At 69.3% G+C, this 56208-nt stretch carries 56 protein-coding genes, 1 tRNA gene and 1 pseudogene (1 of these 58 only partly in view); 33 read left to right on the top strand and 25 right to left on the bottom strand.

Features of this window, described 5'->3' with window-relative positions; translation table 11 throughout:
• The 4 genes in view from folE to folK are tightly spaced (each overlapping or abutting the next) and all read left to right on the top strand, a layout consistent with a single transcriptional unit that may run on beyond the window.
• Positions 1 to 62, top strand: the final stretch of a protein-coding gene (gene folE / locus VET29_RS08385) for a GTP cyclohydrolase I FolE (RefSeq protein ID WP_324917024.1). 565 nt of this gene lie to the left of the window's left edge; the window shows 62 of its 627 coding nt (coding positions 566-627); the start codon falls outside the window, past its left edge; it ends in the stop codon at positions 60 to 62.
• On the top strand, positions 62 to 889 hold the full coding sequence (folP, locus tag VET29_RS08380; RefSeq protein ID WP_324917042.1) for a dihydropteroate synthase: 828 nt from the start codon (positions 62 to 64) through the stop codon (positions 887 to 889). Before folE ends, folP begins: the two co-directional genes overlap by 1 nt.
• Positions 882 to 1247 (top strand): dihydroneopterin aldolase, encoded by a 366-nt coding sequence (gene folB, locus VET29_RS08375; protein ID WP_324917021.1) that lies wholly within the window; start codon positions 882 to 884, stop codon positions 1245 to 1247. The genes folP and folB overlap by 8 nt, the downstream gene beginning before the upstream one ends.
• Complete coding sequence (gene folK, locus VET29_RS08370) at positions 1244 to 1741, top strand: 2-amino-4-hydroxy-6-hydroxymethyldihydropteridine diphosphokinase (RefSeq protein ID WP_324917018.1); 498 nt, start codon at positions 1244 to 1246, stop codon at positions 1739 to 1741. Before folB ends, folK begins: the two co-directional genes overlap by 4 nt.
• Positions 1742 to 1744: 3 nt before the next feature.
• Here the strand turns inward: folK and VET29_RS08365 are convergent, their stop codons facing one another.
• On the bottom strand, positions 1745 to 2653 hold the full coding sequence (locus VET29_RS08365) for a MerR family transcriptional regulator (RefSeq protein WP_324917015.1): 909 nt from the start codon (positions 2651 to 2653) through the stop codon (positions 1745 to 1747).
• 69 nt (positions 2654 to 2722) lie between these two features.
• Here VET29_RS08365 and VET29_RS08360 point away from each other — a divergent pair, with 69 nt between their 5' ends.
• The 7 genes from VET29_RS08360 to VET29_RS08330 all read left to right on the top strand — a co-directional run bounded on the left by VET29_RS08360 (position 2723) and on the right by VET29_RS08330 (position 10139).
• Complete coding sequence (locus VET29_RS08360; protein WP_324917012.1) at positions 2723 to 3196, top strand: DUF3180 domain-containing protein; 474 nt, start codon at positions 2723 to 2725, stop codon at positions 3194 to 3196.
• Between the two features lie 57 nt (positions 3197 to 3253).
• Positions 3254 to 5614 (top strand): DUF6779 domain-containing protein, encoded by a 2361-nt coding sequence (locus tag VET29_RS08355; protein WP_324917008.1) that lies wholly within the window; start codon positions 3254 to 3256, stop codon positions 5612 to 5614.
• 332 nt (positions 5615 to 5946) lie between these two features.
• Complete coding sequence (locus VET29_RS08350; protein WP_324917039.1) at positions 5947 to 7044, top strand: PrsW family intramembrane metalloprotease; 1098 nt, start codon at positions 5947 to 5949, stop codon at positions 7042 to 7044.
• Positions 7045 to 7124: 80 nt separating this feature from the next.
• Positions 7125 to 8021 (top strand): Rossmann-like and DUF2520 domain-containing protein, encoded by an 897-nt coding sequence (locus VET29_RS08345; protein WP_324917005.1) that lies wholly within the window; start codon positions 7125 to 7127, stop codon positions 8019 to 8021.
• On the top strand, positions 8018 to 8896 hold the full coding sequence (gene panC, locus VET29_RS08340; RefSeq protein WP_414636462.1) for a pantoate--beta-alanine ligase: 879 nt from the start codon (positions 8018 to 8020) through the stop codon (positions 8894 to 8896). Before VET29_RS08345 ends, panC begins: the two co-directional genes overlap by 4 nt.
• A 1-nt stretch (position 8897) precedes the next feature.
• Positions 8898 to 9359, top strand: coding sequence for an aspartate 1-decarboxylase (gene panD, locus VET29_RS08335; protein WP_324917002.1), 462 nt, complete (start codon positions 8898 to 8900; stop codon positions 9357 to 9359).
• Positions 9360 to 10139: a type III pantothenate kinase gene (locus tag VET29_RS08330; protein WP_324916998.1), complete on the top strand. Its 780-nt coding sequence runs from the start codon at positions 9360 to 9362 to the stop codon at positions 10137 to 10139.
• Here the strand turns inward: VET29_RS08330 and VET29_RS08325 are convergent.
• Positions 10136 to 10873 carry a class I SAM-dependent methyltransferase gene (locus VET29_RS08325; RefSeq protein ID WP_324916995.1) on the bottom strand — a complete coding sequence of 246 codons (738 nt, stop codon included), beginning with the start codon at positions 10871 to 10873 and terminating at the stop codon, positions 10136 to 10138. The genes VET29_RS08330 and VET29_RS08325 overlap by 4 nt on opposite strands.
• 56 nt (positions 10874 to 10929) lie before the next feature.
• On the opposite strand from VET29_RS08325, the gene lysS reads away from it, so the two are divergent.
• Entirely contained in the window at positions 10930 to 12432 is a 1503-nt protein-coding gene (lysS, locus tag VET29_RS08320; protein ID WP_324916992.1) for a lysine--tRNA ligase, read from the top strand.
• Positions 12433 to 12558: 126 nt separating this feature from the next.
• Positions 12559 to 12909, top strand: a complete 351-nt coding sequence (locus VET29_RS08315; RefSeq protein ID WP_324916989.1) for an Lsr2 family protein — start codon at positions 12559 to 12561, stop codon at positions 12907 to 12909.
• A gap of 27 nt (positions 12910 to 12936) precedes the next feature.
• On the opposite strand, the gene VET29_RS08310 is transcribed toward VET29_RS08315, so the two are convergent.
• Complete coding sequence (locus tag VET29_RS08310; RefSeq protein ID WP_324916986.1) at positions 12937 to 14145, bottom strand: MFS transporter; 1209 nt, start codon at positions 14143 to 14145, stop codon at positions 12937 to 12939.
• A gap of 66 nt (positions 14146 to 14211) precedes the next feature.
• Here VET29_RS08310 and VET29_RS08305 point away from each other — a divergent pair, with 66 nt between their 5' ends.
• Positions 14212 to 15189: a winged helix-turn-helix domain-containing protein gene (locus tag VET29_RS08305; RefSeq protein ID WP_324916983.1), complete on the top strand. Its 978-nt coding sequence runs from the start codon at positions 14212 to 14214 to the stop codon at positions 15187 to 15189.
• Positions 15190 to 15192: 3 nt separating this feature from the next.
• Here VET29_RS08305 and VET29_RS08300 read toward each other — a convergent pair whose 3' ends face one another.
• Positions 15193 to 15921 carry a (2Fe-2S)-binding protein gene (locus tag VET29_RS08300; RefSeq protein ID WP_324916980.1) on the bottom strand — a complete coding sequence of 243 codons (729 nt, stop codon included), beginning with the start codon at positions 15919 to 15921 and terminating at the stop codon, positions 15193 to 15195.
• Between the two features lie 383 nt (positions 15922 to 16304).
• Between VET29_RS08300 and VET29_RS08295 the strand changes: the two genes are divergently transcribed.
• The 3 genes from VET29_RS08295 (at position 16305) to VET29_RS08285 (ending at position 20715) form a co-directional block, all read left to right on the top strand.
• Positions 16305 to 18848 carry an ATP-dependent Clp protease ATP-binding subunit gene (locus VET29_RS08295; protein ID WP_324916978.1) on the top strand — a complete coding sequence of 848 codons (2544 nt, stop codon included), beginning with the start codon at positions 16305 to 16307 and terminating at the stop codon, positions 18846 to 18848.
• Between the two features lie 633 nt (positions 18849 to 19481).
• On the top strand, positions 19482 to 19691 hold the full coding sequence (locus tag VET29_RS08290; RefSeq protein ID WP_324916975.1) for a hypothetical protein: 210 nt from the start codon (positions 19482 to 19484) through the stop codon (positions 19689 to 19691).
• Positions 19684 to 20715 carry an endonuclease/exonuclease/phosphatase family protein gene (locus VET29_RS08285; RefSeq protein ID WP_324916972.1) on the top strand — a complete coding sequence of 344 codons (1032 nt, stop codon included), beginning with the start codon at positions 19684 to 19686 and terminating at the stop codon, positions 20713 to 20715. Before VET29_RS08290 ends, VET29_RS08285 begins: the two co-directional genes overlap by 8 nt.
• 49 nt (positions 20716 to 20764) lie before the next feature.
• Here the strand turns inward: VET29_RS08285 and VET29_RS08280 are convergent, their stop codons facing one another.
• On the bottom strand, positions 20765 to 22216 hold the full coding sequence (locus VET29_RS08280) for a M1 family metallopeptidase (protein ID WP_324916968.1): 1452 nt from the start codon (positions 22214 to 22216) through the stop codon (positions 20765 to 20767).
• 76 nt (positions 22217 to 22292) lie between these two features.
• Between VET29_RS08280 and VET29_RS08275 the strand changes: the two genes are divergently transcribed.
• Positions 22293 to 23039 carry an alpha/beta fold hydrolase gene (locus VET29_RS08275; protein WP_414636461.1) on the top strand — a complete coding sequence of 249 codons (747 nt, stop codon included), beginning with the start codon at positions 22293 to 22295 and terminating at the stop codon, positions 23037 to 23039.
• Here the strand turns inward: VET29_RS08275 and VET29_RS08270 are convergent.
• The 5 genes from VET29_RS08270 to VET29_RS08250 all read right to left on the bottom strand — a co-directional run bounded on the left by VET29_RS08270 (position 23036) and on the right by VET29_RS08250 (position 26470).
• A complete protein-coding gene (locus VET29_RS08270; RefSeq protein ID WP_324916962.1) occupies positions 23036 to 23377 on the bottom strand; it encodes a hypothetical protein in 342 nt (113 codons plus the stop codon). The genes VET29_RS08275 and VET29_RS08270 overlap by 4 nt on opposite strands.
• On the bottom strand, positions 23374 to 23889 hold the full coding sequence (locus VET29_RS08265; RefSeq protein WP_324916959.1) for a 2'-5' RNA ligase family protein: 516 nt from the start codon (positions 23887 to 23889) through the stop codon (positions 23374 to 23376). Before VET29_RS08265 ends, VET29_RS08270 begins: the two co-directional genes overlap by 4 nt.
• Before the next feature lie 13 nt (positions 23890 to 23902).
• Entirely contained in the window at positions 23903 to 24889 is a 987-nt protein-coding gene (locus VET29_RS08260; protein WP_324916956.1) for an N-acetylmuramoyl-L-alanine amidase, read from the bottom strand.
• 162 nt (positions 24890 to 25051) lie between these two features.
• A complete protein-coding gene (locus tag VET29_RS08255; protein WP_324916953.1) occupies positions 25052 to 25927 on the bottom strand; it encodes an A/G-specific adenine glycosylase in 876 nt (291 codons plus the stop codon).
• Positions 25928 to 25978: 51 nt separating this feature from the next.
• Complete coding sequence (locus VET29_RS08250; protein ID WP_324917033.1) at positions 25979 to 26470, bottom strand: carbonic anhydrase; 492 nt, start codon at positions 26468 to 26470, stop codon at positions 25979 to 25981.
• A gap of 198 nt (positions 26471 to 26668) precedes the next feature.
• Here VET29_RS08250 and VET29_RS08245 point away from each other — a divergent pair, with 198 nt between their 5' ends.
• Entirely contained in the window at positions 26669 to 27370 is a 702-nt protein-coding gene (locus VET29_RS08245) for a hypothetical protein (RefSeq protein ID WP_324916949.1), read from the top strand.
• Between the two features lie 366 nt (positions 27371 to 27736).
• Positions 27737 to 27943: a hypothetical protein gene (locus VET29_RS08240; protein ID WP_324916946.1), complete on the top strand. Its 207-nt coding sequence runs from the start codon at positions 27737 to 27739 to the stop codon at positions 27941 to 27943.
• A 14-nt stretch (positions 27944 to 27957) separates the two neighbouring features.
• Here the strand turns inward: VET29_RS08240 and VET29_RS08235 are convergent, their stop codons facing one another.
• Positions 27958 to 29058, bottom strand: a complete 1101-nt coding sequence (locus tag VET29_RS08235) for a LacI family DNA-binding transcriptional regulator (RefSeq protein ID WP_324916943.1) — start codon at positions 29056 to 29058, stop codon at positions 27958 to 27960.
• A gap of 192 nt (positions 29059 to 29250) precedes the next feature.
• Between VET29_RS08235 and VET29_RS08230 the strand changes: the two genes are divergently transcribed.
• Genes VET29_RS08230 through VET29_RS08220 form a run of 3 tightly spaced genes read left to right on the top strand, consistent with a single transcriptional unit; the run spans position 29251 to position 31808 of the window.
• Positions 29251 to 30120, top strand: coding sequence for a metal ABC transporter solute-binding protein, Zn/Mn family (locus VET29_RS08230; RefSeq protein ID WP_324916940.1), 870 nt, complete (start codon positions 29251 to 29253; stop codon positions 30118 to 30120).
• On the top strand, positions 30075 to 30929 hold the full coding sequence (locus tag VET29_RS08225; protein ID WP_324916935.1) for a metal ABC transporter ATP-binding protein: 855 nt from the start codon (positions 30075 to 30077) through the stop codon (positions 30927 to 30929). The genes VET29_RS08230 and VET29_RS08225 overlap by 46 nt, the downstream gene beginning before the upstream one ends.
• Entirely contained in the window at positions 30930 to 31808 is an 879-nt protein-coding gene (locus VET29_RS08220) for a metal ABC transporter permease (protein WP_324916932.1), read from the top strand.
• A 16-nt stretch (positions 31809 to 31824) separates the two neighbouring features.
• Here VET29_RS08220 and VET29_RS08215 read toward each other — a convergent pair whose 3' ends face one another.
• On the bottom strand, positions 31825 to 32628 hold the full coding sequence (locus VET29_RS08215; RefSeq protein WP_324916930.1) for an oxidoreductase: 804 nt from the start codon (positions 32626 to 32628) through the stop codon (positions 31825 to 31827).
• A 74-nt stretch (positions 32629 to 32702) separates the two neighbouring features.
• Here VET29_RS08215 and VET29_RS08210 point away from each other — a divergent pair, with 74 nt between their 5' ends.
• The 3 genes from VET29_RS08210 (at position 32703) to VET29_RS08200 (ending at position 36658) form a co-directional block, all read left to right on the top strand.
• A complete protein-coding gene (locus tag VET29_RS08210) occupies positions 32703 to 33902 on the top strand; it encodes a DUF445 domain-containing protein (protein WP_324916927.1) in 1200 nt (399 codons plus the stop codon).
• A gap of 1064 nt (positions 33903 to 34966) precedes the next feature.
• Positions 34967 to 35509, top strand: a complete 543-nt coding sequence (locus tag VET29_RS08205) for an IS66 family transposase (RefSeq protein ID WP_324917030.1) — start codon at positions 34967 to 34969, stop codon at positions 35507 to 35509.
• 273 nt (positions 35510 to 35782) lie between these two features.
• Positions 35783 to 36658 (top strand): hypothetical protein, encoded by an 876-nt coding sequence (locus VET29_RS08200; protein ID WP_324916924.1) that lies wholly within the window; start codon positions 35783 to 35785, stop codon positions 36656 to 36658.
• A 16-nt stretch (positions 36659 to 36674) separates the two neighbouring features.
• Here VET29_RS08200 and VET29_RS08195 read toward each other — a convergent pair.
• The 7 genes and pseudogenes from VET29_RS08195 to VET29_RS08165 all read right to left on the bottom strand — a co-directional run.
• Positions 36675 to 37018 (bottom strand): annotated as a pseudogene (locus VET29_RS08195) (IS66 family transposase); the annotation flags it as partial.
• A gap of 124 nt (positions 37019 to 37142) precedes the next feature.
• Positions 37143 to 38576, bottom strand: coding sequence for an MBOAT family protein (locus VET29_RS08190; protein WP_324916921.1), 1434 nt, complete (start codon positions 38574 to 38576; stop codon positions 37143 to 37145).
• 39 nt (positions 38577 to 38615) lie between these two features.
• Positions 38616 to 39575, bottom strand: coding sequence for a 23S rRNA (guanosine(2251)-2'-O)-methyltransferase RlmB (gene rlmB / locus VET29_RS08185; RefSeq protein WP_324916918.1), 960 nt, complete (start codon positions 39573 to 39575; stop codon positions 38616 to 38618).
• 4 nt (positions 39576 to 39579) lie between these two features.
• Entirely contained in the window at positions 39580 to 40962 is a 1383-nt protein-coding gene (cysS, locus tag VET29_RS08180) for a cysteine--tRNA ligase (RefSeq protein ID WP_324916914.1), read from the bottom strand.
• 40 nt (positions 40963 to 41002) lie between these two features.
• Positions 41003 to 41482, bottom strand: a complete 480-nt coding sequence (gene ispF / locus VET29_RS08175; protein WP_324916911.1) for a 2-C-methyl-D-erythritol 2,4-cyclodiphosphate synthase — start codon at positions 41480 to 41482, stop codon at positions 41003 to 41005.
• Positions 41479 to 42138 carry an IspD/TarI family cytidylyltransferase gene (locus VET29_RS08170; protein WP_324916907.1) on the bottom strand — a complete coding sequence of 220 codons (660 nt, stop codon included), beginning with the start codon at positions 42136 to 42138 and terminating at the stop codon, positions 41479 to 41481. The genes ispF and VET29_RS08170 overlap by 4 nt, the downstream gene beginning before the upstream one ends.
• A 40-nt stretch (positions 42139 to 42178) precedes the next feature.
• Positions 42179 to 42670, bottom strand: coding sequence for a CarD family transcriptional regulator (locus VET29_RS08165; protein ID WP_075129788.1), 492 nt, complete (start codon positions 42668 to 42670; stop codon positions 42179 to 42181).
• A gap of 282 nt (positions 42671 to 42952) precedes the next feature.
• Here VET29_RS08165 and VET29_RS08160 point away from each other — a divergent pair, with 282 nt between their 5' ends.
• Positions 42953 to 43684, top strand: a complete 732-nt coding sequence (locus tag VET29_RS08160) for a hypothetical protein (protein ID WP_324916899.1) — start codon at positions 42953 to 42955, stop codon at positions 43682 to 43684.
• A 31-nt stretch (positions 43685 to 43715) separates the two neighbouring features.
• A complete protein-coding gene (gene radA / locus VET29_RS08155) occupies positions 43716 to 45092 on the top strand; it encodes a DNA repair protein RadA (protein WP_324916896.1) in 1377 nt (458 codons plus the stop codon).
• Between the two features lie 541 nt (positions 45093 to 45633).
• Here the strand turns inward: radA and VET29_RS08150 are convergent.
• The 6 genes from VET29_RS08150 to VET29_RS08125 all read right to left on the bottom strand — a co-directional run bounded on the left by VET29_RS08150 (position 45634) and on the right by VET29_RS08125 (position 52391).
• On the bottom strand, positions 45634 to 46704 hold the full coding sequence (locus tag VET29_RS08150) for a CU044_5270 family protein (RefSeq protein ID WP_324916893.1): 1071 nt from the start codon (positions 46702 to 46704) through the stop codon (positions 45634 to 45636).
• The gene (locus tag VET29_RS08145; protein ID WP_324916890.1) at positions 46697 to 47293 is read right to left on the bottom strand and encodes an RNA polymerase sigma factor; all 597 of its coding nucleotides are present in this window, start codon (positions 47291 to 47293) and stop codon (positions 46697 to 46699) included. The genes VET29_RS08150 and VET29_RS08145 overlap by 8 nt, the downstream gene beginning before the upstream one ends.
• A 37-nt stretch (positions 47294 to 47330) precedes the next feature.
• On the bottom strand, positions 47331 to 49859 hold the full coding sequence (gene otsB, locus VET29_RS08140; RefSeq protein ID WP_324916886.1) for a trehalose-phosphatase: 2529 nt from the start codon (positions 49857 to 49859) through the stop codon (positions 47331 to 47333).
• A gap of 114 nt (positions 49860 to 49973) precedes the next feature.
• A complete protein-coding gene (locus VET29_RS08135) occupies positions 49974 to 51425 on the bottom strand; it encodes a trehalose-6-phosphate synthase (RefSeq protein ID WP_324916883.1) in 1452 nt (483 codons plus the stop codon).
• A 96-nt stretch (positions 51426 to 51521) separates the two neighbouring features.
• Entirely contained in the window at positions 51522 to 51890 is a 369-nt protein-coding gene (locus tag VET29_RS08130) for a hypothetical protein (RefSeq protein WP_324916880.1), read from the bottom strand.
• Between the two features lie 87 nt (positions 51891 to 51977).
• Positions 51978 to 52391, bottom strand: coding sequence for an OsmC family protein (locus VET29_RS08125; RefSeq protein WP_324916877.1), 414 nt, complete (start codon positions 52389 to 52391; stop codon positions 51978 to 51980).
• A gap of 131 nt (positions 52392 to 52522) precedes the next feature.
• Here VET29_RS08125 and VET29_RS08120 point away from each other — a divergent pair.
• The 5 genes from VET29_RS08120 to VET29_RS08100 all read left to right on the top strand — a co-directional run.
• A tRNA-Thr gene (locus VET29_RS08120) sits at positions 52523 to 52595 on the top strand.
• A 416-nt stretch (positions 52596 to 53011) separates the two neighbouring features.
• Positions 53012 to 53647 carry a peptidoglycan-binding protein gene (locus VET29_RS08115; RefSeq protein WP_324916874.1) on the top strand — a complete coding sequence of 212 codons (636 nt, stop codon included), beginning with the start codon at positions 53012 to 53014 and terminating at the stop codon, positions 53645 to 53647.
• A gap of 111 nt (positions 53648 to 53758) precedes the next feature.
• Positions 53759 to 54124, top strand: a complete 366-nt coding sequence (locus VET29_RS08110) for a YciI family protein (protein ID WP_324916871.1) — start codon at positions 53759 to 53761, stop codon at positions 54122 to 54124.
• Positions 54121 to 55305, top strand: a complete 1185-nt coding sequence (locus tag VET29_RS08105; protein WP_324916868.1) for an RNA polymerase sigma factor — start codon at positions 54121 to 54123, stop codon at positions 55303 to 55305. Before VET29_RS08110 ends, VET29_RS08105 begins: the two co-directional genes overlap by 4 nt.
• A 236-nt stretch (positions 55306 to 55541) precedes the next feature.
• Positions 55542 to 56208, top strand: a 667-nt coding sequence (locus VET29_RS08100) for a cytochrome P450 (RefSeq protein ID WP_324916865.1), incomplete at its 3' end; no start/stop codon positions are given.

The following is a 56208-nucleotide window of genomic DNA, read 5'->3' as shown; positions in this document are numbered from 1 at the left end:
TCCGCAGCTCGGCGACGTCCCGCTCCGAGGCCCTCGCCCTCATCAACGGGCGCACCCGGTGATCCACGCGCTGCCCCGGCCCGGCCGCTGCGCCGTGATGGGCGTGTTGAACGTCACGCCCGACTCCTTCTCGGACGGCGGCCGCTACCTGAACCTGGACGACGCGCTCACACACGGCGTCGAGATCTGGAACGACGGCGCCGACCTGGTCGACGTCGGCGGCGAGTCCACCCGTCCGGGCGCCGACCGCGTGGCCCCGGACGTCGAGATCGCCCGCGTCCTGCCCGTGATCCGTGGCCTGTCGTCGGCGGGGGTGGTGGTGTCGGTGGACACCACGCGTGCGCGGGTGGCGGAGGCGGCGCTGGCGGCCGGCGCGGTGGTGGTGAACGACGTGTCGGGCGGCCTGGCCGACCCGGACATGGCCCGCGTGGTGGCGGACGCGGGCGTGCCGTGGATCCTGATGCACTGGCGCGGCTACTCGAAGGACATGGACTCCCTGGCCACGTACGACGACGTGGTCGCGGACGTGCGCACCGAGCTGTCCCAGCGGGTCGACGCGGCCCTGGCGGCGGGCGTGTCCGCGGATGCCCTGGTGCTGGACCCGGGGCTGGGCTTCGCGAAGCAGGCCGACCACAACTGGGCGTTGTTGCGCCACCTGGACGTGTTGCGGGCCATGGGTTTTCCGGTGTTGGTGGGGGCCTCGCGCAAACGGTTCCTCGGCACGCTGCTGGCGGACAAGGAAGGCGTGCCGAGGCCGCCCGACGGCCGCGAGGAGGCGACCGCGGCGGTCTCGGCGCTGGCCGCGGCCGCGGGGGCGTGGGGCGTGCGGGTACACGACGTGCGGCGTTCGCTGGACGCGGTGAAGGTCGCGGAGGCGCTCAATGGCTGACCGCATCACGCTGACGGGCCTGCGCGTGCGTGCCAACCACGGCGTCTTCGACCACGAGAAGCGCGACGGCCAGGACTTCGTCGTGGACGTGACGGTGTGGGTGGACCTGCCGTCGACGGACGAACTGGCCGACACCGTCGACTACGGCGCACTGGCGTCGCGGGTGGCGGAGATCGTCGGCGGCCCGTCGCGCGACCTGATAGAGACCGTGGCCACGGAGGCGGCGGAGGACCTGATGCGCTGGGACTCCCGCCTACACGCGGCGGAAGTGACCATCCACAAGCCGAACGCCCCGATCCCGTTGACGTTCGAGGACGTGGCCGTGACGATCCGCCGCTCGCGAAAGCGCATGGGATGACCAGGGCGGTCCTGTCCCTTGGCTCGAACCTGGGCGACCGCCTTGGGTTCCTTCGACTGGCGGTGACCGGTCTGCGTGACGTGCTGGAAAAGGTGTCCCCGGTCTACGAGACAGCACCGTGGGGCGTCACCGACCAGCCGGACTTCCTGAACGCGGTCGTGATCGTCCGGTCCCCGTCGACCGACGAGTGGGGCTGGCTGGCCCGCGGCCAGGAACTGGAGAAGGCGGCGGGCCGGGTTCGCGAGCAACGCTGGGGCCCGCGAACACTGGACGTGGACGTGGTCACGGTGGACGGGGTGACGAGCGACCACCCCGACCTCCTCCTCCCACATCCCGGCACCCCGGACAGGGCGACGGTCCTGATCCCATGGCTGGCCATCGAGCCGGACGCCGCCCTACCGGGCCACGGCCCGGTGCGGTCACTGCTGGCGGCGCTTCCGGAGAACGACCGCGCGGACGTGCACGAGCGCGAGGACCTGACCCTGGGCGGTTGACCGTCAGCCCGCGGCGCGCAACGCCGCCTGGATCCACTCCGCGGCCGGCACCTGGGCCGGCCACTGCGGCCAGCCGTTGATCACGGCCATCAGCTGCCAGTACCGCTCCGCCCGCGCGTCGGTCCCGGTCGCGATCTCGTCCGCCACCTCGGCGGCGGACTTCCCGGACGTCGCGGCGATGTCACCCGCCAGTGCCTGCCCGGCGGCCGACGTCGGGGCCTCACCCGCCTCGATGGCCGCCGACGCCCGGGTCGTCCACCCCCGCCACTGGTCGCGCATGTCCTCGAACGGCGCGTCCATCGTCTGCCCGGTCGCGCGGGCCGCCGAGTGAGCCTCGCTCATCCCCCGGATACGGGCGCGGAAGTCCTTGTCCCGCACCAACTCCGCCAGCTCCAGCCACGCCTCCAACTGCTCCGGTGACGGGTCGTCGGGCAGCACCGGCTTGGCCGACCGCATCCCGGCCGCGAACTCCGGGTTGATGTCCAGCCCGCCCATCACCTCGTCCCAGAACTCGTCGAGCAGTGCCGCACGCTCGGCGTCCGTCATCGACGCCATGTCCTTCATCAGTCGCACTCCATCCAGTTCGGTCTCGGTTCTGGCGATCGCGCGGAGCACGGCGCGGCGCAGCTGCAACACCCGGATCTGCTCGTCCAGCAACGCCGCGTGCCGGCGGGCCAGTGTGGCCACCGGCTGCGCGCCGGCCAGTGCGGCCGACGCGTCCGGCAGGCCGAGGCCCAGCTCACGCAGCGTCCGCAGCAGCTCCAGCCGTGCCAGCGACGCCCCGTCGTACAGGCGGTAGCCCGCGTCCGTCCGGTGTGCGGGCGGCAGCAGCCCCTCGTCCGAGTAGAACCGGATCGTGCGGGTCGTCAGGCCCGTTCGCCTGGCCAGCTCGCCGATCGTCAGGAACCCCATGTGCGGCATGCTCAACCTTCCAGTTACTGGAGAGTCAAGCACTTGGTGGAGACCCAGTACCGTTGATGTATGCATTTCACCCGGGTCCGGGATCTGGTCCTCACCGGACTCGTCGCCACCGTGCTGGTCTACCTGCTGGTGCGCAACTTCTACGGCGACATGCCGCCGTTGCCGACCCTCGCCGGCGTCACGTTGCTCGTGCTCGCGATCGTCGAGGCCGGGTTCGGGTTCTCGCTGCGCTCCCGCATCCGCAACCCGCGCAGGGACGTCCAGGCACTCACCGCCGCCCGCGCCGTGGCGCTCGCCAAGGCGTCCTCGCTGCTCGGCGCGATCATGTTCGGCGCCTGGCTCGCGATCCTCGCCTACGTGCTGCCCCGCCGCGCGGAGATAACGGCCGCGGCCGACGACCTGCCCAGCACGGTGGTCGGTGTGACCTGTTCCGCGATCCTGATCGCGGCCGCCCTTTATCTCGAATGGTGCTGCCGTGCGCCGCGTGACCAGGACAATCAGCCACCCGAGCGGAGTTCCGACGCGAACGGATGATCTTAATTCCGAATCGTAATGGTCTCGACCTCATAACAGACCGGTACGGTGTGTCCCATGAACGCCCGCCGCGACTCTCCCGACGGGCCCGAGGCCGCCTCGATCGCCGGCCGCGCGTTACTCGTCGGCGCGGTCGTGTTCGCCGCGGCCGCGACCGCGTTGCTGGTGCTGACCGACCAGGAGAAGTGGTTGCGGCTGGGCATCGTGGCGGCCCTGTGGGCCGCGCTGGCCGGCAGCTTCCTCGCGGCGCGGTACCGCAGGCAGGTCGCCGAACAGCGGGAGGCGCTGGCCGAGCGGCAGCGGATCTACGAGCTGGAGCTGGAACGGGAGATCGCCGCCCGCCGCGAGCACGAGCTGACGGTCGAGGCCGAGGCCAAGCGCAGAGCCGAGGAGACCTCCCGCGACGACATCGCCGCGTTGCGCGGTGAGCTGCAGAACCTCCGGCAGACGCTGGAAGGCCTGATGGGCGGCGAGTTCCTGGTCGAGCGGTATGCCCTACAGGCCGAGGCGACCCGCATGCGCTCACTCGCCGAGGACCGCTCCCTGTCCGTGCGCCGCGACGTCAAGCACCTCCCCGCCGCACAGCTCAAGCAGGCGAACGTCGTGATCCCGCCGATCGTCCGTGAGGCCGAGACCGAGCTGATCGAACGCGTCCGCGAACAACACCAGAAACAACGCCCCGCCCGCCCCGAACCCCGCGTCGCCGACTCCCGCCCACCGTCACAGCCCCGCCGCCCCGACCGCTCAGCCCGCCCCGAACGATCGACACCCGAACAGGTGAACCCCACCCCGCAGCCGGCCCCCCGCCAGCCGCACCCGGCCGAGATGTCCGACCGCTGGTTCATGCCGGACGGCCTCGCCGAGCCGCAGCCATCCCGCCGTTCGGAACAGCCCCGCCGCCAGGACTCCCAGCGCCCACCAGACCCCGCGCCGCGCCGCGCCGCCACCCCGGCCTGGAGCGACAGCGCACAGGAGTGGGACCCGTCCTGGGAGGAGCAGTCACCGGCAGCACACAGCCACCCGCGGCTCCCGTCGACGAGCAGTTCGAACCCGTCGGCGAGCTACCCGGCGATGCCGCCGGTGAGTCGCCCCGGTTCGGCGGCAAGCCGTGCGAATCCTGCCGCGAGTCAGCCTGGGTTGCCGGCGGTGAGCAACTCGAACCCGGCGGGGAGTTATCCGGGGATGCCGGCCGTAGGCCGTTCGAACTCGGCGGCGAGTTCGCCAGGGTCGTCGCAGGCGAGTCGTGCCAATCCTGCGAGTCAACCCGGGCTGCCGTCGGGCCGTTCGAATTCGGCGGCGAGTTCCACAGGGTCGCACGCAAGTCGTGCCAACCCTGCGGCGAGTCAACCTGGGCCAGCGGTGGGCCGTTCCAACTCAGCGGAGAGCTACCCGGGAATGCCGCCAGTGAGTCATGCCAATCCTGCGGCAAGTCAGCCCGGGTTGCCGGCGGTGGGTCGTTCGAATTCGGCAGCGAGCCAACCAGGATGGCCAGCATCGAGCCGCCCCAACCCAGCGGCGACCGGCCACCCGGGATTGCCGTCCGTGGCCCGCTCGAATTCGGCGGCGAATCCCCCTGGGGTGCCCGCGGCGGCTCATGCCGACCCGTCGACAAGCCATCCAGGGTTGCCGCCGGTGGGGCGTGCCAACCACGCGGCGAGCCCCCTTGGCCCCCCGGCTCAAGGGCACGCCAACCTGGCCGCGAGCAATCCAGGACTGCCGGCGGTGAGCCGCCCCAACCCGGCCACCAACTACCCCGGTCACACGCACGCCCAGGCGAGCCACCCCGGTTTCCCTCCGGTGCAGGCGAGCCACCCCGGTTTCCCTCCGGTGCAGGCGAGTCATCCCGGTTTCCCTCCAGCCCGGCCGGCACAGGCCAGCAGCCCCGGCTTCCCAGCGGCCCCCACAAGCAGCCCCGGCTTCCCAGCGCTCCCCACGCCGGCCCAGGCGAGCAGCCTCGGTTTCCCAGCGGCCCCCACGCCGGCGCAGGACACCGGCACCCACCACGCCGCGGCCCCCAACGCCGGCGCGCCACTCGGCGGCCGGGCGGAGCAGACGAGCTGGCTCGCGCAGTACAACCAACAGGGCGTGGAGCCGACCTACGGCAGCCGCGCATACGTGCCGCAACAGGCACGCCAGCAGCAGGACCAGTCGAGCCTGCGCAACGTCTGGCAACAGGTCAACCCGCCGCCCGCACCCGCGCAGCCGGAGGAGGGCGGCCACCGCCACCGCGCCGAGGAGGAGGACGACTCGGGCGGCGGCCGCCGTCGCCGGGCCGAGGGCCAACCCTCCTGGCAGGAGACCGTCGGCAAGCGAGCCGAGGAGTCCGGCTCCCACGCCTCGGGCCGCTCGGTGAACGAACTGCTCGCCAACCACGGCCTCGACGCCAACCCCCGCCGCCGACGCCGCCGCGAGGACTGACCCACCCCCCGAACACCGCGAGTCCCGCGTTCAACCACACCGAGTCGCGGCTTCACGCACACCAAGTTGCGGTTTCAGGCACACCGAGTTGCGGTTCCGTGCACCCGCACCCGGGCCATCCGGGCGAGACCTGCACCAAACCGCAACTCGGTATGTGCGGATGCGGGACTCGCGGTGTGCGAACGCGGGACTCGCGGCGTTTGAACGCGGGACTCGTGGTGTGTGGACGTGGGGCTCATTGGCGCCGTTAGGGTGATCGCGTGCACCCTGCTCGGCCGCCGCGTCGGCATACTCCGCGACGGCGGACCGTTCTTCTTCCCGTTGCCGCGTTGATGGTGCTCGCGGCCTGTGGGCTGACGCTTCTCGCGATCTCCACCGCGCGGGTCGGGCTTGTCGCCGAGCTGGTCGGGATCGTGGCGGCGCTCGTGCCCGTCGCGTCGATCGTGGCCGCGCTTCTGTGGATCGACCGCTGGGAGCCGGAGCCGGCGCGCATGCTGTGGCTGGCGTTCGGCTGGGGCGCGAGCGTCGCGGCGATCACGGCTCTGCTGGTCAACAACACCGCCGCGGCCATCGGTGACAAGCTGCTCGGCCACGGGGGCGGCGACAAGATCAGCGCCATCGTGTCCGCGCCGCTGTTCGAGGAGGCGCTCAAGGGCGTCTTCGTCCTCGGCGTCATGTACTTCCTGCGCAACGAGTTCGACGGCGTGATCGACGGCGTCGTCTACGCGGGCTTCGTCGCGGCCGGGTTCGCGTTCACCGAGAACATCTACTACTTCGGCCGCGCGTTCGCCGAGCACGGCTTCGGCAACGCCGGCACCGGCGGCGTGGTCACCGCGTTCATCCTGCGCGGCGTGCTGTCGCCGTTCACGCACCCGCTGTTCACGGCCATGATCGGCATCGGCGCCGGCATCGCCGTGCGCACGCCCAGCCGGTACCTCCGCGTCCTGGCGCCGCTCGCCGGCTACCTCCTCGCCGTCCTGCTGCACGCCATGTGGAACGCGGCCGCGACGCTCGGCACCCCGACGACGTTCCTGAACGTGTACTTCCTGGTCATGGTGCCGATCTTCATCGCGGGCGTGATGCTGGTCAGCTGGCACCGGCGCCGCGAGCAGCGGATCGTGGCCCGCGCGCTGCCCGAGATGGTCGACCGCGGCTGGGTCGACCCCGCCTACGTGCGACGCCTGGTCACGCTCACGGCCCGGCGCCGCTGGCGGGTGCAGGCCGGGCGCAAGCGGGGCCGGAGCGCGGCCCGCGCCGTCGGCACCTACCAGGCCGCGGTCACCGAGCTGGCCTTCCTCTGGCACGCCGTCCGCATCGGTCTGGCCGGCGCCGACGCGCAGGACCGCGAGGCCCGCCTGATCACCGTCCTGCACGCCGCGAAGGCCGACCTCCCCGCCCGCACCCAGGAACGGCGGCCGGGCCCGCCCTGAAGTACCCCTTCGGGCCGGGCCGCCCCGCCGCGTACGCGTGCGCGAAGTTACGCTTCCGTCGGGAGAGCTAGGGAGGCGGAATGAACCGGCCCGCACGCCTTGCCGTCGGGGTGGTCTCCACCGGCCGCGTCGGCGCGGTGCTCGGGGCCGCCCTCATGCGCGCCGGTCACACGGTCGTCGCCGCCTCCGGCGTGTCCAAGGAGTCCGTCCAGCGTGCCGAGGAGCTGCTGCCCGACGTCCCGCTCCTCCCGCCCGACGAGGTGGTCCGCCGGGCCGACCTCGTGTTGCTCGCCCTCCCCGACGACGCACTGCGCGGCATGGTCCGCGGCCTCGCCGCCGCCGACGCGCTGCGTTCCGGCCAGATCGTCGTGCACACCTGTGGCGCACACGGCGTCGACGTCCTCGCGCCGGCGGCCGAGCGGGGCGCCCTGCCGCTCGCCCTCCACCCGGTGATGACCTTCACGGGCCGGGCCGAGGACCTCGAACGCCTCGCCACCTGCTGCTTCGGCGTCACGGCCGGCGACGGTGACGAGGCCGCCTGGAGCGTCGGCGAGGCGCTGGTGGTGGAGATGGGCGCCGAGCCCGTCCGCATCCCGGACGCCGCCCGCCCGCTCTACCACACCGCGCTGGCCCACGGCGCGAACCACCTGGTCACGCTGGTCGCCGAGGCGGCGGACCTGCTCAAGCAGGCCGGCGTCGGCGACCCCAACCGCATGCTCGGCCCGCTGCTGTCCGCCGCGCTGGACAACGCACTGCGCCACGGTGACCGCGCGCTCACCGGCCCGGTCGCCCGCGGCGACGTCGGCACCGTCAAGGCCCACCTGCGGGTGCTCGCCGAGAACGCGCCGGAGATGCTGTCCACCTACCGCGCGCTCGCCGCGCGCACCGCGGAACGGGCCGAGGAGAGCGGGCTCCTGCGACCGGACCTCGCTCCCGACGTCTTCGCGGCGCTCGAACCCGGAGAGGATCGCCGATGACGCCGAGGTTCACCCCCGGCCAGCTACACGTCCACAGTGGACTGGAAGACATGGTGGCCACCGCGCGCGCCCTGCGGGCGGTCGGCCGGAAGATCGCACTCGTGCCGACCATGGGCGCACTGCACGACGGCCACCGCCAGCTGATGCGCACCGCGCGCCGGCTGCCCGGCACCGTGCTGGCCGCGTCCATCTTCGTCAACCCGCTGCAGTTCGGGCCGGACGAGGACTACGACCGCTACCCGCGGCCGCTGGAGCAGGACCTCCAGGCATGCGGGGAGGAACGCGTCGAGCTCGTGTTCACGCCGTCGCGCGAGGACATGTACCCGGGTGGTCCGGAGGTGACCGTCGACCCGGGACCACTCGGCGGCGAGCTGGAAGGCGCGTCCCGCCCAGGACACTTCGCGGGCGTGCTGACCGTGGTGTCCAAGCTCCTCAACATCATCCGCCCGGACTACGCGGTGTTCGGCGAGAAGGACTACCAGCAGCTCACGCTGGTCAGGAAGCTGGTCCGGGACCTCAACCACGACGCGCGGATCATCGGTGTCCCGATTGTCCGGGACACCGACGGCCTGGCCCGTTCGTCCCGGAACGCCTACCTGGCCGGTGACCAGCGGACGGCGGCCGTCACACTGTCCGCGGCACTGACGGCCGGCGCGCGGGTCAGCGCCGGCGGTGCTGGAGTCGTGCTGGAGTCCGCGCGTGCCGTGCTCGACGAGGAGCCACTGGTCGAGGTCGACTATCTGGAGCTACGGGGCGCCGACCTGGGTCCGGCGCCCGAGCGTGGGGAGGCGCGGCTCCTCGTGGCCGCGCGGGTGGGCACGACGCGGTTGATCGACAACGCCCCGGTGAACCTGGGTGGCGAGGGGGAGAACTGACATGTTCCGCACGATGCTCAAATCCAAGATCCACCGGGCGACGGTGACCCAGGCCGACCTGCACTACGTCGGCTCGGTCACCGTGGACCCGGTACTGATGGAGGCGGCGGACCTGCTGGAGGGCGAGCAGGTCGCGATCGTCGACGTCACCAACGGCGCCCGGCTCGAGACGTACGTGATCACCGGCGAGCGGGGCAGCGGCGTCATCGGCATCAACGGCGCCGCCGCGCACCTGGTGCACCCGGGCGACACCGTGATTCTCATCTCGTACGGCCTGATGGACGCCGCGGAGGCGGCCGTTCACCGCCCGCGCGTGGTGTTCGTCGACGAGGCCAACAAGATCGTCGACCGCGGCTCGGTGCCCGCCTACGTGCCGGCGGGCCACAGCCTGGTGAGCGGCGCCATCTCCGCGGAGACCGCCGACGCGGCGATGCTCGACGCGTTGCTGCAGTCGGAGCGCTGAGTGCTCCTCACGATCGACGTCGGCAACACGAACATCGCCCTGGGGCTGTTCGCCGGCGCCGAGCTGGTCCACGACTGGCGGATGCGGACCGACCCGCAGATGACCGCCGACGAGCTGGCGCTGACGATGCGCGGCCTGCTCGGCGAGTACGCCGAGTCGGTCACGGGTGTGTCGGCCCTGTCGACGGTCCCCGCGGTGCTGCGTGAGCTGCGGGTGATGCTCAGCAGGTACTACCGGTCCGTGCCGAGGGTGATCGTCGAGCCCGGCGTGCGCACCGGTGTCCCGCTGCTGGTGGACAACCCGAAGGAGGTGGGCGCCGACCGGGTGATCAACACGCTGGCGGCCCACCACCTGCACGAGACGACCTGCGTGGTGGTCGACTTCGGCACGTCGACGAACATCGACGTGATCTCCGCGCGCGGCGAGTTCCTCGGCGGGGTGTTCGCGCCCGGCATCGAGATCTCGGTGGACGCGCTCGCGGCCCGCGCGGCGGCGCTGCGGAAGGTCGAGGTGGTCCGCCCGAAGTCGGTGATCGGCAAGAACACGGTCGAGTGCCTGCAGTCGGGCATCATCTACGGCTTCACGGCCCAGGTCGACGGCCTGGTCCGCCGCATCATCGACGAGCTGCACCGCACGTCCCACCCCGGCGAGGTGACGGTCATGGCGACGGGCGGCCTGGCCCCGCTGGTGGTCGACGAGTCCGAGACGATCACCGACCACCGCCCGGACCTGACCCTGCTGGGCCTGCGCCTCGTCTTCGAACGCAACGCCCCCCGCTAGTGCGGTCCCGACGCGCGTAGCACCCTCGTCGTCAGCGGCAGGTCGAACTCACCACCGGACGTCTCCGGCCGGGCCGCCAGGTAGGCGCGGATCCGGGACAACATGGCGGCGCGCTCGTCCGGGGGCAGCACCAGCAGCCATGAGCGCGTGCCGAACGTCTCCGCCATCGACTCGATCGTGCGCCGGTGGGTGTGCGGGAACGACGCCTCCTCGAACGGCGCGAACCCCGGATGCGCCGGCAGCACGAACCGCTCCGGCGTGATGTTGCGACGGGTGTCCGACACCTCGACGAGCCCGGCCACCCATTCGACGGTGTCGTCCTCGCCGTTCCACAGCGCGCCGAAGCCGCCACCCGGGCGCAGCACCCGCGCGATCTCGCCGAGGGCCGCCGGCTGGTCGAACCAGTGGAACGCCTGCCCGACGAGCACCGCGTCGACCGAGCCGGCGGCCAGCGGGATCTCCTCAGCCGCCCCGGCCAACGCGTTGACCTGTGGGAACCGGTCGGACAGCTCGGCGCGCATGCCGTCGTCCGGCTCCACCGCGGTCACCGTCAGCCCCAGCGGGAGCAGCCCCTCGGTCAGCTTCCCGGTGCCGGCCGCCAGGTCCAGCACGTCGCGGACCGGGCGGGCCGCCGCGCCGAGTGCCCACCGCACGCTGTCCGCCGGGTAGCCCGGCCGGTGCTCCGCGTAGTCGGCCGCCCGCGCGCCGAACGAACGGGCTCGGTTGGCATCCATGGGACCAAACTAACCCGATACCGCGAGGCCAGCGGCCGACCGTACCCTGTTCTACCGTGACCGACGAATCGCAGGAACCGCAGGCCGACGACCTTCCTGAGCAGCTTCGGGTCCGTCGTGAGAAGCGGGCGCGGCTCCTTGACGACGGGGTCGATCCTTATCCCGTGGAACTGCCGCGCACGCACTCTCTTCGGCAGATTCGCGAGGCGTTTTCGGATCTGACACCGGACACGGCCACCGGAGATGTGGTGGGCGTCACTGGCCGGATCATCTTTCTGCGCAATACGGGCAAGCTCTGTTTCGCGACCCTGCAAGAAGGAGACGGCGCCGAACTGCAGGCGATGCTCAGCCTGAACAAGGTGGGTGAGGCATCGCTTTCGGAGTGGAAGAGCCTCGTCGACATCGGTGATCACGTTTTCGTGCGTGGTGAGGTAATCACGTCACGGCGTGGCGAGCTGTCCGTTCTCGCCGACGAATGGCGGATGGCGGCCAAGGCACTCCGGCCGTTGCCGGTCGCGCACAAGGACCTGAACGAGGAAACCCGCATTCGGCAGCGCTATGTCGACCTGATCCTGCGCCCCCAGGCCCGGGAAACGGTACGCACTCGAGCGGGCGTGGTCCGTTCATTGCGCGACAGTTTCCACGGGCGCGGTTTCCTCGAGGTCGAGACCCCGATGCTGCAGACGTTGCACGGTGGTGCCACCGCGCGCCCATTCGTCACACACTCGAACGCGATGAGCATGGACCTCTACCTGCGTATCGCGCCGGAACTGTTCCTCAAGCGGTGTGTGGTCGGCGGTATCGAGAAGGTCTTCGAGATCAACCGCAACTTTCGTAACGAAGGCAGCGACTCATCGCATTCGCCGGAGTTCGCGATGCTCGAGTTCTACGAGGCCTACGGCACCTACGACACGATGGCCGTGCTGACCCGTGAGCTGGTCCAGGAGGCCGCGCAGGCCGTGTTCGGCACTCAGGTCGTGACGCTCGCCTCCGGCGAGGAGTACGACCTGTCCGGCGAATGGGCCAACCTGTCCATGTACCCGTCGCTGTCCGCGGCGCTCGGCACCGAGGTCACCCCGCAGACCCCGGCCGACCTGCTGCACAAGCACGCCGGGGACCTCGACCTGGAGGTCGACCCGAAGCTCACCCACGGCAAGCTCGTCGAGGAGCTGTGGGAGCACCTCGTCGGCGCCGGGCTGCACGAGCCCACGTTCGTGCGGGACTTCCCGGTCGAGACCTCGCCGCTGACCCGCGAGCACCGGAGCATCCCCGGCGTGGCCGAGAAATGGGATCTCTACGTCCGGGGATTCGAGCTGGCCACCGGCTATTCGGAGCTGGTCGACCCGGTTGTGGAACGGCAGCGGCTGGTCGAACAGGCCGCCATGCGTGCCGGTGGCGATGACGAGGCGATGCGTCTCGACGAGGACTTCTTGCGGGCGCTGGAGTACGGAATGCCGCCGAGCGGCGGTGTCGGAATGGGCATCGATCGGTTGCTCATGGCGCTCACCGGCCTTGGCATACGGGAGACCATCCTGTTTCCGCTCGTGCGCCCGGAATGAGCCCGGTTCGCACACGGAACACGCTAACCTAATCAAGGATTTGCGTTAGGCTGGTTAAAGGGAGTATTCGTATATCGTGCTGCGGCACGTTACCGGTCCCTGTGTGCAAACCTGAGGAGGGCGCAGATGGCGCAGAAGGTCACGGTTAGCCTGGTCGACGACCTCGACGGTTCCCAAGCGGAGGAGACCGTCGAGTTCGGTTTGGATGGCGCGTTCTACGAGATCGACCTCTCTGAGGACAATGCGGAGCGGTTGCGTGGCGCCCTCTCCGAATACGTCGAGCATGCGCGCCGGTCCGGTGGCCGTAAGCGGCCGCTCGGGCGCTTGGCCGGTGCCGGCCGTGCCCCCCGAACCGCTTCGGCGGATCGGGAACAGAACCAAGCAATGCGTGAGTGGGCACGCAAGCAGGGCATGAACATCTCCGATCGTGGTCGAATCCCGAAGGAAGTCGCCGAGGCGTACAACGCGCAGGCCTGAACACTTTCTGTGTGAAAGCGCCGGTGATTAACTGAGCACCGGCGTTTTCGCCCGCCCTCGCGACGCGACGGCGAGCCACCCCGCGACGCCGAGCGTCGCGACGCCCGCGAGCGCCATCGCGGACCCGACCGGCATCACCTCCGTCAGCACGCCGAACAGCAGCGGACCGACACCCTGCAGCGTCATCAGACCGGTGGAGAGCAGCCCGAACGCCTGACCACGGGCGTCGTCGGGCAGCGCGTCCCTGAACGGTCCCTGCAGGCCGAGCCCGAACGCGAAGCCGCAACCGAGCACCACCATCAGCACCCCGGCGACCACCGGGTCGAGGTCGAACGCGAAGCCGAGCAGCGGCAGCCCGAGCACCACGACCAGCGGCGCGACGGCCCGCTGCCTCGCCAGCGGCGAGAACGCCCGGGCGACCACCAGGTTGCCGGCGAACATGCCGACGGGGATGCACCCGAGGATCACGCCGGCCGCGCCGTCGGGGAAGTGCCGCAGCGTCGCGTAGGGGATCAGCAGGCTCTCCGCGCCGACCACGAACCCGGCCGGCAGCCAGTTCGCGATCATGAGCCGCCTGATCGTCCGGTCGGCGAGCAGCTCCCGCGCGCCGTGGAAGCTCTGCCGGACCAGTGACCGGTCACCGGTCCTGCCAGGCGCGGGCAGCAGCGGCAGTGCCACCCGCGCCCAGACCGCCGCGAGCGCGTGGCACACGGCGGTCACCACCAGGGCGGCGTGCGGCCCGATGGCCGCGACCGCCAACCCGCCCCCGGCCAGCCCGATGATCTGCGCCGCCGAGTTGGCCAGCTGGAACAACCCGCGGCCCACGACGAACGCGTCGCCGGTCAGCACGTCCGCGGTCAGCCGGCCCGCGGTGCCGTTGAACACCGGCGCGAGACACCCGATGCCCGCGACCAGCAGCAGGCTCGCCCACACCGGCAGGCCGACCGCGAGCAGCACGGCGGCGGCGGCCTCGAGCAGGTAGCCGGTGACGATCAGGAACCGGGGCCGGAGCAGGTCGGGCAGGGCGCCGAGCACCAGGCCGCCGACGACCTGGGGGAGGAACGAGATGCCGAACGTCAGTGCGCCGAGCAGTGCGGACCCGGTCGTGGTGAACACGAGCACCGACAGCGCGACGGTCCGCAGCGTGTCGGCGCCGACCGCGAGCGAGCGGGTGAGGAAAACCGTGCGGTAGACCGGCACGGCGAGGACCTCGCGGAAGGTGGCGCGTTCACTCACCAACGCAGTGTTCGTGCCGTGCCTGCTCGGCACCACTGTTTCGCCGCTGGGCGTAAGGTCACGAGGGTGCTGAGGTTCGTCGCCGGCCGGGACGACCTGCTGAACAGCCGTTTCGCGCTCTCCCCGATCGTCGAGCTGGAGAACCTGCTGCGAAAGCTGAACCGCAGGCACCCGCCGCTGCCGCCGGAGTGGGCGGCCCGGGTCACGCCGGCGTACGGGCGGCTGCGCAGGGAGACGGCACTGGACGCGGTTCTGGCGCTGCAGAGCGCCCGGTACGGCCCGGCGTTCGTGGTGCAGCCGCCGGCGAGCATGACCCAGACGATCGAACAGGACCTGGCCGCGATCCGGGCCACGCCACTGGCACAGGCCCGCCACGAGATCGAGGAGTGCCTGTCCCGCGAGTCGACCGCGGACGAACGGGTGCTGAAGGTGCTCCGCGACCCGTCGGTGGCGACCATCCTGGCCGACGCGATGGCGGTGGCGTGGCACGAGCTGGTCGCGCCCGACTGGCCGGTGCTGCGGGCGATCCTGGAACGCGACGTGATCCACCGCGGAGGCCTGCTGAGCACCGGCGGCTGGCACGCGGCACTGGACGGCCTGCACGAACGCCTGCGCTGGCACGACGGCGCCATCGAGATGTCCGGCCTCGACGGCACGTTCCACCTGGACGGCGCCGGTCTGCTGCTCGTGCCGTCGGTGTACGGCTGGCCCAAGGCCGGCGTCTACACGGAACCGCCGTGGCCGAGGACCCTGGTGTACCCGGCCCGCGGGACGGCCGCGCTGTGGGAGCCGTCGACGGCCACGCCCCCGGACGCGCTGGCGTCCCTGCTGGGCCGGACGAGAGCACGGCTGCTGGTGGCCCTGTCGGACCCGGCGAGCACGACCCAGCTGGCGAAGACCCTGTCGCTGGCCCCGGGCGCCGTGGGCGACCACCTGGCGGTCCTCCGCAACGCCGGCCTGGTGACCCGGGCCCGCGCCGGCCGCTCGGTCCTCTACCGCCGAACCCCGCTGGGCGACGCCCTGTCCGCCGGCGGGGGAGAGTGAGACTCAGTACTTCTTGCACACCCTGGGGCACGTCTCGCAGACGCCCTGGCCGGCCTTCATGAGGTAGTGGAAGCAGCAGCTCTCCCGCCGCCGCGTCCAGCGGGTGTGCCCCATCGCGTCGGACACCGGCCGCAGCGTCGACGCCGACGTCAGCGGTTCGAAGCGGTCCTCCAGCAGCAGTGCCGCGTCGAGCACCCCGGCCACCTCGTCGCCGCCGTACCGGCCCGCGAGCCACATCCAGTTGTCGAGCGCGTCCGTCGCGGCGCCCCACAGGGTGTGCCGGCCGAAGCGGACGGTCTTGCCGAACGACGCGACGAACTGCGCGGCGTGTGCGGTGAAGCGCCCGCGCAGCACGGCCGCGAGCGCTCGCTCGTCGGTCACCACGGTCGCGTTGGGCGTCCCGGCGGCCGGGTCGTCCGGGAGGCACACGAAGTCGTCGGCCAGCACCGCGATCGAGTCCGGGTGGGGTCTCGGTTGACTCTTGCGGAACGCAAGGTGCTCCGGACGCAGGGACGGCACGCGTCGTTCATGATGGAACAGGAGCGCGGCCAGGTAGGCGGGCACCGAGAGGTACCAGGACATGACGTAGCCGGCGGTGGTCCGTTCGGGTGCTTCGCCGTACCGGTCGTGCAGCCAACCTGCGAGTTCCTGCCGCCACATGGTGAACGACTCGGGCGCGGACAGTAGTTCCGCGCAGGTCACCCAGCCGGTCGAGTCGTCGGGGAGGCCCATTCGAATGTGGGTCTTTACCTGGTAGGACCCTGCCCTGGACACTGAGTCCTCGAGGTCGGCCACGTACGCGGCGGTCACAAGCCGTAGGCTTGGACTGGTCCGCATGGGTGGCCTCCGTCGTCAATTAAGGTGAGCCTAGCCTAATTCTAGCGGACAGTCATGATCGTCGCGAGCTGAGCATTTGGACTGTTCGCGGACAGCGGACATACGTGGCTGGCGGAATCCTCCCTCGTAGTTGCACGTTGTTCTTTGTGAAGCTCACGGATAGCCGTAAGTGGTACTGAGAGCGACATGAGTGACGACTAGAGTGGTCTTCACGGTGCTGAACCCCGTCGCGCGGAGGCGGGTACTAAGGGCCGCCGGCGCAGCAGTCAGGAGTGCAGATGTTTGAGAGGTTCACCGACCGCGCGAGGCGGGTGGTTGTCCTGGCCCAGGAAGAGGCCAGGATGCTCAACCACAACTACATCGGCACCGAGCACATCCTCCTGGGGTTGATCCACGAGGGTGAAGGTGTCGCCGCCAAGGCGCTCGAGTCACTGGGTATCGCCCTTGAGGGCGTGCGGCAGCAGGTCGAGGAGATCATCGGCCAGGGCCAGCACGCACCTAGCGGGCACATCCCCTTCACCCCACGGGCCAAGAAGGTCCTCGAGCTGTCGCTGCGGGAGGCGCTCCAGCTCGGTCACAACTACATCGGTACCGAGCACATCCTCCTGGGCCTGATCCGGGAGGGCGAGGGCGTCGCCGCACAGGTGCTCGTCAAGCTCGGGGCCGATCTCAACCGCGTACGCCAGCAGGTGCTGCAGCTGCTGTCCGGTTACCAGGGCAAGGAGCCCGCGGAGACCGGCGGCCGCGGCGAGGGCACCCCGTCCTCCTCGCTGGTGCTCGACCAGTTCGGTCGCAACCTCACCGCCTCGGCGCGGGAGGGCAAGCTCGACCCGGTCATCGGGCGGGCCAAGGAGATCGAGCGGGTCATGCAGGTGCTGTCCCGCCGCACCAAGAACAACCCCGTGCTCATCGGCGAGCCCGGCGTCGGCAAGACGGCCGTCGTCGAGGGCCTCGCGCAGATGGTCGTCAAGGGCGAGGTCCCGGAGACGCTGAAGGACAAGCAGCTCTACACGCTGGACCTCGGCTCGCTCGTCGCCGGCTCGCGCTACCGCGGTGACTTCGAGGAGCGGCTGAAGAAGGTCCTCAAGGAGATCCGCACGCGCGGCGACATCATCCTGTTCATCGACGAGATCCACACCCTCGTGGGTGCGGGTGCCGCCGAGGGCGCGATCGACGCCGCGTCGATCCTCAAGCCGATGCTCGCCCGAGGCGAGCTGCAGACGATCGGCGCGACGACGCTCGACGAGTACCGCAAGTACGTCGAGAAGGACCCCGCGCTGGAGCGCCGCTTCCAGCCGATCCAGGTCGGCGAGCCGACGCTCGAGCACACGATCGAGATCCTGAAGGGCCTGCGGGACCGTTACGAGGCACACCACCGCGTGACGATCACCGACCCCGCCCTGGTCGCCGCCGCGACGCTGGCCGACCGGTACATCAACGACCGGTTCCTGCCCGACAAGGCGATCGACCTGATCGACGAGGCCGGCGCCCGCATGCGCATCCGTCGCATGACCGCGCCGCCGGACCTGCGCGAGTTCGACGAGAAGATCGCCGAGGTGCGCCGCGAGAAGGAGAGCGCGATAGACGCGCAGGACTTCGAGCGGGCCGCCAAGCTCCGCGACAAGGAGAAGACGCTGCTCGGCCAGAAGGCGGAGCGCGAGAAGCAGTGGAAGGACGGTGACCTGGACGTCGTCGCCGAGGTGGACGACGAGCAGATCGCCGAGGTCCTGGCCAACTGGACCGGTATCCCCGTGTTCAAGCTCACCGAGGAGGAGACCACGCGTCTGCTCCGCATGGAGGACGAGCTGCACAAGCGGATCATCGGCCAGGAGGACGCCGTCAAGGCGGTCTCGCAGGCCATCCGCCGTACTCGTGCCGGCCTGAAGGACCCGCGCCGTCCGTCCGGCTCGTTCATCTTCGCCGGCCCGTCCGGTGTCGGTAAGACCGAGCTGTCGAAGGCGCTGGCGAACTTCCTGTTCGGCGACGACGACGCCCTGATCCAGATCGACATGGGCGAGTTCCACGACCGATACACCGCCTCGCGGCTCTTCGGTGCCCCTCCGGGGTACGTGGGCTACGAGGAGGGCGGCCAGCTGACGGAGAAGGTGCGTCGCAAGCCGTTCTCGGTGGTGCTGTTCGACGAGATCGAGAAGGCGCACCAGGAGATCTACAACACGCTCCTGCAGGTGCTGGAGGACGGTCGCCTGACGGATGGTCAGGGCCGCACGGTCGACTTCAAGAACACGGTCATCATCTTCACGTCGAACCTCGGCACGCAGGACATCTCGAAGGCCGTGAACCTGGGCTTCTCGAGCGGCGGCGAGGGCCAGACGTACGACCGCATGAAGCAGCGCGTCGACGACGAGCTGAAGAAGCACTTCCGCCCCGAGTTCCTCAACCGTATCGACGACATCATCGTGTTCCACCAGCTCACCGAAGAGCAGATCGTCAAGATGGTGGACCTGATGATCACCCGCGTCGAGACGCAGCTGAAGAACAAGGACATGGCCATCGAGCTGACGCCGATCGCCAAGAAGCTGCTCGCGACCCGAGGCTTCGACAAGGTGCTGGGTGCCCGTCCGCTCCGCCGGACGATCCAGCGCGAGATCGAGGACCAGCTGTCGGAGAAGATCCTGTTCGGCGAGATCCAGCCGGGCCAGATCATCATCGTCGACGTCGAAGGCTGGGACGGCGAGGAGGGCACCGCGACGGAGAACGCCAAGTTCACCTTCCGCGGCGAGCCCAAGCCCGCCAAGGTCCCGGACGTCCCACCGGTCAACCTGGCCACCTCCGCCGGCGACGACGCCAGCGAGTCAGCCTGACCTGACCAACGCACGCACGAAGGCCGCGCTCCTCATCGGGAGCGCGGCCTTCGCGCATGAAAGGTCTGTGGACAAGTCCCACCCGAGCCTCCTACCGAGAGTGACAAAACTCGACCAAAGTCTCCCCGATCCCTTGAATTTCCGCCCCAACCCCGCCCCACCGAGTGAAAGTTATCCACAGCCCGCGCTGACCAGCAAAGATGTCCCCCCAACCCGGTAGAATGGCAAGCGGGGTGCCCCCCGGGTTCGGGTGGGGGCTGCCCACTCAACCATCTGTGTTGGCGTTGATCAAGAAATTGTGGCTGCGCGAATGTGTGCCATGCGGCTCCGGTTTACGCCCTGGTGGCGGCGGAACTTCTGGCCCCCGCGATGTGCTCCGTGCGTAACGCGGACCGCGGCGAACCGAGGGCGGCCGAGGGGCCGGTCAACGCCACCGGCCGAGCCGAGCCGTGAGCCCCGCCGCGGCCGGCGCGTGAACCCGCCACAGCCCTCCCAGCCAGCCGAAATCTCCGGCAGTCCACAGGGTTGTCCACAGCCCGGAAGGTTGTCCACAGTCGTGTTGGGGATAACTCAGGTGCCCGACACCGGCCAAACCAGGGGCGCGGGGTGACCATCTTCGGGCAAGCTGTGGTCATGGGCCTTGAGGACGACCCCTTCGACTGGCAGGTGACCAAGAGCGGCCAGCTGCTCGTCTCCCGCGGCGGCCGTGTCGTCACGACCGTGCGCGGCCAGGCCGCCGCCAGGCTTCAGGCCCGTCTCGACCAGGCCACCGGCGACCAGGCCCAGCACCTCCTCGCGCGCGCCACCGGCAACTACAAACGCGGCAACGAGCGTCATGGTTAGGTGGACCGAGGCCCCGGCGGAACCAACCTACGACGTCGACGAGCCCGGCGACCTCGACGAGCCGCGGCGGCCGCGGCGCGGCTCGGTCACCGCCCTGCTCGCGCTCCTCACCCTCCTCTTCCTCGCGTACGGCGTCGCGCGGGTCATCGGCCTCGACGACCTCGTGGACCTCGCCTTCGTCGCCGGGGCCATGGCGCTCACGCCGTACGTCATCGCCGGGTGTCTGGTGCTCGCCGTCGTCACCTTCGTGCTCCGGCGACGCATGCTCGCGCTCGTCGTCCTCGTCGTCGCGCTGTCGCTCGGCGTACTGCTCGGCCCCCGCGTCCTGTCGGAGGAGCAACCTCAGGCCACCGGGACGCGCCTGCGGATCATGGCCGCCAACCTCTACGTCGGCAGGGCCGACGCCCGCACGATCGTCAACCTCGTGCGGCAGCAGCAGGTCGACATTCTCACCATGCCGGAGCTGACACCACTCGAAGTGTCCGCTCTGGACGATGCGGGCCTCGCGGAGTTGTTGCCGTACCGCGTCTTCGACGCCCGGCCCGGCGGCGACGGCACCGGGCTCGCCGCGAACGTGCCGCTGCGCCAGGTGATCGTCATGTCGGAAACCACGTTCTCGCAACCGACCGTCAAGGTCGAACTCCCCGGCCGCGACGACATCCAGCTGACCGCCGTGCATGTCCAACCGCCACTGTACGACGAGGACGTCCGCACCTGGCGCACCGAGCTGGCCGGCCTGCCCAAGGCGGCCCCGGAGGACCGCGTCAGCATCCTCGCCGGCGACTTCAACGCCACCTTCGACCACGCCGCCTTCCGCAACCTGATCGACCGCGGCTACGCCGACGCCGCCGAGCAGACCGGCAACGGTCTCGACGCCACCTGGTCGTCGCTGCCGACCGGCCCACCGCTGACGATCGACCACATCGTCGTCGACGACCGTTGTGCCATCAGCAGTTACGCCGTCTACGGCCTGCCGGGCAGCGACCACAACGCGATCATCGCCGAGGTCGTCCTCCCGCAGTGACCGTGCCCCAACGGATCGCCGCGGACCGTCTGTCCATCATGGACGATCCTCACTTGCGTAGCGGGCCCGGGTAGAGGTAGTCGTCCGGTGGCTGGGTGCCGTCGTGGAACCAGGCCTTGAAGAAGCCGGTCAGGTCCTTGCCCGCCGTCTCCTGGGCGAACTTCTCGAACTCCGGCCACGACGCGTTGCCGTCCTTGTGCTTGGCCGGCCATTCCTTCAGCACCCGGTTGAAGGCGTCCTCGCCGATCAGCCGGCGCAGCGCGTGCAGCGCGAGCGGGCCCTTCTCGTAGACGGCCGTGAACTCGTTGCCCGGCCCCATGTCGTAGAGCTTTCCCGACCACAGCCGGTCCGTGCCGCGGGCCACCTGCTGACGGTATTCGTCGTCGAGGTTCACGCCGTTCTTCGCCTCGTCCCACAGCCAGGACGCGTAGCTCGCGAAGCACTCGTTCAGGCAGATGTCCTTCCACTGGTCCACCGAGACCGAGTCGCCGTACCACTGGTGCGCGTTCTCGTGCACCACCACGGACTCCTCAGCCCACGAGGCGTAGATCGGCCGCGTCTGGGTCTCCAGTGAGAAGCCGATGTTCTCGTTGATGTAGATGCCGCCGGCCGCGGACTGCGGGTACGGGCCGAACTTCGACGCGAGGAACTCGATGATCTCCGGGAGCCGCGCCTCGACCGACCTCTTGTCCTCGGCACCCGGCGCGTAGGCACTCACGATCGGTGTCCCGCCGGGCAGTGTCGACCGGTCGAACGTCCACTTGTCGATGCCCACCGTCGTCAGGTAGGTCGCGATCCGGTTCGGCTCGGTCCAGTGGAACGTGGTCCAGCCGTCGCCGCCGGGCGTCGGCGCGGCCTCGACGCCGTTCGAGATCACGCTCCAGCCGTCCGGCACGCGGGCGTCCAGCTTGAACGTCGCCTTGTCCTTCGGGGTGTCGTTCACCGGGTACCAGGCGCTCGCCGAGTGGGGCTCACCGGCCGCGAACGCGCCGCCGGACGACGACAGCTGCCACCCGTTCTCGCCGAGGTTGCCCTCCTCCGCCGACTCCGGGACGCCCGAGTACCGCACCCGGGTCTCGAACGACGTGCCGGACGCCACCGGCGCCGCGGGCTTGATCACCAGCTCGTGTTCACCGGAGCGGCTGACCTTCGCCTCCTTGCCGCCGACGGTGACCGAGGAGACGTCGAGCCCCTGCAGGTCCAGGTTGAACTCGGCCAGCTCCGCCGTGGCCTTGGCCGTCACCTGGGTGTCGCCCGTCAGCTCCTTCGACGAGGGGTCGTAGCTGATCCGCACGTGGTAGGCCGTGACGTCGTATCCGCCGTTGCCGTCGGTCGGGTAGTACGGATCCCCGGCACCGTCCGCCGACGGCGCCGCCGACTCCGCGGGCTTCTCGCCCGTCGTACTGGCTCCGGAGCTCCGCGACCGCGACACACTGCACGCGGTGAGGCTGACCGCGGCCAGCGTGAGACAGACCGCGCGCACGGCCGTGCGGTTACGCATGTCAACAACCCCACTCTCGTCTAACCCCGGACATAATGGCCGACCAGATGTGATGCGCGGGTGTATTACATGCATTGTGATCGAATTCGGCGGCGAGGGCGGCGGCATCCTCCTGTTGCACGGGCTCATGGGCCGCGCCACCACCTGGTGGTCCACCGCGCGCTGGCTGACCAGGTACGGGCGGGTCGTCGGCCTCGACGCACGCGGGCACGGCCGCAGCCAGCACCGCGGCGGCGGCTGGCGCACGGAGGACTTCGTCGACGACGCCGCGCGGGTTCTCGCCGAGCTGGGCCCGTCGGTCGTGATCGGCCACTCCATGGGTGGCCTGCACGCCTGGTGCCTCGCCGCCACGCACCCGGACCTGGTCCAGGCCGTCGTGGTCGAGGACATCGCACCCGACCAGCGCGGCAAGACCGTCGACCCGTGGCGGCCGCACTTCGCGTCGTGGCCGGTGCCCTTCCGCTCGCTCGCGCACGTCCGTGCGTTCTTCGGCCCGCTCGGCGACTACTTCACCGAGTGCATGGTCGAACGGGACGACGGCTACCACCTGATCTCCGACCTCGAGGACCTGTACGAGATCGCGAACGAGTGGGGCCGCCGCGACTACTGGCCGTTCGTCGAGCGGGTCCGCTGCCCCATGCTCGCCATCGAGGCCGAGCACAGCGCGATGCCGCCCGGCCAGATGGCCGAGCTGCCGGCACGCGCCGGGGGACCGGTGCGCCACCTTGTCGTGCAGGGCGCGGGCCACGTCGTCCACCACGACCAACCCGACGTCTACCGGGGCGCGGTCGAGGCGTTCCTGTCCGAGGTGCGTGATCGTTAGCGTCGGCGGTCGCGCATCGAGCGCGGCAGGTCCATCGGGGTCGGCTCGGCGGGCGGCGTCTCCCGGTAGCCGGGGATCGTCGGCTGCGACGGGTTGGTGCGGACCATGAACGAGCCGCCGAACTCCTCGTCCTCCTCGACCGGCGCCGGCCGGCGGCGAGGCGACTGGGGCGGCGGTTCCGGGGGGCCCTGCTCGGCGTCGGGTGCGTCGACCTCGTCCGCCGCCTCGGACATCGCGGCATAGCGGGCATAGAGCGCGCGCCCAGCGACCGTCAACGTCTCGGACCTGCGGAGCTCCTCGATCAGGGTGTCCCGAACCTGCCGCAGCTCTTCGTTCATGTCCCCTCCAGCAGATCGCGCAGGACGTCCGCCTCGCCCGTCTGGGTGTCGACGACCACGATCTCGGTAATGCTTGCCCTGATCGACCCTACCGGGTACAGGGCGGCGAAGCCCGTGGTCATCTGGGCCGGCTCGAGACCCTCGGCGAGCGTGCAGTGCGGGACCCACGATCCCGGCAGGTAGTAGGCGGCCGGCTGCTTCACCCGTTTGGCGAGCACGTCGTGCACGGCCGAGTGCACGGCAAGCAGTTCGGTGTCCACCACCGCGGTCAGCACGAGCGTGCCGTCGAAGGCGGCGAGCGTCGACAGCCACAGCGCGGGGATCGACAGCAGCCGCAGATCCTCCCGCAACGCCTTTCGCGTGGCGGCAGGGATGGACTGAGCCGCCGCGAACATCACGTGCGGGCGCCGTCGTGCGGGGCCTGGCACGCCGGCTTCGGAAAGCCTGCGCCACAGCCCACGCACGGCGGCGTCCGCCTCGCCGTCGAAGAAGAACTCCAGCGTCTGCGCCACGGGCGCAGGTTAGTCAGGCGAGCAGGTCCTGCCAGGCCGGGGTGTCGATCACCCGGTCGGCCGCGAACCCCTCGCGCCGCGCGGACATCAGCACCTGCGCGGCCCGGCCCGCCTCACCCGTGTCACCCGCACGCACCGTGCTGACGAGCAGCGGCCACATCCCCGCGCCGGCGTACCCGCTCTCGTCTGCCGTCCGGCTGGCGTAGCAGGGCTCGTACGCGACTCCGTTCCGCTTGGCCAGGTCCCGGACGGCCGCGGTGGTCGCGGGCCCGAACTGGCCGTCCGCCGCGACGGCCACCCCGCGTGCCCGCAGGAGGTGTTGCAGCGCAAGGACCTTCTCGCCACTCTCGCCAGGCTTCAGCAGCGGCCAGGACCGCACGTCCGCGGCGGGCGAGGTGCCGATGGCCGCCGCCACGGCACTTCTGAGCTCCGGCAGTCGTCCATAGAGGACGGTCCCGGGGCATTCGGTCGAGTTGAAGTCCCGGTGCCCGCGGATGAGGCTGGGCGAGATCCCGTACTGCTGTGCGATGTACGCGACCAGCTGCACGAGCGAGTCCCACAGTTTCTGCGGCACGTTGACCGAGGTGTAGAGCCCCTCGTTCTCGATGCCGATGAGCTCGCTGTTGTGGTTGGCCACGTTGGCGCCCTGGACGTGCCTGGTGCCCTGGTCGAGGATCTCGACGCTGCGGTGCCGGCCCTCGGTGACGAACCCGCCGCGGCTGTTGGTCAGCTGCTGTCCGGAGTCGATCCAGCCGCGGCCGTCCATGTGGAAGTTCTGGATACCCCGCGAGATCGCGAAGGCGTGCGCCAGCGAGTAGTCGGTGGAGTTACCACCGGCGGTGTGGTGCACGACGATGTAGGTCGGTTTGTGGTTCTCGACGGTGATGGTGCCGTTCGGCTGGCGGGCGCCCCACTCGGCGCATGTGTAGATACGTGGCCGGGCCACTCTTCTGACCTCGCCGACGGCGACGGGTGCCGCCGTGGCACCCAGTGCGCCCATCGCTGCCACGGTGAAGCCGCCCCGAAAAAGGGCACGGCGGGATACGGCCATCTCGATCTCCCTCGACAAGGGGCCTTCCGGCCCAGATCGCTGGCTGGCTGACTCGACGGTAGTGGCGCGGATACGCCAAGACAAGAGTTCCCCAATTGCCAGTGAATTCGGTTAGTGATCACCCGGCAGTGCGAAGCGGCCGTCGGCGGTCTGCTCGACCAGCCCGTCGACCAGCAGCGAGTCGAGGCATCGGTCCCGCTGGCCCGCGTCGGACCACACGATGTCGAGCCGTGACTTGGGGACGGGGACGGACGTGTCCCGCAGGACGTCGAGCAGGAGCCCACGCACCTGACGGTCGGTGCCGGCGAACTTCTGCACGGGTTTGGCCGGTCCGGCGTACGCGGGACGGCCATTGTGCTGCCAGGCGCAGGCGTCGAAGATCGGGCAGTCCGCGCAGCGCGGGTTGCGCACGGTGCAGATGGTCTGGCCGAGCTCCATCAGCGCGGCGGACATCTGGGCCGCGAGCTCGTCGTCGCCGGGAAGGAGTTTCTCGGTGTCGGCGAGGTCCCGCGTGGTCGAGGCGGGTCCTGCGTCACCGGCGCCGTGCACCGCACGAGCGACCACCCGGCGGACGTTGGTGTCGACGACCGGGCACCGCCTGCGGTACGCGAACGCCGCCACGGCACGGGCGGTGTACGCGCCAATGCCGGGCAGCGCCAGCAACGTGTCCACATCGGACGGCACGATGTCATTGTGCTCGCGGGCGATCACTTCCGCAGCCTCACGCAGCCGAAGCGCGCGACGCGGGTAACCGAGCTTGCCCCACATGCGAAGCACGTCGGCGGGCGTGGCGGCGGCGAGATCCGAGGGCCTGGGCCAGCGCGCCATCCACTCGAGCCAGGACGGCTCGACCCGCGCGACGGGGGTCTGCTGGAGCATGATCTCGCTGACCAGCACACCCCACGCCGAGGTGTCCGGCGCCCGCCAGGGCAGGGGCCGGGCCCACTCGGCGAACCAGTCGGTCAGCACGCGGACATCGAGGCTCATCGCCGCAAGATGCTAGCCCGCCGCCACCGCCCGGTTCGCCACGGTGCGGGACTAGCTGACCTCGGTGAGCTCGGCGGTCGCCACGTCGTAGACGAAGCCGCGCACGTTGTCCCGGTGTGGCACGAACGGGCTGCGCCGCACGCGTTCCACCGACTGCCGCACGCTGTCCTTGACCTCGCGGAACGCCTCGATGGCCCACGGCGGGCGGAGCTTGGTGTCGCGCTCGATCTCGTCCTTGAACTCGTCGTCGGTGATCGTCGCCAGCCCGCACGAGGTGTGCTGCATGACGATGACCTCGCGGGTCTGCAGCTTGCGTTGGCTGATGGCGAGCGAGCGGATGATGTCGTCGGTGACGACCCCGCCCGCGTTGCGCATGATGTGCACTTCGCCGTGCCGGAGTCCGAACACGTCGAAGACCTTGATGCGTGCGTCCATACACGTGACCACGGCGAGGTGCAGGGACGGGACCGGTGTCGGAACCTCGGGCGCGCCGTGGTCCACCCCGATCGCGTGCCGGTGCAGCAGCTCGTCGATAGCGGTCATGGTCAGCTCCCGTTCCATGACGTGACAGTGCCGTCGACCTCTGGATTCCCGCTCGACCTCCAATTGGAGCAAGTATCACCCGGCCGTGGCAACGTGTTGTCCGACACCACGATTGGTGCCACTACCAGCGGAAATATCCCCCGATCGGGTCTATGGAAGATCCAAGAGGACCTGATATCGCGGGTCTACCGTCGGCTCATGATCGATCCCAACGGTCCGCTGCCGCCGTCCGTGTACTGGCGGCGCCGCGCTGTCGCGGCCGTTGCGCTGGTGTTCGCGGTGGCACTGCTGGCCTGGATCGTCGGCGGTCTCGTGGCCGCCGACGACCAGCATCCGGTGCGGAGCGCGGTGAGACCGCCGACGAGCGCGCGGCATACGACGTCGGCGCGGACGTCGCCCCCGTCGTCGAGCCCCGGCCCCGGGGTGCCGAGCGGTTCGGTGACGGCGAGTCCGAAGCCCGTCGAGAGCCCGGTAGGACCGACCCCGGCACCGCCGCCGGCCGGCCCACCGGCCCCGTGCCCGGACGCGGTCCTGAAGGTGGCGGCGGCACCGGGCGCGCCGTCGTACCCGGTGGGCACCCGGCCGCTCCTTCGGCTGCTGGTCGTGAACGGCGGGCCCGTCCCGTGCACGCGGGACGTCAGCCGAAACCTGCGGGAGATCTTCGTGCTGGCCCAGGACGGCACGCGGCTGTGGTCGAGCAATGACTGCTACGGGCCGCCGGAACAGGACGTGCGCGTGCTGCCGGCCGGCCAGCCGGTGGAGTTCACGGTGCACTGGGCGGGTCGCACGTCCGCGCCGGGCTGCCCCCTGGCCCGCAGGGCGGTGACGGCCGGGACCTACCAGGTGGTGGGCCGGCTCGGCGGTCTCGTGGGCCCGCCGGCCCCGCTCGCCCTGACCTGACGGACCGCTTGCCCACGGAAACCGCGCGGGTCGTCCGGTGCGGATGCCGTGCCATCATGGCCGTCATGACGATCTGCCGAAAGGCCGATGCCGCGTAAGCGGCCCGGCGCGATCCGCGCCGTACGACGACTCGAGGAACGCCGTCCGCCCGAGTGGGCCTACGAACTCGGGCGTATCGACCGCCTGTCACTCGATGTGAGCGCCGCGGTTCACCTCGCCGAGAGTCGCGGCCATGGTTACGAGATCCAGCCTGGCCGTACCGCGCAACTCCTGCGCAGCTATCGCGCGTTCCTTCGTGGACCTGGCTCGGGGTTGAGGCTCGTCGCGTCGCGGTGCCCATCCTGTCCCGGCTGTCAGTACGAGGACGTGGCGGTGGTGCGGGACGGGTTGCAGGCCGTCGTGTGCGGCGTGCCGCCTCGGACCGGGATCGAGCTGCGACGGTTGCTGGCCAGGCTCGACGCCGAGTTCCGGCGTCGCACGCTGCCGGACCCCGATCCGAACCGCGTGACGGACTGGCGGGGGATGCCGTACCCCTGGTGGCACCGGCGGCTGTACGAGGGTGGCTGGCAGTGAGCCTGTCCCTCGTGTCAGGGACCGAACCAGCGCTCCTCCGTGGTCCGGGGCGGTGCCGACGTCTCGCCGAACACGAGCTCCGTGTCCAGGGTGATGTTTCGTGGACGGCTGTGCTCCGCGGCGCCCAGCAGCAGCTTCCCCGCCGCGCGCCCCTTCTCCAGCACCGGCTGCCGGATCGTCGTCAGCCCGACCCGTTCCGCCTCGGCGATCCCGTCGAACCCGGTCACCGTCAGGTCCTGCGGCACCCGCAGCCCACGCTTCTTCGCCTCGGTCAGCGCCCCCAGCGCCAGGATGTCCGACGTGCAGATCAGTGCCGTGACCTCGGGGTTCGCGTCCAGCAGCTGCGCGGCCGCCGACGACCCCGAAACGATCGAGTGGTCGAACCGCTCCACCACCGGCACGCGCGCCCAGTCCACGCCGACGCCCTCGAACGACTCCGCCAGTGCGGTCAACCGCGCCCGCTGCACGTGGAAATGCGCCGTCCGCTGCCGCGACACCGAGGCGAACCCGTCGTTGCGGTCACGCGCCAGCCTCATGCACAGCACGCCGATGTTCCGGTGCCCCAGGGTGATCAGCCGCCCGGCCAGCTCCGTGATGGCCGCGTGGTCGTCGATGCCGACCAGGTCGACGCCCTCGACGCGGGGCTGGTCGCACACCACGGTCGGCACCGGCCTGGACAGCACCGCCGCCAGGTGCGGGTCGTCGTCGGGCACCGAGTACACGACGAAACCGTCGACCCCGGCGCTGTGCACGGCCGTGACGTCCTCGCGCTCGGGGTTCACCGGCACCAGGTGCAGCCCCTGACCCGCGCCCTCACACGCCAGCGCCAGCCCCTCCAGGAACCCGAGCGCCGCCGGGTCACGGAACGCGTACGACAGGTTCTCGGTCAGGAGCAGCCCCACCGCCCCCGCCTTGCGGGTCCGCAGCGACCGCGCCACGGGGTCCGGACCGGGGTAACCCAACCGCCGCGCGGTCTCCAGCACCCGCCTACGCAGCTCGGGAGAGAGCTGGTCGGGTCGGTTGTAGGCGTTGGACACGGTGGTCCGGGACACGCCGAGCTCCGCGGCCAGCGACGCCAGTGTCGCAGGCCGGCGAACATGCATTGACCGCGCCATGTGCTGACCGTAACGGTTCAGAAGCACCAGCAGAAGGCCGCCGGCACACGTCATGTTCACCGCATGGGGTGAGACATCGCACCCAGTCGGATGAAGGCCGTTGGATTTGGAGTCGTATAGTCGACGAGTAGTAGTCGAAAACGGTTTTCATCACCTATAGCGTGACATGCATATGTGGTTCGGAGGCTCGTCATGAGAAGCGCCCTTCCCGTCGCGGTCGCCGCGGTCGCCCTGGTCGCGGCAGGCTGCGCCGGCGGGTCGAACGCGGCCGCGGACGGGAAGATCACCGTCGTCGCGTCCACGAACGTCTGGGGAAGCGTCGCCGCGGCCGTCGGCGGCCAGGACGTCAGCGTCAAGTCCCTGATCAACGACCCGTCCGGGGATCCGCACTCCTACCAGGACAAACCCGAGGACGCGACCCTGCTGACCGACGCCAGGCTCATCCTGTACAACGGCGGCGGCTACGACGACTTCTTCACCAAGCTCGCCAAGGCGGCCGGCACGGACGCCAGGCAGGTCAACGCCTACGACGTCTCCGGTCACCCACAGGGGGAGAACGAGCACGTCTGGTACGAGCTGGCCACGGTCAGGAAGGTCGCCGACAAGGTCGCGACCGAGCTCGGCGCCATCGACCCGTCCAACAAGGACACCTACGCCGGCAACGCGAAGGCCTTCGACGCCAAGCTCGACGCGCTCGCCACCAGGGCCGCGGCGATACCGGACGGCAAGGTCGTGTCCACCGAGCCCGTCGCGCACTACCTGCTCGACACCGCCGGCATTGCCGACGTCACCCCGCCGGAGTTCTCCGAGGCTATCGAGGAGGAGACCGACCCGCCGGTGATCGCGGTCGCCGACACCACCGACCTGATCACGAAGAAGCGGGTCGTCGCGCTGGTCAACAACGACCAGACCGAGACGAACGTCACCAACCAGCTCATCTCCGCCGCCAGGACCGCCGGAGTACCGGTCGTGGACGTGAGTGAGACGTTGCCACCGGGCGTGACCGACTACGTTGAATGGATGACCAAGGAAGTCGACTCGCTGGCGGGCGCGGTGTCGTGAGCGGACTTCCTGCGGTCTCCCTCCGGGACGCCACGCTCGGCTACGGCGACCGGATCCTGTGGTCCGGTCTCGACCTGGACATCGAGCGCGGCGAGTTCGTCGTCGTGCTGGGCCCCAACGGATCCGGCAAGACCAGCCTGCTGCGAGTGCTGCTCGGGCTGCAGCCGCTGACCTCCGGCACCGTGCGGATCGCCGGTGAGCCGCCGGGCCGCGGCAACCGCCGCATCGGCTACATCCCCCAGCAACGCGCCATCGACGCCCCGCTCCGGGGCCGCGACCTCGTGGGACTGGGCCTGGACGGGCACCGCTGGGGGACCGGCGTCTCCCGGATCCGCGAGCGGCGCCAGAAGGTCGACCAGGCCCTCGCGGACGTGGGCGCCGCGGCGTTCGCGAAGGCGCCCGTCGCGCAGCTCTCCGGCGGCGAGCAGCAGCGGCTGCGGGTGGCGCAGGCACTGGTCAGCGACCCCGAGGTGCTGCTGTGCGACGAGCCCCTGCTGTCGCTCGACCTCGCCAACCAGCGGGTGGTCAGCTCGCTGATCGACCGCAGGCGGCGCAGCGCCGACACCGCGGTCCTGTTCGTGACACACGAGATCAACCCGGTCCTGCCGCTGGTCGACCGTGTCCTGTACCTGGTGGACGGTCGCTTCCGCGTGGGAAGTCCCGGCGAGGTGATGAACTCCGAGACGCTGTCCGAGCTGTACCGCGCGAAGATCGACGTCGTGCGGGTGCGGGGACAGATCCACGTGGTGGGCGCGCAGAGCGCGGTGTGTGAGGACCAGCCGCACCACCTGCACGAGGAGCCGGCGTAGATGGACAAGCTCTTCGACTGGGACCTCTACGGCAAGCTGTTCGCGCTGCCGTACGTCCAGGCCGCGCTGGTCGCCGCGGGCATCCTCGGCCTGGTCGCCGGCGTGCTCGGGCCACTGATCGTCAGCCGCAACATGGCGTTCGCCGTGCACGGCACCAGCGAGCTGTCGTTCACCGGCGGCGCGGCGGCGCTGCTCCTGGGCGCCGAGGTCGGCCACGGTGCGCTCGCCGGTGCCATCGTCGCCGCCCTGGTGCTGGGCCTGCTGTCCCGGCGCAGCTCGGAGCACGACTCGGTGATCGGCGCGGTGCTCTCGTTCGGGCTCGGCGTCGGCGTGCTGCTGCTGTGGTTCTATCCGGGCCGCGCGTCGAACAAGTTCGGCCTGCTGGTCGGGCAGATCGTCGGGGTGGACTTCGCGTCGATCGCGTTGCTGGCGATCTGCGGGGTCGCCGTGCTGCTCGTGCTGCTGGTGATCTACCGGCCGCTGCTGTTCGCGTCGGTGGACCCGGAGGTGGCGAAGGCCCGCGGGGTCCCGGTCGGACTGCTGGCGGTGATCTTCGCGGTCCTGGTGGGCGTGGCGACGGCACTGGGCGTGCAGACGGTCGGCGCACTGCTGGTACTGGCGTTGATGATCACTCCGGCCGCCGCCGCGGCCCGGGTCACGGCCAGCCCGCTGCGCGCCACGGTGCTGGCGGTGATCTTCGCGGAGACGGCCGCGCTCGGGGGCTTCGTGCTGTCGTTGGCGCCCGGGGCGCCGGTGAGCGCGTTCGTCACCGGCATCTCGTTCCTGATCTACCTGATCTGCTGGACGGTCGGCAGGCTGCGTGGCCGGGTGGCCACCGCCGCGCCGCCGGGGGTCACCGGACCCGTGGTGGCCCGGTGACCCGGCGGGCCACCCACTAGCCGATCGAGTTCAGCTCCGCGACCGCGTCGGCAGGCAGTTCAAGGTCCGCGGCAGCCATGTTCTGCCGCAGGTGCGCGACCGACGACGTGCCCGGGATGAGCGCGATGGCCGGCGACCGCTGGAGCAGCCAGGCGAGCGCGACCTGGTGCGGTGTGGCGTCCAGGCGCGCGGCGACCTCGGTCAGCGTCTCCGACTGCAGCGGCGTGAACCCACCCAGCGGGAAGTACGGCACGTAGTCGATACCCTCGGCGGCGCACCGGTCGACCAGCGGGTCGTCGGCGCGGTTGGCCACGTTGTACAGGTTCTGCACGGTGACGACGGGGGCGATGGCCTGCGCGGCGGTGAGCTGGGCGTCGGTGGCCTCGCTGACGCCGAGGTGGCGGATGAGCCCCTGCTGCTGGAGCTCGGCGAGGGCCGTGAACTGCTCGGCCAGCGGCTCGTCCGGGGCGTGCAGCCGCAGGTTGACGACGTCGAGGACGTCCACGCCGAGGTGGTCGAGGTTCTCGTGAACCTGTTTGCGCAGGTCGTCGGGCTCCATGGCGGGAATCCAGCTGGCGTCGTCGCCGCGCCGGGCGCCCACCTTGGTGACGATGGTGAGGTTGTCGTAGGGGTGGAGGGCCTCGCGGATGAGCTCGTTGACGACCGTGGGTCCGTAGAAGTCGCTGGTGTCGATGTGGTCGACCCCGAGCTCGGCGGCCGTGCGGAGGACGGCGAGCGCCTCGTCCCGGTCCTGAGGCGGACCGAACACGCCGGGCCCGGCGAGCTGCATGGCGCCGTAACCCATACGGTTGATTTGCATACCTCCACTATCCCTCCCGGAGCCGCCGGATCGAGAGTGCCGCCTCCGGCCGGGTCCGCGATACTGACCGGTTTATGTGGACCGAGTTCGTCACGCACTGGCAGGTGTACCTGTCCATGCCGGTGGTGGCGGCCGTCATCGGCTACCTGACGAAGCGCGCGGCGATCGAGATGATGTTCAGGCCGGTGGAGTTCGTCGGGATACCGCCCTTGCTGGGCTGGCAGGGCGTGGTGCCACGCAACTCGGCACGGATGATCGCGGTGGCGGCGGACCTGCTGACGGCGAAGCTGGTGGACCCGAAGGAGATCATCCAACGCCTGGACCCCGACCGCCTGGCCGCGGAGCTGGAACTGCCGCTGCTGGTGGCCGCCGACGAGACGACACGCGAGGTGCTGGCCGACCAGGGCCTGTGGCGCAGCCTGCCGCCGATCGGACAGGAGTTGGTGATCAAGCGGGTTCAGGCGGGCATCCCCGACCTGGTGGCCCGCGTGATGGCCGAGGTGTCCGGGAACATCCATGAGGTCCTGGATATCAAGGAGGTGGCGGTAGCGGCGTTGCATCGCGACAAGCGGGTCCTGCTGAAGCTGATCCGTGACATATCGCGCCCGGAGATGACGTTCATCGCGCGGTGCGGTGTCTATTTCGGACTGTTTCTCGGCCTGGTGCAGACAGTGGTGTGGGCACTGACGAAGTCGCCGCTGGTGCTGCCGCTGTTCGGTGCGGCGATAGGCTGGTTCACCGACTGGCTGGCGATCAAGTTGGTGTTCTTCCCGCGCGAGCGCCGCAGGATCCTGGGCGTACTTCCCCTGCAGGGCGTCTTCCAACGCCGAAGGGACGAGGTGGCCAGACAGTACGCGACGGTCGTGGCCCGAGAGGTGATGACGGTCCCGAACCTGGTGACCGCGATACTCAACGGCCCACGCGCGGACCGGCTGAGAAGCATGATCCGCGAGACGGTGGAAAAGGCGATCGAGGAACAGGCGGGAATGGCCCGCTCGCTGCTGGGCCCCGCCCGTTTCGCCACTCTGAAGAGGACGGCGTCGGAACGAGCAATCCGTTACCTCCCAACAACAATGCTGGTAGCCGAACACTACGCGACAACCGCACTGGACATCCGCGACACAATCGCGACGAAGATGCGCCGCCTGACCCGCGTGGAGTACGAGGGCCTCCTGAGACCGGCATTCCGCCAGGACGAGTGGAAACTGATAGCGGTGGGCGCCGCAATAGGCGCAATAATCGGCGAACTACAGGTCATCCTGCTACTGCACTGACAAGTGCCTTGACGGAAGCCACGAAGCATCAGTCTCATCCGTCCAGGCGAACATAGTCACAGCTGCACCCGCACGACTAGCTACGCCCTGGACGTGCATCCAGCGACGCGGCAACCGCTCACGGAGAAGGATCTCCGCCTGCCGATGTGCCGATACGCCTAGGATCACCCGCGTCGTTAACCCTATCGACGTTCCCCCCTCTCCGAAACCGACATTGAGTATCTACTAAGCCTAGGCAGGTTCACCCAGTCGGGTGAGGGCAGCGGCAACAGCCCGGTGGTTTTGCGCACCGCCATCGAGCGTTACCGAAAGTGTGCCAAGGACCAGCAGATCCTGTCGTTCCGGACAGCCGTGAGGCAAAATGAGGGGTGACCTTTGGCTACGCATAGTAGTCCAAAAGGGGCAGTATAGAGAAAATTGTTCCCCATTTGGGCGCGGACCCCCCGTTCAGGATGCGTGGATGGTAGCGCTAAAGTTTTGCCGCGTTGCCATTTGGTTACGTAAACGCCAGTCTAGTTGCGTCGAGCATCAGGTTGGTGATTTTCATCTCACCCCGTCGGTTTACAGGAAAATGAATTTTTCGCATTCTACTGCTGAATAGTATTGGAGGATATCACCATGAATAGTCATCTTGGCGGCGGAGGCGGCGAAGAGGGCAGTTGATGGCCCGGGGCCGTCTGCAGAATTCATAAAAATGCAGGCGGCCCCGCGTTGCTCGCGCGTGTGGTGGAGTTTGCAGGTGGCGCTGGCGCGCAACGTGATCGGATGATCGCCGAGTAGGGTGAGTGGATTGCGACGTTGGAACGCCGGTTGGGGCACGATCCGTCAAATTCATCGTGCCTACCATCCTTGGATGTATCGTGGGAGAATAAGCTGGCCGAGAAGCTCATTACGGAGTTGGTCGGACCGCAACCCGGTAAGCAGCTGGGTGCTTCCTCATCAACACGGTCGTTGATCGATGATCCGGACGAGATCGTGGATGCTTGAGCTGGAGTGTTTGTCGAGTTTGTGCGTCATCGCCGGCCAAGGCGCCGGTCGCGGGACGTGAGCGGCGGCCGGACTTGATGTGTCCACCGGGTTCCCGCCGGTATCCGGAGCCGCGCCGCTCAGGAACTGGAGAAGCGGTTCCTGGCCCACATGCGAGTGGTGTTGCCACCGTGCCGATGTTGTGCACAGACGAGACCTGCGGCCGGGCCGCGGGTGCCTTGACGCATGTGCACGTATTGTGTACCGAATACCGGACCCTGATGGATGTCGATGGCCGGACCGAAGATGACATCGATGCCGGCGGCGTCTTCGCCGAGCGCTCAGGTGTGCTGGCTCATGACGGCTATGCCGGCTGCGAACATGTCACCCAGGTGCTGCACGCCTGGTGCGGCGCCCATCTGCTGCGCGACCTCCGCGCAACTGTCTTGATGTCGACCCACAGGGAACAAACTCTGGGCATTGGGCATGGCCAACACCATCCTCAACGCCCGCACGCCCGAGCAAGGGTGGCGGGGTCGAGGTTGTCGCCGCCGCCTTCAGTGTCGGAATCGACGAATGCCGAAAAAGGTCGTCAAATACGGTCGATGGCGCCGCTCTGCAGTCGGAAGCCTGTCATTTGACCTTTTATCGCTAGAGTTGCCGTTGCAGATGGCCAACCGTCGGAAATTCCGGCAATTGACACGAAGATCTATTTAGTGAAGTGCATGTACAACAAGGTCATCGGGTTGCATTAGCGAACGCCGCAGAGGACTACTGTTCGTATACTGCGGTGTGCTGGATAATTCAGCTGAGCGTGGCGCGTCGACCTCTAGTTAGATACGAGAGGTTCAGGGCGGCCCTGTGCTTCCCGATCCAGCGCGCTAGATCCTGTGTCGGGTCGGAGGTGTTGTTCCATGTTGAAAAGCTTCGTCTCCTGGCTTGATGACTACCTAGCTGGCGAAGACTCGACTGCCATCGTGAAGTCGATCATAGGAATCATGAGTTTCGCAGCACTGCTCGGCGTCATTCTAGGTAACATCGCAATTAAGCTTGGAGCGCTCATTGTCGTGATTTTTCTAATCCTTGCCGTTATGCTCTTGCTTCTGACTGACAGGCGGCGAATCAATAACGAAGCAGACATGCACAGGCAACTGCTAACGCGCTACTGTGACTTCATTTGGGAGGAGTCGACGAAACCCGCGGCTATAGTCAAGCGTTGGAAGCAAGTCGTCTCGGTGGCGCCAAATGGCGATGTCAAAGAGTCTATCAATCTTCACATCGTTGTACTGCATGACGAACTTTATTTTATGCGCTTGTGGTCTAGTCCTGCCTGGGACCAGCCGCCCAGATTTAGGCATCGCGTGAAGGTTAAAGTTAGAAGCTTGTCTATTTCGGGTGGACGTGGGCCGAGATGGGCTGTTACTTCCTCGTGGACGCATCGCGGCAAGCTTCATCTTTTCGCTCACCTTCACTCACCAGTACCAAAGGGTGCCGAGTTGCAGATTGAGATTATTCGCGATTGGCCAGGGAAATGTTTGCCCCTAATTCGTCGGAGTCCGGACGAATTCACCTTCCGTTTCAGTCCTGCTATGACTATAGCGGAGGCGTTCTTCGTTGTAATTTTGCCAAAAGGAGAAGACGCATACTATGAGCCCGTAGGGTTCCATGAGCCATGTAAAGACTACTCAGTCGCACGAAGTAGTAATGGTGATGACAGGGTAGAGATTGCGCTGAGAATCAAAGACCTACCGCCCGACTGTCGAATCGGCATGCGTCTTGAGCTTAAATAGATGGGCGGGGTCGTAGCTATTCAGCTGGTATGAGCGCTGATGGTAACCGGGCGCCGGTGGTGAAGAGTTCGCGGAGTATGTCGAGTTGGTTGAGTGCCTATTTGGTGGCGGTATCCGGGTAGGACTAGAGGTCGGCGAAATTGGCGAGTCAATGGGGGGTGCGCCAGGCGTATGCTGGATCTTTGACTGGGCGGATGGCTCGTTCGGAGGTGTTGTTGATGAACGGCACGGTCAGGTCGGCGGCGAAGCGGAGGATCATGTCCTCATAGCGGCGGAACCGGGGACTCAGCGTTCTTGTGTCAGTGGCGAGTGAGCTGCGTTGCCCTTGTTGTCGGTCTCGCTTCGGGTCAGCGCACCGCGGGTAGATCAGGCCGGTCTCCAGCCCGCCAGACGTCAGGGAGCGGCGAGAGCCGACGAGAACGCCGAGCAACGTTCCCGCAGTTCAGCGGCATCAACGAGGCCCGATACTGAGCCGGGTCGGGCATCAGAACTGGTAGTACAAGAAAGGGCTGAAGGTGCCCGTCGCTACCAGAATAGCGGCGTACAGCAGGCCCACGGTCATGATGGTGATGCGTAGGGCGGTGGCCGGTTTGCTGCGGGAGGACTCCAGCAGCGGCCCGGTGACCGGGTGAGCGGGGAGAAAAACAATCGCCAGTGCGCACAACAGGATCACCAGGCGTTGGTTGGTGAAGGCCTCCGCGACGATGTCCGTCAGGCCGGTGAAGTCGGGCAGCAGCATGTGTCCGATCATCGTCAGGGCGTGGGCCAGGTCCGGTGAGCGGAAGAAGACCCAGCCCACGATGACCAGCAGCAGAGTCAGGGCTCGTCGGGCGACACGGTGGTTCCGCATCGCGGGGGACTCGTCCAGGTGGAAGCCTCGTTCGATGATCAGTAGGGCGCCGTGGTAGAGGCCCCAGACCAGGTAGGTCCAGTTCGCGCCGTGCCAGAAGCCGGTCAGTACGAACACCGTGAACAGGTTTCGGTACGTCTTGGCCGCGCCGTGGCGGTTGCCGCCCAGGGGGATGTAGACGTAGTCGCGGAACCATCTTGACAGGGACATGTGCCAGCGGCGCCAGAACTCCGTTACCGTCATCGAGGAATACGGTCTTGCGAAGTTCTCCGGTAGGCGGAAGCCCAGCATTCTTCCCAGGCCGATCGCCATGTCCGAGTAGCCCGAGAAGTCGAAGTACAGCTGCAACGTGTACGTCAGCGCGCCCAGCCACGCTATCGCGAAGGTCATCTTGTCGCCGGGCGTCGCGAAGCAGGCGTTCACCAGCGGGTTCAGTGAGTCCGCGATGATGACCTTCTTGCACAGCCCCAGTGCGAAACGGGGGAAGCCCGCCGCTATGTCATCGAGGCGATGCGTTCGCTCCTGCGGCAGCTGGTCGGCTATCTCCCGGTACCGGACTATGGGGCCCGCCACCAGCTGCGGGAACATCGATATGTACGTCACGAACGACACCGGATGGCGTAGTGCGGGGCGTTCGCCTCGGTAGATGTCCACCACATAGGAAATGTTGTGGAACGTGTAGAACGAGATGCCGATGGGCAGCAGCAGGTGCGTGACGGGGAAGTCGCCGCCGAACAGCTCGGCCAACCCGTTCAGCTGTTCGGTCATGAAGCCCAGGTACTTCCAGATCACCAGTGAGCCCACGTTGAAGCAGATCACCGAGACCAGCAGCACCCGTTTGCGCCGGACGGCCAGCGCCCACTCGTCCGGTTCCAGCCACTGACCCACGACGTAGTTCACCGCGATCGTGACCAGCAGCAACAGTGTCGTCGCGCCCGCGCCCACCGCGTAGAAGATCAGCGACGCCACCGCGATGATGCCGTTTCGCCAGTGCCTCGGCGCCGCCAGGATCGCGCCAAGCACCAGGGGCAGGAACAGCCACAAGAACAGCGGGCTGGCGAACGACAAAGCTGACCTCCCCCGACCAGTGGCTCACATCAGGCCGGACTACGTGCGGCCGGCCACTCGCCGCCGCCTCGACACCTCCGCCAGTACCACGCCCGCGGCGACCGAGGCGTTCAACGACTCCACGCCCGCCGACATCGGAATGGACACCGTCTCGTCACACGTCTCGCGGACCAGGCGGGACAGCCCTCTGCCTTCCGAGCCCACGACCACCACCAGCGGGGACGTCGCCAGCGACAGGTCGTCCACCGTGACCGAGCCGTCAGCGTCCAGGCCCACGATCATCAGGCCCTCGGCCGCGTACTGGCGCAGCACCCTGGTCAGGTTCGTCGCGATCGCCACCGGGATCTTCGCCGCCGTGCCCGCCGACGTGCGCCACGCGACCGCGGTGATGCTGGCCGACCTGCGCTGCGGCAACAGCACGCCGTTCGCGCCGAACGCCGCCGCCGAGCGGATCACCGCGCCGAGGTTGCGCGGGTCCGTGACGCCGTCCAGCGCCACCAGCAGCGGCGGTTCCGTCGAGTCGTGGGCGAACCTCAGCAGGTCGTCCGGGTGGGCGTACTCGAACGGGGGCATCTGCAGCGCCAGGCCCTGGTGCAGTGCGCCGCCCGTCAGACGGTCCAGTTCCGGCTTGCTCACCTCCAGTACCGAGATGCCCCGGTCCGCCGCCAGCCGGACGGCCTCGGTCACCCGATCGTCCGCGTCGACCCCCAGCTGCACGTACAGCGCGGTCGTCGGGACCATCGCCCGCAGACACTCCACCACCGGGTTGCGGCCCGCGACCAGTTCGGCTGTCGGCTTGTCCCGCGCGGAGCGGCGTTGCTGCTGCTGCGCGGCCTTCACCGCACGCTTCTGCGCCGGGTGGCCGGGGCGGATCGACGCGCGCGGCGTCGGTCCCTTGCCCTCCAGGCTCTTCGCCCGCTGCCCGCCGGAGCCGGTCACCTGCCCCTTCTTCGTCCCGGGTTTGCGTATGGCGCCCTTGCGCCGGGAGTTGCCCGCCACCTGCTCAGCCGTCCTTCAAAGTCCACTGTGGACCGTCGGGGGTGTCCTCGACGGAGATGCCCGCGGCCAGCAGGCGGTCGCGCACCGCGTCGGCGGTCGCGAAGTCACGGCCGGCGCGTGCGGCCTGCCGCTGCTCCAGCTGCTCGGACACCAACGCGTCCAGCGCCTTCTGCGCGCCGTCGTCCACCGTGGACGACGGCCACGCCAGCGGGTCAAGGCCCAGCACGCCCAGCTGCGCACGTACGGTCGCCGCCGCCTCCAGGGCGGTGGCGGAGTCCTCCTCCAGGGCGGTGAAGCCCTGGCGCACGGTGTTGTGCACCACCGCGAACGCCGCCGGCGTGCCCAGGTCGTCGTCCAGCGCCGCCGCGAACTCGGCGCCCACCGACGACCCGAGCGGCACCGCGCCCACGCGCGCACCGACGCGCTGCACGAACGACTCCAGTCGCTGGTACGCCCGCACCGACTCGTCCAGTGCCGCCATCGAGAACTCGATGGTCGACCGGTAGTGCGGGGCGACCAGGTAGTACCGCAGCTCCTGCGGCCGGTACTTCTCGACCATCGACGGGATCGACACGACGTTGCCCAGCGACTTCGACATCTTCTCGCCGGCCATCCCGACGATGCCGTTGTGCATCCAGAACCGCGCGAACGGGTCGCCGGCCGCACGTGACTGAGCCAGCTCGTTCTCGTGGTGCGGGAAAACCAGGTCGTGTCCGCCGCCGTGGATGTCGAACTCCGCGCCGAGGTACGTCAGGGCCATGGCCGAGCACTCCAGGTGCCAACCCGGCCGGCCGGGACCCCACGGCGTCGGCCACGACGGCTCGCCCGGACGCGAGCCCTTCCACAGCGTGAAGTCCCGCGAGTCGCGCTTGCCCTCGGCCGCCGACTCGCCCTGCTGCACCTCGTCGAGCTTCTGCCCGGACAGCTCGCCGTAGGAAGGCCACGACCGGACGTCGAAGTACACATCCCCGGCCGCGGCATAGGCGTGGCCGTCGTCGATCAGCCGCCGCATCAGCTCGATCATCTGCGTGACGTGCCCGGTCGCCCGCGGCGCGATCGACGCCGGCAGGCAGCCCAGGGTCTCGTACGCGGCTTCGAACTGGCGCTCGTAGGTCGCCGACCACTCCCACCACGGCCGGCCGGCCTCGCTCGCCTTGCGCAGGATCTTGTCGTCCACGTCGGTGACGTTGCGCACGAGCGTGACGTCCAGTCCCTGGTGCGCGAGCCAGCGCCGCAGCACGTCGTAGTTCAGCGCGCCCCGCATGTGTCCTATGTGCGGCGGGCCCTGCGGTGTCGGCCCACACACGTAGATCGACGCCGTTCCGCTGCGGACGGGATGGAACTCCCGCACACTCCGGCTCGCGGTGTCGAACAGGTGGAGGCTCACGGCATTACTACTTTCGGGAGACGTTGGCTAGGGACAAAGCCTAGCCGCGCGGAAAAAGGCATGCGGTGGCAACCGCCGCGACGCCCTCTCCGCGCCCGGTCAGCCCGAGGCCGTCCGTCGTGGTGCCGGACACCGATACCTCGCCGCCCGCGGCCGTGGACAGGGCTTTCTGTGCCTCGGCACGCCTTTTGCTGATCTTGGGTGCGTTGCCGATGACCTGCACCGCGGCGTTCCCGAGCCGGTAGCCGGCCGCCTCGACCCTGGTGCGCACCTCGGCCAGCAGCTCGACTCCGTGCGCACCCGTCCAGCGCGGGTCGCCGGTGCCGAACACCGACCCGAGGTCACCCAGACCGGCGGCGGACAGCAGCGCGTCGCACAGCGCGTGCGCGGCGACGTCCCCGTCCGAGTGGCCGGCGCAGCCGTCGACGCCCTCCCAGAGCAGCCCCGCGATCCAGCACTCGCGACCGGCCTCGACGGGGTGCACGTCCGTGCCGATGCCGACCCTCGGCGTCGTCGTCATCGTGCGGCCACCGCCTCGGCCACGGTCAGGTCGAACGGGGTGGTGATCTTCATCCCGGCCACGTCACCCGGCACGGTGAGCACCGGCACGTCCACCTTCGCGGTGAAGTCGGCCAGGCCACCCGTTTCCACGCACGCCCGGCGCAGCACCTCCACCTCGAAGCCCTGCGGCGACTGGAGGGCACGCAGTCCGGTGCGGTCGGCCGTGCTCAGGACGACACCGGTGGCGTTCACCCGTTTGACCGTGTCCGTGACCGGCAGCACGGGGACCACGGCCGGGTTGCCGGCGCCCACCGCGTCGGCGACGGAACGTATCTGCGCGGGCGGGGTGAGCGCCCTGTCGACGTCGTGCACGAGCACGATCTTCGCGTCCGGGATCAGCGTGAGCGCGGCGGACAGGGCGAGTCGCACCGACGCGGTACGGTCCTCGCCACCGGCGACCACCGACACGGCGTCGAACGAGGCCAGTGCCCCCGACACCGGCGCGATGTAATCGGGTGGGGCCGCAACGACAACATGCCGCACGCAACCCGCCGAGAGCAGGCTACGTACGGCATGTGTGACTAGTGGCAAGCCATGGAGCGACACCATGACTTTGGGTCCGCCTGAACCGAGGCGCTCACCTCGCCCCGCAGCGGGGACGAGCGCGACCGTCACAGTGGACTCGTTATCTCGTTGTGTGCTGCTGCTCAGACGCTCAGACCGAAGCCGTGGCGAGGACCTCGTCGAGGATGACCTCGGCCTTGCCCTCGTCAGTGCCTTCAGCCAGTGCGAGCTCACTGACCAGTATCTGGCGTGCCTTCGCAAGCATGCGCTTCTCACCGGCGGACAAACCGCGATCCTTCTCGCGCCGCCAGAGGTCGCGCACCACTTCGGCAACCTTGTTCACATCGCCCGAGGCGAGCTTCTCGAGGTTGGCCTTGTACCTTCTCGACCAGTTGGTCGGCTCCTCGGTGTGAGGAGCACGCAGAACATCGAACACCCTGTTGAGGCCCTCTTGACCGACGACGTCCCGAACACCCACGATCTCGGCGTTGTCCGCGGGGACGCGTACGGTGAGGTCACCCTGCGCAACCTTGAGGACGAGGTACTTCTTCTCCTCGCCCTTGATCACGCGGGTCTCGATGGCTTCGATGAGTGCGGCACCGTGGTGCGGGTAGACGACGGTCTCTCCGACCTTGAAAACCATGTGTCCTCTGCCCCTTTCGCTGCCTCCATCTTAACACGAGCCGCGCTAGTGCCGTAATGGGCCCTGGATCGATTGTCGCAGGTCAGCGGCTCGGTATGGGTTCGGTTAGGGGGTTGACAAAGCGGCAATGACCGTGCTTGCCGGCATTTGCCGGTCGGACATGATCACGAATTGCCGGCGTCCGAATTGGAGTGCCGGGCGGCCGGGTTGACCACTCCGAGGTGATGGCGAGGGCTGGCGCTAGTCTTCCCGCGTAGTAGGCAGGCCCGAGGAAGGACCGCGATGGTGAGCCGTGAGACGACCCGACCGCTGCGCAAGCTGCTGCCCGCGGTGGCCGTCGGGGTCAGCGCGCTGCTCGGAGTCGTCGGCTGCGGCGCCGGCCAAGTCGCCCAGACCGCGGAGATGGAACCCGCGGTGAACGGCAATATGGCCCAGGTCGGCAAGCTGGTGCTGCGGGATGTCAGGGTCGCGTTCCCGGACGGCGGCAAGGCGTACGCGGCCGGCGAGGACGCGCCGCTCGTGCTCACGATCGCCAACACCGGCGCGGACGACGACGAGCTGGTGGGCGTGACCAGCCCGGCCGGCACCGTGGAGATCGTCGGCACCGCGAAGATCCCCGCCCGCTTCGCGCTGCAGGTGGTCCGTCCCGCCGACAACCCGAACGCGCCGTCCTCGGAGCCGTCGTCGGAGACCTCCGAGACCTCGAAGACCTCCGAGTCCTCCGCGTCGGAGACCACCGGCGCGCAGCCGCCGACCTCGACGGGCGAGCCGCCCTCGTCGGAGACTTCGGCGCCGGTCGTGACGACGACCGAGGACCAGACCCCGGACGTGGTCGGCACGATCAGCCTGGTGATCACCGGGCTGACCGGTGACCTGCCGTTCGGCAAGACCGTGCCGGTGACGTTCGAGTTCGCCAAGGCCGGCAGGGTCACGGTCTCGCTGCCGATCGGCGCCCCGACCACGGCGCGGGCCGACAACCGCGACGACGACATGGTCGAGGGCGAGGGTCACTAACACTGTCGGTGCCCGCCGCTAGGTTGGCGGCGTGGCGAAGAACGTGCGAACCAAGCCCGGCTACCGCTGTGCGGAGTGCGGCAACGAGTCGGCCAAGTGGTACGGCCGCTGCCCCGAATGCCAGGCGTGGGGCACGGTCGAGGAGGTCGGCGTACCCAAGGCCGCGCTGGCCAAGATCGTGGCCGGCGCGCCGAGTTCACCCGCCCGGCCGATCGGCGAGGTGGACGTCGAGGCGGCCAGGGCGCGGCGCACCGGGGTGTCCGAGCTGGACCGTGTGCTGGGTGGCGGGCTTGTGCCGGGCGCGGTGGTGCTGCTGGCCGGCGAGCCGGGCGTCGGCAAGTCGACGCTGCTGCTGGAGGTCGCGTTCCGCTGGGCGGCGCGGGACGGCGCGTCCTCGCCCGCGCTGTACGTGACCGGCGAGGAGTCGGCCGGGCAGGTGCGGCTGCGCGCCGAGCGCACCGGCAACGTGCACGAGGCCATGTTCCTGGCGGCCGAGAGCGACCTGTCGGCGATTCTGGGGCACATCGACGCGGTGGATCCCGGGCTGCTGGTGGTCGACTCGGTGCAGACACTGTCCACGACCGTCGTGGAGGGGACGGCCGGCGGCGTGACCCAGGTGCGTGCGGTGACGGCGGCGCTGGTGGCCGTGGCCAAGGAGCGTGGTCTGCCGGTGGTGCTGGTCGGGCACGTCACCAAGGACGGGGGCATCGCCGGGCCGCGCGTGCTGGAGCACCTGGTGGATGTCGTGCTGCACTTCGAGGGCGACCGGCACTCGACGTTGCGCATGGTCCGCGGGGTCAAGAACCGGTTCGGGCCTGCCGACGAGGTGGGGTGTTTCGAGCTGGTCGACGACGGGATCCGCGGGGTCGCCGATCCTTCCGGGCTGTTCCTGAACCGGCGGGAGCAGGGCGTGCCGGGAACGGCCGTGACGGTGATGGTGGAGGGAAAGCGGCCGCTGGTGGGGGAGGTGCAGGCACTGGTGTCGCGGTCGGCCCTGGCCACGCCGCGGCGGGCTGTGTCCGGGTTGGACTCGGCCCGCGTCGCGATGGCGTTGGCCGTGTTGGAGCGGCGGGGCGGGATTCGGCTGTCGGACCAGGACGTGTTCGCGGCGACCGTCGGCGGGATGCGGATTCACGAGCCCGCGGCAGACCTGGCGTTGATCTTCGCGGTGGCTTCGGCGGCGCGCGGGCAGGCGCTGCCCGCGGACATCGTGGTGCTGGGGGAGGTTGGGCTGGCCGGGGAGGTGCGGCGGGTGCACGGGGTGAAGAACCGGTTGGCCGAGGCGGCCCGGTTGGGGTTCACCCGCGCTCTGATTCCGCCGGACTGTGAGATTCCGGAGGGGGTGCGGGCTCGGATCTGTCCGGATCTGGGGACCGCGTTGGATGTGTTGGCGGCTGTGGCTTCTTGATTCGTTTGTTGGGTGGGTTGAGGGGACCGGGGCCGGGGTGGGCCCGGGGTGGGGAGGCCTGGGTTGGTTAGTGGGGTGAGTGGGCAGGGCCCGGTTGTGGGCCGTCTGCGGTTGGCCCTGGCTTGGCTAGTGGGTTGGTTTCGGGCGGGGAGGTTTGGGTGGTGCGCGTGGTGGGCCTTGGCTTGGCTCGGGGTTGGGCGGAGGCGGTTGTGGGGGTTGTGCGTGGTCCTGGTTTGGCTAGTGGGTTCATTTGGGTGCGGGTGGTTGGGTCGTGCCTGGTTGGCCCGGTTTGGCTGGTGAAGCAAGTGGGTGGGGGCGGTTGCGGGCTGTAGGTGGTTGGCCTTGGCTTGGCTAGTGGCGGGTTGGGCGGAGGTGGTTTCGGGGGTTGTGCGTGGTTGGCCTCGGTTTGGTTAGTGGGGTGGTGGGCGAGGGCTGGTAGTGCGTGGTCCTGGTTTGGGTGTGGCTGGGTTTGGGGCCGTGCCTGGTTTGCCCGGCTTGGCTGGCGGGGCGAGCGGGCGCGGGCGGTTGTCCCTGCTGGGCCTTAGGGCTTCGTGCCCATGCTGTTCACTATCGCGGTGGTTACCGACGTGTACTCCATTACCGTGCCGGGGGGGATGTTGTCGTGGCCGGCTTCGGCGATCTCGCGTTCGCCGATGAACTGGCCGGTGGCTGGGTCGATGATGACGTCGTGGCGTAGGCCCTTCGCGCTGACGCCGAACGCTGTGCCCTTCTTGCCGTCGAGGTTGGCGACTTCGTCGGTGATCTGTAGGTTCGGCACCTTCGCGAGTACCCGGTACAGGGCGGCGCGTAGGTCGGCTGGCACCAGGCCGCTGCGCAGGATGTCCGCCACGTAGACGACCATCTCCAGGCTCTCGTCCCGGCCGCGGCCCGCGGTGTCCTTGTGCAACCGGGCGTACAGCTGGTCGGGGTCCCTCGGCAGTGCTGCCATGAACTCCTCGTTCGGGACCTGCCAGCTGCCGGGGGACGCGCAGGGTGTGCGGCCCTCGTCCTTGGCGAACCAGTCGCCGCAGGGGGCTCGCCACTCGCCCTCCGGCCATTCTGACCCGTCGATCCGCATGCCGTCGGCCTTTGCCTCCGACTCGGTGCCGGACACCCATTTTCTTGCGCCGGTCACGTCTCGGCGCCACAGCCAGTCCTGCTTCTCATCTGCCGGGACCCACGTCTCCAGCAGGTTCTCCGCCAGGTAGGAGTACCTGTCCATCGACGCCATCCACCACGCGTGTGTGGCGATGTAGCGGTACTGCCCCGGCCCCAGCGGCTCGTCGACACTGTTGATCCGGTTCGCCGCGGAGTTGAGCTGGGAGATGGCCGCGGCGCTGGGCACGTTGTCCTCGAACTGGACGGTCTGCACCACGAGAACACTTGCCGTGATCGCGGTGACGGTGCCGGCCGCCGCGGCCCACCAGCGCCAGCGGCGGCGTGGTCGGTCCGGGACCTCCTCCACCCGGGCGCCTGCCGCGATCAGCAGCTCCGTCCGGGTGCGGGCGAGGGTCCGCTCGTCCGGGGACTCCTCGGCCCGGAGTGCGGCGAGGGCCTGGTCCAGCTCGTCCTCGGACCACATGGCTCGTACGTTGTCCTGCCTGTCAGGCACGGCCGCCCTCCTCTCGGTATGAGGGTGCGTTGGCCCTCAGCCACTTGCGCACCCGGTGCAGCCGGGACCGGACGGTGCCGACCGGGATGTCGAGCGCGTCCGCCACCTCGGTCGAGTCGAGGCCGGCCCATGACGTGAGCAGCAGTACGTCCCGGTCGCCGTCCGACAGCGCCGCCACGGCACCGGCCAGCCGTGCGGCCATCGCGGCCGCGTCCAGGCGGTCCGCGACCCTTGTCTCGTGGCTGGCCTCGTCGCCCGGCCCGTGTCCCGCCGACCTGGCCGCGGCCTGTAGGCCCCGCACCTCCTGCCGGACCTGTCGGCGCAGCAGGTTCGTCGCGATGCCGTACAGCCAGGAGCGCACCGCGCCCCGCCTGGGGTCGTAGCTGTGGCGCTGGTTCAGCGCGACGAGGAACGTCTCGCTCACCAGGTCATGCGCGTTCTCCGTGCCGACCCTGCGGGCCAGGTACCTGTGCAGGGGCCGGGCGTACGCGTCGAAGAGCCGGCCGAACTCCACTGCCGGTTCGGGACCGCCGAGATACGGGCGGTCCTTGTCGGCGGGCAGCGGTTCCGGCTCCCGTCGCGCCATCATCCTCACATCAGCTGTTGCCCGAGGACGATGCCGGCGTTCACCGCGACAGCAGCTGTGCGCACCTGATCAGGCCGAGATGCGAGTACGCCTGCGGGTGGTTGCCCAGCGACCGCTCCGCGATCGGGTCGTACTCCTCCGGCAGGAGACCGGTCGGGCCGGCGGCGTCGACGATCTGCGCGAACAGGTCCTCCGCCTCGGTGCGCCGGCCGGTCAGCAGGTACGCCTCGATCATCCACGCCGCGCACAGGTGGAAACCACCCTCGTCGCCCGGTAGGCCGTCGTCGCGGTGGTAGCGGTAAACCGTGGACCCGCTGCGCAGCTCCGCCTCGGTCGCCGTCACCGTCGCCTGGAACCGGTCGTCGGTCGGGTCGAGCAGGCCCACCATGCCGATCAGCAGGGTCGCCGCGTCCAGGTCGGTGCCGTCGTAGGCGGTGGTGAAGGACTGGATCTCGTCGTTCCAGCCGTTGGTCAGCACGTCCTCGGCGATCGCGTCACGCAGGCCCGGCCACGTCGGCTCGACCTCCCGGCCGTAGGTCTCCGCCAGCTTGACGGCGCGGTCGATCGTCAGCCAGCACATGACCTTCGAGTACACGTGGTGCCTCGGCCGGTGCCGTTCCTCCCAGATGCCGTGGTCCGGCTCGTGCCAGCGGCGCGACACCGCCTCGGCCATCGCGCACACCATGCGCCAGTCGTCGTCGGTGAGCTTCCCCCGGGCCTCGGACAGTGCGGCCACGAGGTCCACGACCGGGCCGAACACGTCCAGCTGGACCTGCTGGTTCGCCAGGTTGCCGACCCGCACCGGTCGCGACCCGGCGTACCCGGGCAGCGTGTCGATCACGGCCTCGGCCGGCAGTGTCGTGCCGGCGATCGTGTACAGCGGGTGCAGCAGCTCGGGGCCGGGCAGGGTGGTCAGCACGCCGTGCAGCCAGCCGAGGAACTTCTCGGCCTCGGTGATCGAGCCGACCGAGACGAGCGCCTTCGCGGTCATCGCGCCGTCGCGCAGCCAGCAGTAGCGGTAGTCCCAGTTGCGGACGCCGCCGATCTCCTCCGGCAGCGAGGTGGTCGCCGCGGCCATGATCGCGCCGGTCTCGTTGTGGCACAGGCCCCGCAGGGTCAGTGCGGACCGGGCGACCAGGTCCTTCTCCACCGGCGGCAGCGTCAGGCCGTCGAGCCACTCCGTCCAGTACCGGGCCGCCCGTGCGGCGCGGTCGGACTCCGGCACGTCGTGCGGGTCGAGGTCGTTGGTGCCGCACCGCAGCTCCAGCACGACCGGCTGGTCCTGCGTCGGCCGCACGACCGCGCGTGCGGTGTCGTGCATGCCGTCGGAGTTGATCTCCCACTGCACGCCGGGCGCCCGCAGCACGACCGGGTCGGACGTGCCGAGCACCCGCAGCCCGTCGGCGGACGGGATGAGCCGGACCTGGACCTGCGCGAACTCCGGTCGCGGCGCGAACTCGACCACGGCAGGCGCGCTGCCGGAGATGCACCGGACCAGGTCGGTGCGGTGCGGCAGGACGTAGTGGTCGAGGTAGTCGGTGACCAGCAGACCGGACCAGCGGGTCTCCGCGGTCATGGTCCCCGGCAGGTACCGCTGGCCCAGTGGCAGGCCGCCACGCTCGGGCCGGATCGAGAAGTGCCCGGCGGACGGGCCGCCCAGCAGGTCGGCGAACACGGCCGCGGAGTCCGGCTCCGGGTGGCACAGCCAGGTCAGGCGCGCGTCCGGCGTCAGCAACGCCACGGACCGCTCGCTCGCGAGCATCGTCAGGCGCTCGATCGGCGCGGCCTGGTCGCCGTACAGCCAGTTGCGGCGCTCCTCGAGCAGGAACGCCAGCACCATGCCGACCTGCACGGGGTCGCCGATGCGGAAGCCCGCGAGTGTCTCGCCGTCGCCGACCTTGACGCCCAGGTCCGGCCCGGACAGGCGGGCGAACGCCTTCTCGTCGGTCACGTCGTCGCCGACGAACACCGCGGCGGTCGCGCCCAGCTGGTGGCGCAGCGTGTCGAGCGCGAGGCCCTTGTCGGTCTGGACCACGGCCAACTCGATGACGGCCTTGCCCTCGGTGACCTGCACGCCATCCCACGTGCAGGGCCCCTGGCGGACCGCCTCGTTGACCCGCTCGGCGACGTCGGGCGCGGCGCGGCGGGTGTGCACGGCGATGCTGGCCGGCTTGACCTCGAGCTGGACGCCCTCGGCGCCGTCGGTCAGCTCCTCCAGCGCGCTGTCCAGGCGCCGGTGCAGGTCGCGGGCCTGCGGGTCCAGCGCGTGCACGAAGCCGATGTCGAACTCCGAGCCGTGGCTGCCGACCAGGTGCACCTCGGCGGGCAGGCGGGACAGCGTGGCGAGGTCACGCAGCGCCCGCCCGGAGATCACGGCGGTGGTCGTCTCGTGCAGCGCGGCGAGCGAGCGCAGCGCCCCGACCGACTCGGTCATCGGGCGGGCCTGCTCGGGGTTCTCCACGATCGGCGCGAGCGTGCCGTCGTAGTCGCAGGCAACCAGCAGACGCGGGGTACGCGCGATCTGGACGATGGCCCTGCGCAGCTCAGCGGGCAGCGCCTCAGCGGTCATGGTCACGGTCGTCTTCGACTCTCTGGCGACGGGGCGTGTGCGACTCAGGCTGGCACACGGTGGCAGAGCGGAACTGTATCGCCCGTCGAAGCGCGAGATGCCCGGTGTCCGTGATCAGGTCAGCTGCTGGTCCGGCTGCGGTTGGAGCGCGTCCAGGAACGACCTGGCCCAGCGGTCGACGTCGTGGGTGAGGACCTGCCGGCGCAGTGCCCGCATCCGCCGCCTGCCCTCGGCCGGGTCGACCTCCAGTGCGGCCTCCATGGCGTTCTTCACGCCGTCCAGGTCGTGCGGGTTGACGAGGAAGGCGCTGGTCAGCTCGGCCGCCGCGCCCGCGAACTCGGACAGCACGAGCGCCCCGCCGAGATCGTGCCGGCAGGCCACGTACTCCTTGCACACGAGGTTCATGCCGTCGCGAACCGGTGTGACGAGCATGACGTCCGCGGCCGAGAAGAACGCGGCGAGCTCCTTGCGGTCGATCGACTGGTGCAGGTAGTGCACGACCGGATGCCCGACCCGGCCGTGCTCGCCGTTGATCCGGCTCACGACCTGCTCGATCTCGCCACGCATCCGCTGGTAGTGCTCCACCCGCTCGCGGCTCGGCGTCGCCAGCTGCACCATCACGACCTCGGTCGGGTCGATCCGGCCCTCGTTGAGCAGCTCCTGCAGCGCGTACAGGCGGACGTCGATGCCCTTGGTGTAGTCGAGCCGGTCCACGCCGAGGATGATCTTGCGAGGGTTGCCCAGGTCGGCCCGGATCTGTCTCGCTCGCTGCGTCACCTCGCGGCTGCGCGCCATCGAGTCCAGGCCGCCGGCGTCGATCGAGATCGGGAACGCGCCGACCCGCACGCTGCGGTCGCCGACCTGCACCACACCCGGCCTGGTCCGCACCCCGACCGCGCCGCGGCTGGGCTCCAGGCCGATGAGCCGGCGCACCAGCCACAGGTAGTTCTGCGCGCCGCCGGGCCGGTGGAAGCCGACGAGGTCCGCGCCGAGCAGGCCCTGGATGATCTCCCGTCGCCACGGCAGCTGCATGAACAGCTCCGTCGGCGGGAACGGGATGTGCAGGAAGAAGCCGATGCGCAGGTCGGGGCGCTGCTCGCGGAGCATGGCCGGCACGAGCTGCAGCTGGTAGTCCTGCACCCACACGATGGCGTCGTCGGCCGCGATCTGGGCGACCGCGTCGGCGAACCGCTTGTTCACCTTGACGTAGGAGTTCCACCAGACCCGGTCGAACACGGGCGGGGCGACCACGTCGTGGTACAGCGGCCACAGGGTGCCGTTGGAGAAGCCCTCGTAGTACAGCCGCACCTCGTCCGAGGTGAGCATCACCGGGTGCAGCCAGATGCCGTCCTCGGTGAACTTGTCCACCTCGACGTCGGCGACACCCGGCCAGCCGACCCACGCGCCGCTGTTGCGTTGCAGGAACGGCGCGAGTGCGCTGACCAGGCCACCGGGGCTGTGCTTCCACCGTTCGGTCCCGTCGGGCAGGCGCTCCAGGTCCACGGGCAGCCGGTTGGCCACCACGATGAAATCCGCCCCGCCGCTGTTGCTGATCTCGGTGCTCACGCCGAGCGTGCCTCCTCGTTACGAGTCGGCTTCTGACATTAGTCAACAATTCGCGGGCGTGCGTGCTGGCGAGAGCGCGGTAACACACGCATTACCTCAGAAATACGGGTTGTAGATCCACTTCGTGCACCAGACCGGGGCGTCGTCGCGCCGGAAGACCACGCGCACCGCCCACAGCGGGCGGACCGTCTCGATGTCCAGGTGGCCGGCGGGCTCGGTCCTCGGTGTGTGCGCGATCACCTCCGAACGGGTCGTGTCGTAGCCGGTCCCGGTCTCGTTGCGGTGCTTGAACTCGAACCGCGCGACCGCGAGCTTGCCCGGCCGCGGCGCGAGCAGGTTCACGTAGACGGGGTCGAGCCCGTGACTGTCGCGCCACTCGCCGCTCCAGTACACGGTCAACCCGCCCGCGGACTTCGTGAGGGCGAACGAGGCCGCCAGTGGTTTGAGCACCTTGGTGCGAGTCATGCGTCCCCAGCCTGGCTTGAGCTGCCTTCCAGCAAGCCAAGGCTAGGGACGCTCAGTGCTCGCCGGTACGAAGTTTCACACGCAGTTTCACGCGATCGTGGTACTGACTTCCGTCCCCAGTTCCACTGTGCGACTGACCGTGCACAGCCGGTCGTGTGACAGCTTCACGGTCCTCGGGAGCAGGGTCCGCGCCTCGTCGCCGGCCGGGCCCTCCGGGAACGCGACGTCGAACGTGACGTGCAGGTTCGTCATCCGATTGCCGTCCTCGTGGTCCGACACCTTGTCCCCGCTCACGGTGACCGTGAACCTCGTGGGCTCGGCGCGCCGGCTCGTCACCGTGTCCGTGTCCATGGACGTGCAGGCGCCGATGGCCGCCAGCAGCAGCTCGACCGGGGTGAAGTCGTCGCCGCCGACGGGCAGCGTGCCGCCGCGGGCGTTGGTCACCACGTACTGTCCCGTCGACACGCGGTCGATCCGCACCGACCTCGAGGAGTCCGTCATGCGTGCCACGGTAGCCGCGGGACGGCTCCCTGGCCCTGACCGCCGGGGTGGTGTCGGGGAGTACCCGCTCCGACCGACACGCCGTGGCCTCCAGTAGCGGTGTCCTAGGATGATGGCGGCCTCCGGGCCACGCCGGCATAGCTCAATTGGCAGAGCAGCTGTCTTGTAAACAGCAGGTTTGGGGTTCGAGTCCCCTTGCCGGCTCAACCCTGGGTGCTCCCTCCTCGCGGAGGGCGCTCGGATTTGGGTTTCGCGAAATTTTGGGGGGCCGAGCCCCCCAGACCCCCCACGGTGCGGTTGGCGTCTGACCCGGCGTGGCGTCCGGGGTGGCGTCTGACCCGGCGTGGCGTCCGGGGTGGCGTCTGACTCGGTGTGGCGTCCGGGGTGGCGTCTGACTCGGTGTGGCGTCCGGGGTGGCGTCTGGCCCGGTGTGGCAGCCGGGGTGGCGTCTGGCCCGGTGTGGCGTCCGGGGTGGCGGGGTCTGCTCTTCCATTCCTTTCTGCTCTGTCCTCTTTGGTTTGGTTCTCCTTCGCTGATTGAGCAACCTTGGGTGGGGGTGGCCGTCTTTGTATGTGAAAGGGTCCGGGTGTGGTCCGGAATTCTCTGGGGAGAGATCAACCATGAAGAAGATTGTGGTTTCTGCTGCCGTTCTTGCGGTGCTTACCGGTGGTATGACGACCGCCGTCAGTTTTGCGACCATGGTGCCGGCGTCGGCGTGTCCCGCCAGTGACAAGTCCGAGGACCTCGCGCGCCAGCTGCCGCAGGTGAACCACGGCGACAAGGGCAAGCACGTCCTTGCGCTGCAGCTCGCGCTGCGCCAGGAGGGGTACACGTACCTGAAGGGAACCGGCACCTACGCGGCCGAGACGCTGCGCGCGGTCAAGGACTTCCAGCGCAAGCACCACATCAGGGCGAGCGGCATCGTCGGCTCGAAGACGTGGCAGGCGTTGGTCGGCAGGAAGTCGACGAACTTCACCGGCGGCCAGATGCACGTGGTGCCGGTATTCTCTTTCCAACCGGGTGAGCGCAACAGGCACAAGTTCAGCGAACTCTACAGCTTGCTCACGCGAATTGACCCGTACCTCGACCAGCTCAACGGCTATTCCGGTCCCTCGGACGTCTACGGTCCGGAACTGCAGAAGATGGTTCGCGACTTCCAGAAGCGCGCCGGGATCAAGGCCAGCGGCATCGTGGGCCCGAAGACCGTGTCCGCCATGAACGAGGCCGTCTCGGTGGCCGGTCGCTGGGGCTGCTGACCGGCCACCCGGTCACTAGATTCCTCCGCGGCAGATGTCGAGACCCGTGGCGTGGTTCCGACCCACTGTCGAACCGCGCCGAACGGGCGCCCGGCAACGAGGAGCAACATCGTGAAGTACCTCCTGATCATGCAGGTCAACCCCGCCGTCATCGAGGCGCTGACCGAGGAGGAGAACAAGCTGATCATGGACGGCCACGGCGAGTTCATGAAGGCCACCCAGGACTCGGGGGAGTTCCTCCTGACCCAGGCGCTGGCCGACCCCGCCAACAGCAAGGTCGTCCGCGGCGGGACCACCCCGGCGGTCACCGACGGGCCGTTTCTCGAGGCCAAGGAGTTCATGGGCGGCTTCTACCTGATCGACGTCGAGAGCGAGGAGCGTGCGGTCGAGCTCGCGAAGCTCATCCCGGACACCAGGATCAAGGGCCTCGCGATCGAGATCCGGCCGGTGATGCTCTCCTCCGGCGCCGATCTGTGAGTCGTGCGGTCGAGGACCTGCTGCGCCGCCTGGCGCCGCGGGTCCTCGGCACGCTCGTCCGCCGGCACGGGCAGTTCGACGCCTGCGAGGACGCCGTGCAGGAGGCGTTGCTCGCGGCGTCGGTCCAGTGGCCGGCGGAGGGCGTGCCGAGGGAGCCGGCGGGCTGGCTGGTCACGGTCGCGGGCCGGCGGCTCACCGACCAGTGGCGCAGCGAGGCCGCCCGCCGCCGGCGCGAGTTGGCGGTGTCGACCGAGCCGGCGCCAGAGGAGGACGTGGCCAAGCACGTCGACGACACCCTCAGGCTGCTGTTCCTGTGCTGCCACCCGGAGCTGTCGCCGCCGTCGCAGGTCGCGCTGACGCTTCGCGCGGTCGGCGGCCTGACGACCGCGGAGATCGCGAACGCGTTCCTGGTGCCGGAGTCGACGATGGCCCAGCGCATCAGCCGCTCGAAGCAGAAGATCAAGGGCCACGGCTTCCCCGAGGGACCGGAGCGGCTGCCGGCAGTCCTGCACGTGCTGTACCTGATCTTCAACGAGGGCTACAACGCCACCTCCGGGCCCGACCTCCAGCGCGTCGAGCTGACCGAGGAGGCGATCCGCCTGACCCGGGAGGTCCACGCGCTGATGCCGGCGGACGGCGAGGTCGCGGGACTGCTGGCGCTGATGCTGCTCACCGACGCGCGCCGGGCCACCCGCACCAGCCCCGACGGTGCCCTGGTCCCGCTGGCGGAGCAGGACCGCACGCGCTGGGACCGTGCCCGCATAGCGGAGGGTGTCGCCCTGGTCAGCCGCACGCTGGCGGAGTCCGCGCCGGGGCCGTACCAGCTGCAGGCCGCGATCGCCGCAATCCACGACGAGGCGCCCAGCACGGAGGCGACGGACTGGCGGCAGATCCTGGTCCTGTACACGATCCTGGACCGGATGTCGCCGAACCCGATGGTCACCCTGAACCGGGCGATCGCGACGGCCATGGTCCAGGGGCCGCGCGCTGGCCTCGACCTGCTGGCGTCACTGGACAAGGACAGGCGGGTGGCCGGCCACTACCGGCTGGACGCGGTCCGCGCCCACCTGCTGGACCTCGCGGGCGAGCACGAGCAGGCCCGCGAGCACTACCGGAAAGCGGCGAAACGGACGTTCAGCCTGCCGGAGCGCGAGTACCTACTGCGGAAAACCTCAGGGTAAAACCGGGGTTCACCGCAATGTGCCACCCGCCCGACCCGGCCTAACGTCGTGGTCGTGGACATCGGGAAGTGGCCGGATGCCGACCTTCCCCGTCCGTCAGAAGATTCACAAAATTGTGAAAAGATGCCGGGGGAACCGCGAGATGACGGTCCGTTTACCACTACGGGCCATCCGGACCAGGCCGCGACCTGGGCGGCTACTCTCGCGACCGGTGACTTAGTAAGGGGGGTTCGGTCATGGTGAGCCTGCGTACGAGGTTCATGACCTGGGCGACGCGCATATACCTGGCGCGTGCGTCCAAAAAGGGCTTCGACCTGTCGAAGATGGCGCTGCTGCCCGATTCGGCCCTGATGCCGCTCAAGCGCGACGGGCTGGACCCGATCCCGGAGCTCGGCGAGCTCCGCGACCGCGAGCCGGTGAGCAAGATACCCATCCCGTTCGGCGTGAACGTGTGGCTCGTCACAGGGTACGAGGAGGCCAAGACCGTCCTCAGTGACGCGAAGCGCTACAGCAACGAGTTCAAGAACCTGGTCGGCGAGCACGGTGCGTCGGCGAGCCACAGCCCCGGCGGCCTCGGCTTCGCGGACCCGCCGGACCACACGAGGCTGCGCAAGATCCTGACGCCGGAGTTCACCATGCGCCGGCTGTCCCGGCTGACGCCTGGCATCAAGGCCATCATCGACCAGCAGCTGGACGGGATGGCGGCCGTGGACGGCCCGGTCGACCTGGTCGAACACTTCGCGCTGCCGATCCCGAGCCTGGTGATCTGCGAGCTGCTCGGCGTCCCGTACGACGATCGCGACGACTTCCAGCGCCTGTCGATGGCGAGGTTCGACCTGTTCGGCGGCGCCACCGCGTCGCTGGGCGCGATCTCCGAGTCCCTGGCCTACCTGACCGAGGTGG

The organism is Actinophytocola sp., assembly GCF_035634895.1.
Taxonomy (GTDB): domain Bacteria; phylum Actinomycetota; class Actinomycetes; order Mycobacteriales; family Pseudonocardiaceae; genus Actinophytocola.
The sequence above is the reverse complement of the archived record's forward strand: the minus strand, read 5'-3'. Positions and strand labels throughout refer to the sequence as shown.

What these genes read in the sequence shown, in the direction of transcription:
- folB (WP_324917021.1), top strand. Translation starts at nt 882, where the DNA reads ATGGCTGACCGCATCACGCTGACGGGCCTGCGCGTGCGTGCCAACCAC.
- folK (WP_324917018.1), top strand. Translation starts at nt 1,244, where the DNA reads ATGACCAGGGCGGTCCTGTCCCTTGGCTCGAACCTGGGCGACCGCCTT.
- VET29_RS08365 (WP_324917015.1), bottom strand. Translation starts at nt 2,653, where the DNA reads ATGGGGTTCCTGACGATCGGCGAGCTGGCCAGGCGAACGGGCCTGACG.
- VET29_RS08360 (WP_324917012.1), top strand. Translation starts at nt 2,723, where the DNA reads ATGCATTTCACCCGGGTCCGGGATCTGGTCCTCACCGGACTCGTCGCC.
- VET29_RS08355 (WP_324917008.1), top strand. Translation starts at nt 3,254, where the DNA reads ATGAACGCCCGCCGCGACTCTCCCGACGGGCCCGAGGCCGCCTCGATC.
- VET29_RS08350 (WP_324917039.1), top strand. Translation starts at nt 5,947, where the DNA reads ATGGTGCTCGCGGCCTGTGGGCTGACGCTTCTCGCGATCTCCACCGCG.
- VET29_RS08345 (WP_324917005.1), top strand. Translation starts at nt 7,125, where the DNA reads ATGAACCGGCCCGCACGCCTTGCCGTCGGGGTGGTCTCCACCGGCCGC.
- panC (WP_414636462.1), top strand. Translation starts at nt 8,018, where the DNA reads ATGACGCCGAGGTTCACCCCCGGCCAGCTACACGTCCACAGTGGACTG.
- panD (WP_324917002.1), top strand. Translation starts at nt 8,898, where the DNA reads ATGTTCCGCACGATGCTCAAATCCAAGATCCACCGGGCGACGGTGACC.
- VET29_RS08325 (WP_324916995.1), bottom strand. Translation starts at nt 10,873, where the DNA reads ATGGATGCCAACCGAGCCCGTTCGTTCGGCGCGCGGGCGGCCGACTAC.
- VET29_RS08315 (WP_324916989.1), top strand. Translation starts at nt 12,559, where the DNA reads ATGGCGCAGAAGGTCACGGTTAGCCTGGTCGACGACCTCGACGGTTCC.
- VET29_RS08300 (WP_324916980.1), bottom strand. Translation starts at nt 15,921, where the DNA reads ATGGGCCTCCCCGACGACTCGACCGGCTGGGTGACCTGCGCGGAACTA.
- VET29_RS08295 (WP_324916978.1), top strand. Translation starts at nt 16,305, where the DNA reads ATGTTTGAGAGGTTCACCGACCGCGCGAGGCGGGTGGTTGTCCTGGCC.
- VET29_RS08290 (WP_324916975.1), top strand. Translation starts at nt 19,482, where the DNA reads ATGGGCCTTGAGGACGACCCCTTCGACTGGCAGGTGACCAAGAGCGGC.
- VET29_RS08285 (WP_324916972.1), top strand. Translation starts at nt 19,684, where the DNA reads ATGGTTAGGTGGACCGAGGCCCCGGCGGAACCAACCTACGACGTCGAC.
- VET29_RS08280 (WP_324916968.1), bottom strand. Translation starts at nt 22,216, where the DNA reads ATGCGTAACCGCACGGCCGTGCGCGCGGTCTGTCTCACGCTGGCCGCG.
- VET29_RS08270 (WP_324916962.1), bottom strand. Translation starts at nt 23,377, where the DNA reads ATGAACGAAGAGCTGCGGCAGGTTCGGGACACCCTGATCGAGGAGCTC.
- VET29_RS08260 (WP_324916956.1), bottom strand. Translation starts at nt 24,889, where the DNA reads ATGGGCGCACTGGGTGCCACGGCGGCACCCGTCGCCGTCGGCGAGGTC.
- VET29_RS08255 (WP_324916953.1), bottom strand. Translation starts at nt 25,927, where the DNA reads ATGAGCCTCGATGTCCGCGTGCTGACCGACTGGTTCGCCGAGTGGGCC.
- VET29_RS08250 (WP_324917033.1), bottom strand. Translation starts at nt 26,470, where the DNA reads ATGACCGCTATCGACGAGCTGCTGCACCGGCACGCGATCGGGGTGGAC.
- VET29_RS08245 (WP_324916949.1), top strand. Translation starts at nt 26,669, where the DNA reads ATGATCGATCCCAACGGTCCGCTGCCGCCGTCCGTGTACTGGCGGCGC.
- VET29_RS08235 (WP_324916943.1), bottom strand. Translation starts at nt 29,058, where the DNA reads ATGGCGCGGTCAATGCATGTTCGCCGGCCTGCGACACTGGCGTCGCTG.
- VET29_RS08230 (WP_324916940.1), top strand. Translation starts at nt 29,251, where the DNA reads ATGAGAAGCGCCCTTCCCGTCGCGGTCGCCGCGGTCGCCCTGGTCGCG.
- VET29_RS08225 (WP_324916935.1), top strand. Translation starts at nt 30,075, where the DNA reads ATGGATGACCAAGGAAGTCGACTCGCTGGCGGGCGCGGTGTCGTGAGC.
- VET29_RS08220 (WP_324916932.1), top strand. Translation starts at nt 30,930, where the DNA reads ATGGACAAGCTCTTCGACTGGGACCTCTACGGCAAGCTGTTCGCGCTG.
- VET29_RS08215 (WP_324916930.1), bottom strand. Translation starts at nt 32,628, where the DNA reads ATGCAAATCAACCGTATGGGTTACGGCGCCATGCAGCTCGCCGGGCCC.
- VET29_RS08210 (WP_324916927.1), top strand. Translation starts at nt 32,703, where the DNA reads ATGTGGACCGAGTTCGTCACGCACTGGCAGGTGTACCTGTCCATGCCG.
- VET29_RS08205 (WP_324917030.1), top strand. Translation starts at nt 34,967, where the DNA reads ATGTGTCCACCGGGTTCCCGCCGGTATCCGGAGCCGCGCCGCTCAGGA.
- VET29_RS08200 (WP_324916924.1), top strand. Translation starts at nt 35,783, where the DNA reads ATGTTGAAAAGCTTCGTCTCCTGGCTTGATGACTACCTAGCTGGCGAA.
- ispF (WP_324916911.1), bottom strand. Translation starts at nt 41,482, where the DNA reads ATGACGACGACGCCGAGGGTCGGCATCGGCACGGACGTGCACCCCGTC.
- VET29_RS08165 (WP_075129788.1), bottom strand. Translation starts at nt 42,670, where the DNA reads ATGGTTTTCAAGGTCGGAGAGACCGTCGTCTACCCGCACCACGGTGCC.
- VET29_RS08160 (WP_324916899.1), top strand. Translation starts at nt 42,953, where the DNA reads ATGGTGAGCCGTGAGACGACCCGACCGCTGCGCAAGCTGCTGCCCGCG.
- VET29_RS08145 (WP_324916890.1), bottom strand. Translation starts at nt 47,293, where the DNA reads ATGATGGCGCGACGGGAGCCGGAACCGCTGCCCGCCGACAAGGACCGC.
- otsB (WP_324916886.1), bottom strand. Translation starts at nt 49,859, where the DNA reads ATGACCGCTGAGGCGCTGCCCGCTGAGCTGCGCAGGGCCATCGTCCAG.
- VET29_RS08130 (WP_324916880.1), bottom strand. Translation starts at nt 51,890, where the DNA reads ATGACTCGCACCAAGGTGCTCAAACCACTGGCGGCCTCGTTCGCCCTC.
- VET29_RS08125 (WP_324916877.1), bottom strand. Translation starts at nt 52,391, where the DNA reads ATGACGGACTCCTCGAGGTCGGTGCGGATCGACCGCGTGTCGACGGGA.
- VET29_RS08115 (WP_324916874.1), top strand. Translation starts at nt 53,012, where the DNA reads ATGAAGAAGATTGTGGTTTCTGCTGCCGTTCTTGCGGTGCTTACCGGT.